This is a genomic window from Gammaproteobacteria bacterium (genome assembly GCA_027296625.1).
GTDB lineage: Bacteria > Pseudomonadota > Gammaproteobacteria > JAKEHO01 > JAKEHO01 > JAKEHO01.
The window spans coordinates 57,672-113,645 of record JAPUIX010000183.1 but is presented as its reverse complement, the minus strand read 5'-3'; the positions used below and the strand labels follow the sequence as shown (position 1 = coordinate 113,645).

Annotated in this window: 60 protein-coding genes and 1 pseudogene (2 of these 61 running past the window's edge); 34 read left to right on the top strand and 27 right to left on the bottom strand. The window is 56.5% G+C overall.

The genetic code is table 11. The features are described 5' to 3' along the window. The 4 genes in view from yidC to rpmH are tightly spaced (at most 11 nt apart) and all read right to left on the bottom strand, a layout consistent with a single transcriptional unit that may run on beyond the window. Window positions 1-414 carry the 5' portion of a membrane protein insertase YidC gene (gene yidC, locus O6944_11980; protein MCZ6719853.1) on the bottom strand. 1,236 nt of this gene lie to the left of the window's left edge, so only the first 414 of its 1,650 coding nucleotides appear in the window; the start codon lies at window positions 412-414; its stop codon lies beyond the left edge, outside the window. Beyond that, window positions 401-643 (bottom strand): membrane protein insertion efficiency factor YidD, encoded by a 243-nt coding sequence (yidD, locus tag O6944_11975; protein ID MCZ6719852.1) that lies wholly within the window; start codon window positions 641-643, stop codon window positions 401-403. Before yidD ends, yidC begins: the two co-directional genes overlap by 14 nt. Beyond that, window positions 628-990, bottom strand: a complete 363-nt coding sequence (rnpA, locus tag O6944_11970) for a ribonuclease P protein component (protein MCZ6719851.1) — start codon at window positions 988-990, stop codon at window positions 628-630. Before rnpA ends, yidD begins: the two co-directional genes overlap by 16 nt. A gap of 11 nt (window positions 991-1,001) precedes the next feature. Continuing rightward, window positions 1,002-1,136: a 50S ribosomal protein L34 gene (gene rpmH, locus O6944_11965; protein ID MCZ6719850.1), complete on the bottom strand. Its 135-nt coding sequence runs from the start codon at window positions 1,134-1,136 to the stop codon at window positions 1,002-1,004. Window positions 1,137-1,323: 187 nt separating this feature from the next. Here rpmH and dnaA point away from each other — a divergent pair, with 187 nt between their 5' ends. The 3 genes from dnaA to gyrB all read left to right on the top strand — a co-directional run bounded on the left by dnaA (window position 1,324) and on the right by gyrB (window position 6,647). Further along, a complete protein-coding gene (dnaA, locus tag O6944_11960) occupies window positions 1,324-2,670 on the top strand; it encodes a chromosomal replication initiator protein DnaA (GenBank protein MCZ6719849.1) in 1,347 nt (448 codons plus the stop codon). Window positions 2,671-2,879: 209 nt separating this feature from the next. Beyond that, window positions 2,880-3,980 (top strand): DNA polymerase III subunit beta, encoded by a 1,101-nt coding sequence (gene dnaN, locus O6944_11955; GenBank protein ID MCZ6719848.1) that lies wholly within the window; start codon window positions 2,880-2,882, stop codon window positions 3,978-3,980. Between the two features lie 249 nt (window positions 3,981-4,229). Next, on the top strand, window positions 4,230-6,647 hold the full coding sequence (gene gyrB, locus O6944_11950) for a DNA topoisomerase (ATP-hydrolyzing) subunit B (GenBank protein ID MCZ6719847.1): 2,418 nt from the start codon (window positions 4,230-4,232) through the stop codon (window positions 6,645-6,647). A 34-nt stretch (window positions 6,648-6,681) separates the two neighbouring features. On the opposite strand, the gene O6944_11945 is transcribed toward gyrB, so the two are convergent. Beyond that, on the bottom strand, window positions 6,682-7,122 hold the full coding sequence (locus tag O6944_11945) for a phosphoribosyltransferase family protein (GenBank protein ID MCZ6719846.1): 441 nt from the start codon (window positions 7,120-7,122) through the stop codon (window positions 6,682-6,684). A gap of 90 nt (window positions 7,123-7,212) precedes the next feature. After that, a pseudogene (locus O6944_11940) lies at window positions 7,213-7,386 on the bottom strand (double zinc ribbon domain-containing protein). A 155-nt stretch (window positions 7,387-7,541) separates the two neighbouring features. Between O6944_11940 and bioB the strand changes: the two are divergent. From bioB to O6944_11890, 10 genes are all read left to right on the top strand, one after another. Beyond that, a complete protein-coding gene (gene bioB / locus O6944_11935) occupies window positions 7,542-8,519 on the top strand; it encodes a biotin synthase BioB (GenBank protein ID MCZ6719845.1) in 978 nt (325 codons plus the stop codon). A 41-nt stretch (window positions 8,520-8,560) separates the two neighbouring features. Continuing rightward, on the top strand, window positions 8,561-9,724 hold the full coding sequence (gene bioF, locus O6944_11930) for an 8-amino-7-oxononanoate synthase (GenBank protein MCZ6719844.1): 1,164 nt from the start codon (window positions 8,561-8,563) through the stop codon (window positions 9,722-9,724). Next, window positions 9,721-10,500, top strand: a complete 780-nt coding sequence (gene bioH / locus O6944_11925) for a pimeloyl-ACP methyl ester esterase BioH (protein ID MCZ6719843.1) — start codon at window positions 9,721-9,723, stop codon at window positions 10,498-10,500. The genes bioF and bioH overlap by 4 nt, the downstream gene beginning before the upstream one ends. Window positions 10,501-10,534: 34 nt before the next feature. Continuing rightward, window positions 10,535-11,398, top strand: a complete 864-nt coding sequence (gene bioC / locus O6944_11920) for a malonyl-ACP O-methyltransferase BioC (protein ID MCZ6719842.1) — start codon at window positions 10,535-10,537, stop codon at window positions 11,396-11,398. Then, the gene (gene bioD / locus O6944_11915; protein ID MCZ6719841.1) at window positions 11,398-12,087 is read left to right on the top strand and encodes a dethiobiotin synthase; all 690 of its coding nucleotides are present in this window, start codon (window positions 11,398-11,400) and stop codon (window positions 12,085-12,087) included. Before bioC ends, bioD begins: the two co-directional genes overlap by 1 nt. A gap of 189 nt (window positions 12,088-12,276) precedes the next feature. Then, a complete protein-coding gene (locus O6944_11910) occupies window positions 12,277-12,744 on the top strand; it encodes a DUF2244 domain-containing protein (GenBank protein MCZ6719840.1) in 468 nt (155 codons plus the stop codon). Between the two features lie 66 nt (window positions 12,745-12,810). Beyond that, on the top strand, window positions 12,811-13,953 hold the full coding sequence (gene coxB / locus O6944_11905; GenBank protein MCZ6719839.1) for a cytochrome c oxidase subunit II: 1,143 nt from the start codon (window positions 12,811-12,813) through the stop codon (window positions 13,951-13,953). Window positions 13,954-13,993: 40 nt separating this feature from the next. Next, complete coding sequence (gene ctaD, locus O6944_11900; protein ID MCZ6719838.1) at window positions 13,994-15,568, top strand: cytochrome c oxidase subunit I; 1,575 nt, start codon at window positions 13,994-13,996, stop codon at window positions 15,566-15,568. A gap of 168 nt (window positions 15,569-15,736) precedes the next feature. Next, a complete protein-coding gene (locus O6944_11895; protein MCZ6719837.1) occupies window positions 15,737-16,309 on the top strand; it encodes a cytochrome c oxidase assembly protein in 573 nt (190 codons plus the stop codon). Window positions 16,310-16,342: 33 nt separating this feature from the next. Then, complete coding sequence (locus tag O6944_11890; GenBank protein ID MCZ6719836.1) at window positions 16,343-17,218, top strand: cytochrome c oxidase subunit 3; 876 nt, start codon at window positions 16,343-16,345, stop codon at window positions 17,216-17,218. Window positions 17,219-17,281: 63 nt separating this feature from the next. Here O6944_11890 and O6944_11885 read toward each other — a convergent pair whose 3' ends face one another. Beyond that, on the bottom strand, window positions 17,282-17,497 hold the full coding sequence (locus tag O6944_11885; protein ID MCZ6719835.1) for a twin transmembrane helix small protein: 216 nt from the start codon (window positions 17,495-17,497) through the stop codon (window positions 17,282-17,284). 146 nt (window positions 17,498-17,643) lie between these two features. On the opposite strand from O6944_11885, the gene O6944_11880 reads away from it, so the two are divergent. Genes O6944_11880 through cyoE form a run of 4 tightly spaced genes read left to right on the top strand, consistent with a single transcriptional unit; the run spans window position 17,644 to window position 20,962 of the window. Next, window positions 17,644-18,387 (top strand): SURF1 family protein, encoded by a 744-nt coding sequence (locus O6944_11880; protein MCZ6719834.1) that lies wholly within the window; start codon window positions 17,644-17,646, stop codon window positions 18,385-18,387. An 11-nt stretch (window positions 18,388-18,398) separates the two neighbouring features. After that, entirely contained in the window at window positions 18,399-19,022 is a 624-nt protein-coding gene (locus O6944_11875; protein ID MCZ6719833.1) for an SCO family protein, read from the top strand. Between the two features lie 3 nt (window positions 19,023-19,025). After that, a complete protein-coding gene (locus O6944_11870) occupies window positions 19,026-20,042 on the top strand; it encodes a COX15/CtaA family protein (protein ID MCZ6719832.1) in 1,017 nt (338 codons plus the stop codon). Between the two features lie 8 nt (window positions 20,043-20,050). Continuing rightward, a complete protein-coding gene (gene cyoE, locus O6944_11865; GenBank protein MCZ6719831.1) occupies window positions 20,051-20,962 on the top strand; it encodes a heme o synthase in 912 nt (303 codons plus the stop codon). 152 nt (window positions 20,963-21,114) lie between these two features. Here the strand turns inward: cyoE and rpoH are convergent, their stop codons facing one another. From rpoH to ftsY, 4 genes are all read right to left on the bottom strand, one after another. Next, window positions 21,115-21,972 carry an RNA polymerase sigma factor RpoH gene (gene rpoH / locus O6944_11860; GenBank protein ID MCZ6719830.1) on the bottom strand — a complete coding sequence of 286 codons (858 nt, stop codon included), beginning with the start codon at window positions 21,970-21,972 and terminating at the stop codon, window positions 21,115-21,117. A 106-nt stretch (window positions 21,973-22,078) separates the two neighbouring features. Further along, window positions 22,079-23,053, bottom strand: a complete 975-nt coding sequence (gene ftsX, locus O6944_11855; GenBank protein MCZ6719829.1) for a permease-like cell division protein FtsX — start codon at window positions 23,051-23,053, stop codon at window positions 22,079-22,081. Then, window positions 23,053-23,727, bottom strand: a complete 675-nt coding sequence (gene ftsE / locus O6944_11850) for a cell division ATP-binding protein FtsE (protein ID MCZ6719828.1) — start codon at window positions 23,725-23,727, stop codon at window positions 23,053-23,055. Before ftsE ends, ftsX begins: the two co-directional genes overlap by 1 nt. Before the next feature lie 19 nt (window positions 23,728-23,746). Then, window positions 23,747-24,724, bottom strand: coding sequence for a signal recognition particle-docking protein FtsY (ftsY, locus tag O6944_11845; GenBank protein MCZ6719827.1), 978 nt, complete (start codon window positions 24,722-24,724; stop codon window positions 23,747-23,749). 110 nt (window positions 24,725-24,834) lie between these two features. On the opposite strand from ftsY, the gene O6944_11840 reads away from it, so the two are divergent. From O6944_11840 to O6944_11815, 6 genes are all read left to right on the top strand, one after another. After that, window positions 24,835-26,226, top strand: coding sequence for a pitrilysin family protein (locus O6944_11840; GenBank protein ID MCZ6719826.1), 1,392 nt, complete (start codon window positions 24,835-24,837; stop codon window positions 26,224-26,226). After that, complete coding sequence (locus O6944_11835) at window positions 26,216-27,538, top strand: pitrilysin family protein (GenBank protein ID MCZ6719825.1); 1,323 nt, start codon at window positions 26,216-26,218, stop codon at window positions 27,536-27,538. Before O6944_11840 ends, O6944_11835 begins: the two co-directional genes overlap by 11 nt. Window positions 27,539-27,583: 45 nt before the next feature. Next, window positions 27,584-28,174, top strand: coding sequence for a 16S rRNA (guanine(966)-N(2))-methyltransferase RsmD (rsmD, locus tag O6944_11830; GenBank protein ID MCZ6719824.1), 591 nt, complete (start codon window positions 27,584-27,586; stop codon window positions 28,172-28,174). A gap of 8 nt (window positions 28,175-28,182) precedes the next feature. Continuing rightward, entirely contained in the window at window positions 28,183-28,662 is a 480-nt protein-coding gene (gene coaD / locus O6944_11825) for a pantetheine-phosphate adenylyltransferase (GenBank protein ID MCZ6719823.1), read from the top strand. Window positions 28,663-28,839: 177 nt separating this feature from the next. Next, window positions 28,840-30,534, top strand: a complete 1,695-nt coding sequence (gene ggt, locus O6944_11820; protein ID MCZ6719822.1) for a gamma-glutamyltransferase — start codon at window positions 28,840-28,842, stop codon at window positions 30,532-30,534. 113 nt (window positions 30,535-30,647) lie between these two features. Then, window positions 30,648-31,076: an MAPEG family protein gene (locus tag O6944_11815; GenBank protein MCZ6719821.1), complete on the top strand. Its 429-nt coding sequence runs from the start codon at window positions 30,648-30,650 to the stop codon at window positions 31,074-31,076. A gap of 64 nt (window positions 31,077-31,140) precedes the next feature. Here the strand turns inward: O6944_11815 and mutM are convergent, their stop codons facing one another. The 5 genes from mutM to O6944_11790 all read right to left on the bottom strand — a co-directional run bounded on the left by mutM (window position 31,141) and on the right by O6944_11790 (window position 35,985). Beyond that, a complete protein-coding gene (gene mutM / locus O6944_11810; GenBank protein MCZ6719820.1) occupies window positions 31,141-31,956 on the bottom strand; it encodes a bifunctional DNA-formamidopyrimidine glycosylase/DNA-(apurinic or apyrimidinic site) lyase in 816 nt (271 codons plus the stop codon). A gap of 71 nt (window positions 31,957-32,027) precedes the next feature. Continuing rightward, window positions 32,028-32,870 (bottom strand): DUF4340 domain-containing protein, encoded by an 843-nt coding sequence (locus O6944_11805; protein ID MCZ6719819.1) that lies wholly within the window; start codon window positions 32,868-32,870, stop codon window positions 32,028-32,030. 5 nt (window positions 32,871-32,875) lie between these two features. Further along, the gene (locus O6944_11800; protein MCZ6719818.1) at window positions 32,876-34,231 is read right to left on the bottom strand and encodes a GldG family protein; all 1,356 of its coding nucleotides are present in this window, start codon (window positions 34,229-34,231) and stop codon (window positions 32,876-32,878) included. A gap of 33 nt (window positions 34,232-34,264) precedes the next feature. After that, window positions 34,265-35,023: an ABC transporter permease subunit gene (locus O6944_11795; GenBank protein ID MCZ6719817.1), complete on the bottom strand. Its 759-nt coding sequence runs from the start codon at window positions 35,021-35,023 to the stop codon at window positions 34,265-34,267. Further along, on the bottom strand, window positions 35,020-35,985 hold the full coding sequence (locus tag O6944_11790) for an ATP-binding cassette domain-containing protein (GenBank protein MCZ6719816.1): 966 nt from the start codon (window positions 35,983-35,985) through the stop codon (window positions 35,020-35,022). The genes O6944_11795 and O6944_11790 overlap by 4 nt, the downstream gene beginning before the upstream one ends. Window positions 35,986-36,041: 56 nt before the next feature. On the opposite strand from O6944_11790, the gene O6944_11785 reads away from it, so the two are divergent. Together O6944_11785 and O6944_11780 are read left to right on the top strand one after the other, a co-directional pair. Further along, window positions 36,042-38,012, top strand: a complete 1,971-nt coding sequence (locus O6944_11785) for a hydantoinase/oxoprolinase family protein (GenBank protein MCZ6719815.1) — start codon at window positions 36,042-36,044, stop codon at window positions 38,010-38,012. A 225-nt stretch (window positions 38,013-38,237) separates the two neighbouring features. Further along, complete coding sequence (locus O6944_11780; protein ID MCZ6719814.1) at window positions 38,238-39,410, top strand: transposase; 1,173 nt, start codon at window positions 38,238-38,240, stop codon at window positions 39,408-39,410. A gap of 71 nt (window positions 39,411-39,481) precedes the next feature. Here the strand turns inward: O6944_11780 and rpmG are convergent, their stop codons facing one another. Continuing rightward, a complete protein-coding gene (gene rpmG, locus O6944_11775; GenBank protein ID MCZ6719813.1) occupies window positions 39,482-39,637 on the bottom strand; it encodes a 50S ribosomal protein L33 in 156 nt (51 codons plus the stop codon). 11 nt (window positions 39,638-39,648) lie between these two features. Next, on the bottom strand, window positions 39,649-39,885 hold the full coding sequence (gene rpmB, locus O6944_11770; protein MCZ6719812.1) for a 50S ribosomal protein L28: 237 nt from the start codon (window positions 39,883-39,885) through the stop codon (window positions 39,649-39,651). Window positions 39,886-40,004: 119 nt separating this feature from the next. On the opposite strand from rpmB, the gene coaBC reads away from it, so the two are divergent. From coaBC to slmA, 5 genes are all read left to right on the top strand, one after another. Then, window positions 40,005-41,135, top strand: a complete 1,131-nt coding sequence (gene coaBC / locus O6944_11765) for a bifunctional phosphopantothenoylcysteine decarboxylase/phosphopantothenate--cysteine ligase CoaBC (GenBank protein MCZ6719811.1) — start codon at window positions 40,005-40,007, stop codon at window positions 41,133-41,135. Then, complete coding sequence (gene dut, locus O6944_11760) at window positions 41,104-41,565, top strand: dUTP diphosphatase (protein MCZ6719810.1); 462 nt, start codon at window positions 41,104-41,106, stop codon at window positions 41,563-41,565. Before coaBC ends, dut begins: the two co-directional genes overlap by 32 nt. A 65-nt stretch (window positions 41,566-41,630) precedes the next feature. Continuing rightward, a complete protein-coding gene (locus O6944_11755; GenBank protein ID MCZ6719809.1) occupies window positions 41,631-44,087 on the top strand; it encodes a phosphomannomutase/phosphoglucomutase in 2,457 nt (818 codons plus the stop codon). 125 nt (window positions 44,088-44,212) lie between these two features. Continuing rightward, window positions 44,213-45,109, top strand: coding sequence for an acetylglutamate kinase (gene argB, locus O6944_11750; GenBank protein ID MCZ6719808.1), 897 nt, complete (start codon window positions 44,213-44,215; stop codon window positions 45,107-45,109). 28 nt (window positions 45,110-45,137) lie between these two features. Further along, window positions 45,138-45,731 carry a nucleoid occlusion factor SlmA gene (slmA, locus tag O6944_11745; GenBank protein ID MCZ6719807.1) on the top strand — a complete coding sequence of 198 codons (594 nt, stop codon included), beginning with the start codon at window positions 45,138-45,140 and terminating at the stop codon, window positions 45,729-45,731. Window positions 45,732-45,733: 2 nt separating this feature from the next. Here slmA and O6944_11740 read toward each other — a convergent pair whose 3' ends face one another. Both O6944_11740 and pyrE read right to left on the bottom strand, forming a co-directional pair. Further along, window positions 45,734-46,363, bottom strand: coding sequence for a hypothetical protein (locus O6944_11740; protein ID MCZ6719806.1), 630 nt, complete (start codon window positions 46,361-46,363; stop codon window positions 45,734-45,736). A 151-nt stretch (window positions 46,364-46,514) separates the two neighbouring features. Continuing rightward, window positions 46,515-47,159 carry an orotate phosphoribosyltransferase gene (pyrE, locus tag O6944_11735; GenBank protein ID MCZ6719805.1) on the bottom strand — a complete coding sequence of 215 codons (645 nt, stop codon included), beginning with the start codon at window positions 47,157-47,159 and terminating at the stop codon, window positions 46,515-46,517. A 101-nt stretch (window positions 47,160-47,260) separates the two neighbouring features. On the opposite strand from pyrE, the gene O6944_11730 reads away from it, so the two are divergent. Next, complete coding sequence (locus O6944_11730; GenBank protein MCZ6719804.1) at window positions 47,261-48,034, top strand: exodeoxyribonuclease III; 774 nt, start codon at window positions 47,261-47,263, stop codon at window positions 48,032-48,034. 55 nt (window positions 48,035-48,089) lie between these two features. Here the strand turns inward: O6944_11730 and O6944_11725 are convergent, their stop codons facing one another. The 7 genes from O6944_11725 to O6944_11695 all read right to left on the bottom strand — a co-directional run bounded on the left by O6944_11725 (window position 48,090) and on the right by O6944_11695 (window position 52,984). After that, on the bottom strand, window positions 48,090-48,545 hold the full coding sequence (locus tag O6944_11725) for a DUF4426 domain-containing protein (GenBank protein MCZ6719803.1): 456 nt from the start codon (window positions 48,543-48,545) through the stop codon (window positions 48,090-48,092). A gap of 83 nt (window positions 48,546-48,628) precedes the next feature. Beyond that, entirely contained in the window at window positions 48,629-49,237 is a 609-nt protein-coding gene (gene metW, locus O6944_11720; protein ID MCZ6719802.1) for a methionine biosynthesis protein MetW, read from the bottom strand. 5 nt (window positions 49,238-49,242) lie between these two features. Further along, window positions 49,243-50,391: a homoserine O-acetyltransferase gene (locus tag O6944_11715; GenBank protein ID MCZ6719801.1), complete on the bottom strand. Its 1,149-nt coding sequence runs from the start codon at window positions 50,389-50,391 to the stop codon at window positions 49,243-49,245. A 113-nt stretch (window positions 50,392-50,504) separates the two neighbouring features. After that, window positions 50,505-50,801 (bottom strand): DUF167 family protein, encoded by a 297-nt coding sequence (locus O6944_11710; protein MCZ6719800.1) that lies wholly within the window; start codon window positions 50,799-50,801, stop codon window positions 50,505-50,507. Then, window positions 50,798-51,376, bottom strand: a complete 579-nt coding sequence (locus tag O6944_11705; protein MCZ6719799.1) for a YggT family protein — start codon at window positions 51,374-51,376, stop codon at window positions 50,798-50,800. Before O6944_11705 ends, O6944_11710 begins: the two co-directional genes overlap by 4 nt. Continuing rightward, window positions 51,376-52,203, bottom strand: coding sequence for a pyrroline-5-carboxylate reductase (gene proC, locus O6944_11700; protein ID MCZ6719798.1), 828 nt, complete (start codon window positions 52,201-52,203; stop codon window positions 51,376-51,378). The genes O6944_11705 and proC overlap by 1 nt, the downstream gene beginning before the upstream one ends. 94 nt (window positions 52,204-52,297) lie before the next feature. Further along, on the bottom strand, window positions 52,298-52,984 hold the full coding sequence (locus O6944_11695) for a YggS family pyridoxal phosphate-dependent enzyme (protein ID MCZ6719797.1): 687 nt from the start codon (window positions 52,982-52,984) through the stop codon (window positions 52,298-52,300). Between the two features lie 238 nt (window positions 52,985-53,222). Here O6944_11695 and O6944_11690 point away from each other — a divergent pair, with 238 nt between their 5' ends. The 3 genes from O6944_11690 to O6944_11680 all read left to right on the top strand — a co-directional run. After that, window positions 53,223-54,257 (top strand): type IV pilus twitching motility protein PilT, encoded by a 1,035-nt coding sequence (locus O6944_11690; GenBank protein MCZ6719796.1) that lies wholly within the window; start codon window positions 53,223-53,225, stop codon window positions 54,255-54,257. 28 nt (window positions 54,258-54,285) lie between these two features. Continuing rightward, the gene (locus O6944_11685; GenBank protein ID MCZ6719795.1) at window positions 54,286-55,458 is read left to right on the top strand and encodes a PilT/PilU family type 4a pilus ATPase; all 1,173 of its coding nucleotides are present in this window, start codon (window positions 54,286-54,288) and stop codon (window positions 55,456-55,458) included. A gap of 102 nt (window positions 55,459-55,560) precedes the next feature. Next, window positions 55,561-55,974, top strand: partial view of a PilT/PilU family type 4a pilus ATPase gene (locus O6944_11680; GenBank protein ID MCZ6719794.1) — the 5' portion only. Its footprint extends 645 nt past the window's final position; the window shows 414 of its 1,059 coding nt (coding positions 1-414); its start codon is at window positions 55,561-55,563; the stop codon falls past the right edge of the window.

Genomic DNA, 55,974 nt, shown 5'->3' with positions numbered 1-55,974 from the left:
TGGATCATGGGTACGAAACCCGCCCTGCACGAGAAAGATCATTGGGGGCGTATCGTTCAACAATTGGAACGGTTCATCAGGCTGTTTCACCGAGACGGGGTACTTCAAGAGTTTTGCGGTGCGGATATCCCCCCCTCGGGTATCGATCTCTACGTCCAGAACGTCGGTGTGAACATAAATACGCTGAGCACTTTCAAGTGGACTTTGAACGGTTTCCTGGAGCGCTTCAGGACTCTCCGGTTGCTCCTCTGAAACCACGGTTGGCACATCGGCTGGTCCTTCGACCGCCTCCGGGCTCGCGACTGGCGCTTCGCGTCCCGAGGGAGCTATTCCATACTCTTGCTGCCAAGCCTGCCAGATCAACAGCGAGACAAGTCCTAAGGAAACAACGAGAATTAACCTAGTGGTGTCCATCGAGGTGATTGACCGCTGTTGTTGGTACCGGATCATAACCACCGGGATGAAAAGGATGGCATGCACACAACCGGCGGATAGCAAGCCATGCTCCCCCTAAGGGCCCATGTTGTTCGATCGCCACTCTCGCATACGACGAGCAGGTAGGATAGAAGCGACAACGCGCGCCAAGAAAGGGACTTAGAGAATACGAATACAGCCGAATGAGGCCGATCAGGAATCTTTGCATGGAACTAGCCTTTGCCAGTGATGTGACAGGGATGATAACAGTGACTGTTTAGTAAACCCCGCTGTCGACTTACGCGCAATAACTACAACATCCAGTCCACGCAACTCAGCCTGGTGATTGCGGAAACTCTCCCGCACAAGACGTTTGATGCGGTTACGGTTTACTGCCGTTTTGATATGGCTTCGAGAAATGGCAAAGCCCAGACGCGCATGATCAAGGCCATTTTCCCTGGCCAACACAATGAGACATCCATCAACCGAACGACAAGCTGATTCAAAGACGCGTTGATAGTCCTTTGGGCGAGAAAGTCTTGCCTCCTTCCCAAAGCATCGAACTCTCCGATCCACAACGGGATATTCTACGCGCTAAGCCTCTTCCGTCCCTTAGCTCTGCGCGCTTTGAGGACCAGTCGGCCAGCTTTCGTGCTCATTCTTGCACGAAAACCATGTCGACGTTTTCGCTTGATTCTGCTCGGCTGGAAGGTCCGCTTCATGGCTAAAGACTGATATGGTCGAATGAAAATAACCAGAAATAAAAGCAGTGAATGTTAATCGTCATTAAAATCAATTGTCAACATTCCGGCTGTGAGAAAAATCGAAAACTGGGTGTGGATAAGTGGCCGCATCGGGTATAAACTTCTCCCACTCTTCCGGCGTCCTTTCAATCCAGGGGGTTAAATTGTGGGGGTCTCATTGTGGCAGCAATGTCTCGAACGCTTGGAAGGAGAACTCTCGCCACAACAATTTAATACCTGGATTCGTCCACTCCACGCCATTGACGACGGTGGCGTTTTACGCCTATTGGCTCCCAATCGCTTCGTTTTAGACTGGGTCAATGAACAATATTTTTCACGAATCAAAGAGCTTCTCGGCCAGACACAAGACGGCGGCGGTTATAACGTACGCATCGAGGTCGGCAGCCGGACACCGAAAGCGCCACGAGTATATCAGGCCGACCCCTCGCTCACGACAACGACTGAGCTCAAAAGGCGTAATGAACGACGAAACGTCACAGGCCTGAATCGTCATTTCACCTTTGAAAATTTTGTCGAAGGAAAGTCCAATCAGCTCGCGCGAGCTGCCTCGCTCCAAGTTGCTGAAAATCCTGGGGACGCCTATAACCCATTATTCATCTATGGTGGGGTCGGTTTAGGCAAGACACATCTCATGCACGCCATCGGCAGTGTGATCATGCAGCGTAACGGAAGTGCTACGGTCACGTACTTACACTCGGAACGCTTCGTTGCAGACATGGTCAGGGCGCTTCAGCACAATGCGATGAATAAGTTCAAGCGCTATTACCGGTCCGTTGATGCCTTGTTGATTGATGACATTCAATTTTTCGCGGGCAAGGAACGCTCGCAGGAAGAGTTTTTTCATACCTTTAACGCACTACTCGAGGGTCAACATCAGATCATTTTGACCTGCGATCGATACCCTAAAGAGGTATCGGGCCTTGAAGAGCGATTGAAATCCCGCTTGGGATGGGGATTGACTGTGGCAATCGAGCCGCCGGAGCTGGAAACACGGGTGGCCATCTTGAAGAGCAAGGCCAGCCAGGCCCATATCGCGCTGCCTGATGAAGTGGCCTTTTTCATCGCGAAACGCTTTCGCTCTAACGTCCGCGAGCTTGAAGGTGCATTAAACAGAGTCGTCGCCAATGCTCGGCTAACGGGCAAGCCCTTCACATTGGAGTTTGCCAACGAGGCCCTCCGGGATCTGTTGGTCCTGCAAGAAAAGCAGGTCACGATTGAAAATATTCAGAAGACCGTGGCGGAGTATTACAAGATCCGAGTTGCCGAGCTTTTGTCGAAACGCCGCAGCCGTTCAGTGGCCCGTCCGCGTCAGGTGGCCATGGCGCTCTCCAAGGAACTCACCTCGCACAGTTTGCCCGAGATTGGGGACGCCTTTGGGGGACGAGACCATACAACCGTCCTGCATGCCTGCCGAAAGATTGCTGATCTGAGAACCACAGAACAACGCATCAATGAAGACTACGTTAATTTGGGTAGAATACTCACAGCTTAACGTGGATTTTCTGTGGATAAATACTTTATTTATAAAAAGGTTAGCGTATTGTCCACTTTTCCACAGGATTCTTGGCCCAGATCACAGGGAAACACACGAGATCTTCCACAGGTCATGTATTTGTTTTATAAGATAATTTGTATGTAATCTTTATTATTAATGCAACTAACAACAGTATATTCAACTTATATAAAATAGATCTAGTAATAATGAAATTTACGATCCCAAGGGAAAAACTATTCGCGCCAGTGCAGACGGTAAATGGGGTCGTAGAACGTCGCCAGACATTACCCATTCTGTCTAATCTGTTGTTGGTTGCTCAAGATAATGCGCTATCGCTAACAGCGACCGATATGGAGGTGGAGTTGGTTGCTACGGTTGAGCATCCGGTTGAGTCACCAGGGGAGATTACGGTTCCAGCCCGCAAGTTACTCGATATCTGTCGAGCGCTGCCGGATGAGGCAACCGTGGCATTTGAAGTGGTGACGGGGCGCGCTGTGATCCAATCAGGGAAGAGTCGATTTACGCTGGCTACCTTGCCGGCGGAAGAATTTCCCGCAACCGAGGTTCAGGAGCCCATTGTGCACTTTACGATTGCGCAGAATGTCCTCAAGGAACTCATCAGCAGCACCCATTTTGCGATGGCGCATCAAGACGTTCGTTATTTTCTCAATGGGCTGATGCTAGAGATAAGCAGCGGACAAGTCCGGGGCGTGGCGACGGATGGCCACCGGTTGGCGCTGTGCGATACGCCCGTTGGAGTGGATGTGGGGGAGCCGCTCCAGGTCATCGTCCCGCGCAAGGGCGTACTGGAACTCGCGCGCTTGTTAGACGACCGTGACACGGAGGTGGCTGTGGCAGTGGGACGCAACCATATTCAGATTACCTTTGCTGAGCTACGCTATACGGCCAAGCTTATTGACGGGCGTTTCCCTGATTATCAGCGGGTGTTACCCGCGCTACAGGATGAGGTGCTCATGGGGGATCGGACGGTCTTGCGTCAAGGCCTGACACGCGCCTCCATCTTATCCAATGAGAAGTACCGTGGTATCCGGTTGCTGTTGCAGGCAAATAGCATGCGGGCCTTGGCGCATAATCCCGAGCAGGAAGAAGCGGAGGAGGAGATGGAGGTGGAGTACGGCGGAGAGGAGATGGAAATTGGCTTTAACGTGTCGTATTTGCTGGATGCGCTTGCGGCGATCAAAACCGCTAAGGTACGTCTGTCCGTATCGGATCCCAACAGCAGCTGTCTCATCCTGCCGGAGGATTCCACAAGCTGCCAATATGTCGTGATGCCCATGCGTTTATAGCGGGGTCCTGGCCGTCGCCATCGTCGGTATCCCCGTTTCCAACGGTGTCCCTTGCAAGGTCCAATGGCGCATCGGGGCGAGCGGCTCCAGATTGAGGCAACAACGTGGTGGCCGTCGTAGGTCGTTGTGGTTAGGGCGGTTCGGACGGTGGTTCCACGTGAAACATCCGAGGCCGCGCCCGTTTCACGTGGAACATGGGCCGAGGCGGTCGATGGTATAATAGATCGGTTTACCAAGATGAGCAGAAATATGACAGCGGAAGCGGCGTACGACTCCTCAAAAATCAAGGTCTTAAAGGGGCTCGATGCCGTTCGTCGCCGTCCGGGCATGTATATCGGCGACACGGAGGACGGGACGGGCTTACATCACATGGTTTTTGAGGTGGTCGACAATTGTGTGGATGAAGCGCTCGCCGGTTATTGTACAAAGATAACGGTTCGTATCCATAGGGATGAGTCTGTGACCGTCACTGACAACGGTCGTGGCATCCCGGTCGGTATCCACGAGGAAGAAGGCCGCTCGGCTGCCGAGGTGATCATGACCGTTCTGCATGCCGGCGGTAAGTTTGATGACCGTGCTTACAAGCTAGCCGGTGGTCTTCATGGCGTGGGTGTATCGGTCGTCAACGCCCTATCCGAGCATCTCGAATTGACAGTCCATCGTGACGGTAAGTGCCACCGGCAGGAATATCGCCACGGCAAGCCCGTCGCTCCACTGGCGGAGATTGGCAGCTCGGAGCAAACGGGCACGGAAATTCGCTTTCGCCCCAGCGCAAAGGTCTTTAAACAGCGGGAGATCCACTACGATATTCTGGCTAAGCGCCTGCGGGAGGTCTCGTTTCTGAACTCGGGCACCCGCATCGAACTCACCGATGATCGAAGTGGCAAGCGGGATGTATTTGAATATAAAGGAGGAATCAGCGCATTTGTTAGTCATCTCAATCGCAACAAGACCCCACTCCATGAGAGCGTCATTGACCTACGGGCCATGAAGGAGGGCATGGGCGTCGAAGTCGCAATGCAGTGGAATGATTCTTATCAAGAAAACATCTTCTGTTTTACGAACAATATCCCCCAGCGAGATGGCGGTGCGCACCTGGCTGGGTTCCGGGCAGCGCTGACACGAACCCTCAATTACTACATCGAAAAGCAGGGGATCGCCGCGAACGCCCGTGTGGCAGTCAGTGGCGACGATGTTCGAGAAGGTTTAACTGCCGTGCTATCTGTGAAAGTGCCCGATCCGAAATTTTCCTCACAGACGAAGGACAAGTTGGTTTCCAGTGAGGTGAAGGCGGTCGTTGAGTCAACCGTGGCGGCTAAGCTTCAGGAGTTTTTGCTGGAGCGCCCGTCGGAGGCCAAGGCGATCAGTAACAAGGTAATCGAGGCCGCGCGGGTTCGCGAAGCGGCACGAAAGGCCCGTGACCTGACAAGGCGAAAGACAGCGCTCGATGTGGCCGGGCTGCCCGGGAAACTGGCAGACTGTCAGGAAAAGGATCCTGCCGATTCGGAGATCTTCATCGTGGAGGGTGACTCCGCCGGGGGATCGGCAAAACAGGGCCGGGACAGGCGAAACCAGGCGGTGCTCCCTTTGAAGGGGAAGATCTTAAATGTGGAAAAAGCCCGTTTTGACAAGATGTTATCGTCCGTGGAGATTGGGACCCTGATCACAGCGCTCGGCTGCGGGATTGGGCGGGATGAATTTGATGTGACGAAGCTACGGTATCACCGAGTCATCCTCATGACCGACGCGGATGTGGATGGCTCGCACATTAGGACGCTTCTGTTGACGTTTTTCTACCGGCAGATGGCCAGCCTCCTCGAACACGGGTACATCTATATTGCCCAACCGCCGCTCTACAAGGTCAAAAAGGGCAAACAGGAGCAGTATTTGAAGGACGACGGGGCGCTCGATAATTACTTAATGAAGACCGCGCTGGATGGCGCAAAGCTCAGGCTTAGCGCCCGGGCAAAACCGTTGGCGGCGGACGCCTTGGCGAGCTTTGCGAACGCCTACCTTGCGACGACAAGGGCGCTAGAGTGCTTGGGGCGTCATTATCGTGTCGAGATCATCACTCAGATCGCCGAAATGCCACCCATGGCGGCGGAGACCTTGGCGGACAAGCGGGTAGCCCAGGATTGGTTTAAGGCCTTGGAACGACGACTCGCCCATGGGGCCACAAGCACCACCCGGTTCGCGGCGGATCTCATCCAAGGCGATGTAGGGAAGGCCTATAAAGGGCGGGTCCGGGCGGTGATTGATGGCATGGAGGTGGAAAATGCCTTTGGGCCGGATTTCTTCTCATCTGCGGAATACGAGGGGCTGATGTCGTTGACGCGAAAGGTCGGCGGCCGGTTCGGCGAAGGGGCCATCGTTGAACGCGGGGAACGCAGCACGGCGATTGACAGTGTTAAACAGGGATTTGACTGGTTATTGGGCCAGGCCCGGCGCGCAGTCCACGTCCAGCGCTACAAGGGACTCGGGGAAATGAACCCCACGCAACTCTGGGAGACCACGATGGACCCCGCGACGCGAAACCTCCTCCAGGTTCGGATCGAAGATGCGGTAGCGGCGGATGAGATCTTTACCACCCTGATGGGCGATCAGGTGGAACCGCGCCGTGAGTTTATCGAGCTCAATGCACTCTCGGTCGCCAACCTCGATACCTAAGATCTAAGCCGCCAATGAAGGGCGTATGGCCCGCTCAGGCGTCGCGCACCGTGCGAGCGCAGACCCATAAATCAACCTGTTTAATCCCGGTTCGACGTAATGCCCGTGCCAGGGCCGCGGCGGTGTGCCCGGTGGTGATGACGTCATCGACAATCGCCACGTGCTTGAACGGTAGCGGTTTACGCACCCGAAACGCCCCACGGACATTACGGGCACGTTGCTTCGCCGGGAGGACCGTCTGCGCAGCCGTATTGCGGGCGCGGATACAAGAAGTGAAGTCCAGTGGTATCGACAAGGCTTTGGCGACGGGCCGTGCGATTTCCAATGCCTGATTGAAGCCACGCGCTGTCAAACGTGCCCGGTGCAGCGGGACCGGCACAAGGCACTGGGGTGTTAACGCTTGATGGGTAGACACCCCATGGGCCAAGAGTGCGCCAAATTCACGGGCAATGGCCAAATGTCCCTTGAACTTCATGCGCTGGATCAGCCTATCGATGGGGTAGGCATAACAAAAAAGGGCGAAACAGGCGTGAAAGGGGGGCGGCCGCTTGGTGCACTTGGGGCACGCCACGGGCACAGGCAAGGGCAGGGCACATCGTGGACACGCGGTGCCCACAAAAGGGAGATCGGCAACGCAGCCAGGACAAAAGCCCATGGGGCCGTTAGTCGGTGCCCCGCATAAGAGGCACAGTCGCGGCAGGACATGTCGGGCCGCGCGGCGGAGCCAGATGTTAACCATATAGCGTGTCGACTGGTTGACAGAGCGTGGGGCTTGGCTATCATGGCACTAGCGTGCCCTAAGACACGATAGCCTTGGAACTTGGGTGCTGCAAGTGGGGCAGGACGGGGGCGGGCGGATACGCTGTGAAGTGGGAACAAAGTCAATCACCGAATGTGAGCCAGAGCGCCCAAAACAGCGAGAACTGGGGGGAAATACGCCACGATTGGGGCCTTGATGAGGTCCTGCGGCTGTTTCAAAGGCCCCTCAACGACCTCCTTTTTGATGCGCAGATGCTGCACCGGCGTCATTTTGACCCCAATACGATTCAATTGAGCACCCTTTTGAACATTAAAAGCGGCGGCTGCCCCGAAGACTGCGCCTATTGCCCGCAAAGTATCCGTTACCGGACGGGCCTTGAGGGCACACCCCTGATGGGCCTAAGCGAGGTTCTGACTGCCGCCAGGCGGGCCAAGGCCCAGGGTGCGACGCGCTTCTGTATGGGGGCTGCCTGGCGCAGTCCAAAGAACCGGGATCTCGATCAGGTGTCAGCGATGGTAGCGGCGGTCAAGGCGCTGGGCCTTGAGACCTGTGTAACCCTGGGCATGCTTAGCCGAGACCAAGCCAAACGGCTCAAATCAGCCGGGCTCGATTTTTATAATCACAATCTTGACAGTTCAGCAACGTTCTACGAGACGATCATCACTACCCGGACCTATGGGGACAGGCTCAAGACCCTTGAACATGTGCGTGAAGCCGGGATCCGCGTCTGTTGTGGCGGCATTATTGGCATGGGCGAGGACGTGCACGATCGGGCAGGCCTCTTGGCAACGCTGGCTAATCTGCCCAGCCATCCGGAAAGCGTGCCGATCAATCTGCTGGTACGGGTCGAGGGAACCCCGTTGGCGGCGACCGGTCTGACGGACCCGCTCGATCTTGTGCGGACGATTGCTGTTGCCCGATCCCTGATGCCGGCCTCGGTTGTGCGCCTCTCTGCTGGGCGCAGGGAGCTCTCGGATGAGGCCCAGGCATTGTGTTTCTATGCCGGCGCAAACTCCATCTTCTACGGCGACAAGCTCTTGACGACCGATAATCCGGAAGTGGCGCGCGATCAGCTGCTGTTTCAGCGCCTCGGACTCAGGGCGTTACCGTGACATATGCGCGTTGCGCCCGATCCTCGTGAAGGTGGGCGGAGGTGTCTGCGTCATTGGACAATACCTTGGGTGCTGCACTCAAGGTGCGGAAAAAACAGCGATTGCTGCGTGTCCGGCAAGTCTACGATGGCCCACAGGGCGCCGAGCTCACGATCGCAGGGCGCCGCTATGTCAATTTTTGTAGCAATGATTACCTGGGCCTAGCCCGGGATCCGGCGCTGAAGCGAGCGCTCTCGGACGGGGCGGCGCGGTTCGGTGTTGGCAGCGGGGCGTCGCCTCTTGTCTGTGGTCACAACAGCTCCCATCAGGCACTTGAAGCGGAGCTAGCGACCTTTACGGGCCGAGAGCGCGCCCTGGTGTTCTCAACAGGCTACATGGCAAACCTTGGCGTTGTCTCGACGCTTGCGGGGCGCGGGGATTGGGTGGTCGAGGACCGCTTGAACCACGCTTCGCTCATCGATGCCGCTATCCTGTCCCGGGCTCGGCTCCGGCGTTATCCCCATGTTGATGTGGCAGCTCTTGAAAGGATCCTTGCGCAAAGCGCCTCACAGAATAAGTTAGTACTTACTGACGGGGTGTTCAGTATGGATGGGGACCGCGCCCCTCTAGCGGCGATTGCACGCATCTGTGCCCGCCATGGGGCGTGGCTGATGGTGGATGATGCCCACGGCATGGGTGTGCTTGGGAAGACTGGTGCCGGCAGCCTCGAGGTGGTAGGTCTCGGGATGGAGGCGGTGCCGATCTTGATGGGGACGTTTGGCAAGGCATTTGGCGTGTTCGGGGCCTTCGTCGCGGGCTCCCATGTCCTGATTGAGAGCCTCATTCAGGCGGCGAGATCTTATGTCTATACCACCGCCCTGCCGCCGGCGTTGGCTGAGACCATTCGAGTGAGCCTCCGCCTGGTGCGTGCCGGCTCGGAACGCCGGAAACACCTTTCGGCCTTGATTGGCCGTTTCACCACGAAGGCGGCTGAACGCGGCCTGCCGCTTACCGGTTCTGATACGCCGATCCAACCGCTTATTCTCGGCGAGCCAAGCAAGGCCGTTGCGGTAAGCGAGGCGCTCAAGGCGCGTGGCATCCTCATTGTCCCCATCCGCCCGCCGAGCGTCCCGAAAGGGACCGCACGCTTGCGGGTGACACTCTCCGCAGCGCACAGCGAGGACCAGGTTGATCATCTGGTTGATGCCTTGGCTGCGGTGCTGTGAGTGCCTTGCGGCTCCATGTCAAGCAGCGGGGTTCCGGCCGGTACGTTGTGTTGGTGCACGGCTGGGGTCTCGATAGCCGTGTCTGGGATACATTTCGGGGCAAACTCGCAGATGGATGGCGGGTGGTAACCGTCGATTTGCCAGGGTATGGGCGGAGCCCGTGGAATGCCGGCGCCACGTCCCTGAATCCTATGGCAGAAGCGCTGGCGGAGGCGTTGCCGAAGGACGCGGTGTGGGTAGGGTGGTCGCTCGGGGGGCTTGTGGCAAGCCATGTGGCGTGCCGCTACCCCGAGCGTGTCAGGGGCCTGGTGCTGATTGCAAGCGCCCCCCGCTTTTCGGAGGCCCCGGGCTGGGGCTGTGGCATGGCCACGCCCGCCCTTCGCGCATTTGCCAAGGCACTGCGGGAGGATAGGCTGGCCACCCTTGAGCGTTTTGTCCGACGGGTGGCGCAGGGAGGGGCCAGGGCCCGGTTCGTTGTCCGTTACCTTAGGGCGCGACTCGGCGATGACTTGCCGGATCGCGGGACCTTGCTCGCGGGGCTAAAGCAACTCGAGGAGGCCGATCTGCGCAGTAGTTTCGTGCGCATCAATTGTCCAGCACTGCAGGTTCTGGGGGCGGCCGACGAGTTGCTTCACCACAACGCAGGGCTCGCCACCCGGACCCTTCACCCTGCCCTCGTCACTGAGGTGATCCCAGGGGCGGCTCACGCGCCGTTTATCTCCCACCCGAAACAAACGCTGAGCGTACTTAAGAGGTTTCTTGATGGATTGCGCTGATTTGGGGCCGTACCACTTGGAGAAGGGCAAAGTCATGGCGGCCTTTAATAGGGCGGCCGAGCGCTATGAGGACGAAGCGGTGCTACAGCGCACGGTAGCACAGTCTATGGTGGAGCGCCTCGCGTTAGTCAAGATCAATCCTGTGTGGATACTGGACGTGGGTGCCGGTACAGGCACCGGTGCGCGGCTGCTGGCGAAACGCTACCGTGGTGCCCGGATAATCCAACTGGATATCGCTTGGCATATGCTCCGCGTTGGCAAACGCTATGCACCGCGTTTCTTTTCAAGGCAGCATTTTGTGCAGGGGGATGCCGAGATCCTGCCGATTCCCAGTCGTTCGGTCGATATGGTCTATGCGAACCTGATACTGCAATGGTGTAACAACCTAGACCAAGTGTTCGGTGAGTTTCGCCGGGTCCTGCGGCCCAGTGGCCTCTTGATGTTCACGACCTTCGGCCCGGATACGCTAAAAGAGTTACGGGAAAGCTGGCGGGCTAGCGATGAATGTATTCATGTGAGTGCCTTTGTGGATATGCACGACATTGGTGATGGCCTGATCCGGGCGGGACTTGCCGAGCCGGTCATGGACGTGGAGTACTTCACGCTCACCTACGCCGATGTCTATCGCTTGATGCGGGAGCTGAAGACCTTGGGATCCCACAACGTGGCCACCGGCCGGCGCCATAGCCTGACTGGCAAAGGGCGGCTGAAACGCATGATCGATGCCTACGAGGCCCACCGGCAAGGCCACTCCATACCTGCAACCCACGAGGTCATCTATGGGCATGCCTGGGCACCAGCACCAGGGCATGAGCCCAATGAGGCGCCGCCTGGTGTTGCGACCTTCCCTATCGCCGAGCTGAAGCGCCGGCGCACAGGCAGGCCGGAGAGGCGATAATGGCGACGGCGCAGGGCTACTTCGTCACCGGCACGGATACCGGGGTGGGCAAGACCTGGGCGACCTTGGGCTTGATGTGCGCACTGAAGGCGCGGGGTTTGACGGTTGCCGGGATGAAGCCCGTCGCCAGCGGCTGCCGGACGACGCCCGCGGGGCTTAGAAATCCGGATGCCGAGTTGATCGGCAAGGAGGCCAGTCAGGCCTTTCCCTATGAGATGGTGAACCCCTATGCGTATGCCCCTGCGATTGCGCCGCATATTGCGGCCGGGGATGCGGGCGGGGCAATCGAGCTGTCCCGTATTCTCGCAGCCCACCAGAATCTCGTGGCCGGCGCGGACTTCATCGTCGTGGAGGGCGTTGGTGGCTGGCGTGTGCCGTTGAACGATCACCAAGGGATCGCGGACCTCGCGCGGTGCCTCGCTCACCCGGTGTTGCTGGTCGTGGGTCTCCGGCTCGGGTGTATCAGCCACGCCTTAATGACGGCGGAGACGATTGCTGCCGACGGCGTGGTGCTGGCCGGGTGGATTGCGAATCAACTGGATCCCGCCTATGAACGATCGAGTGAGACGGTGGAAACGCTACGCCGCAGGCTTCCGGCCCCTTTGTTAGGGCAACTCCCATGGATCGAATCCTTGGATGTGTCAGCCCTCGCAACGCGCTTACGTGAGGCGGCCGAGCGGCTATGTTGATTAGGGGATCATTGGTGTTTTAGCGTTGTCACGGGGTTCTGCCGCCCCCGCGGCAGAACCCTTGCAACATCGTGTGCCTTTGTTGCATATTAACTCTCGAGTGGGTTAGTATCGCGAGCTGTTTTTGTGTGCGTAATATCACCCGGCGCGCGCATTAAAATAAAGGAGGCCGCGCGTTTGGTTTCAAGCGTGGGCGATCTAGGTAGGTCGAGTTTTTCCTTCATAATTCGGCCCAATCAGTCTCTGTCCTGGCGAGGGCTTGTGCTCTTTTATGTGGGCATTGTGGCCTTCTCGATGACGATTGCGCTGGCGTTTTATGCGACGGGCCTGTGGATGGTCCTGCCCTTTTCGGGTCTGGAGATGTTAGCGTTAGGTGCAGCGCTTTATGTCTGTGCCTGGCGCGGGGAGATGCGCGAAGTCATCTCTATTGACGAGCAACGCGTGGCTGTCGAAAAGGGGCGCCGACGCCCGGCCGAGCGGCATGAGTTTCAGCGAGGCTGGGTACAGGTTGTACTACAGGGTTCACGCACAAGTTGGTATCCAACCCGATTGCTGATTCGTTCCCATGGGAGGGAAGTTGAGGTGGGGGCGTTCCTTAATGAACAAGAACGGCGGGGGCTGGCGAGAGCGCTCGCCAAGGCATTGAAGCCGAACTAAGAAAACCGAATCATCGTAGTCGAACGAGAATAATGAGGATCAACTGCCCAAGCTGAGGAACTCGGCATGTCTCTCAATAACGTAAAACGTTGGCTTTTGGTAATCGTGCCACTGCTCTTTCTGATTTTGGCGCACGAGGTCAAGGCAGAATATGGGCTCAACATGACCAAGGGCGTGACGCCACTTAGCCACATTGTCTATGACCTGCACATGCTGGTCCTGTGGATCTGTGTGGTTATTGGCATTGTCGTTTTCGGCGCGATGTTCTGGTCGATCCTTCATCATCGTAAAGCCAAAGGCGCCGATGCCGTCCAGTTTCATCACAACACCACCATCGAGATTGTCTGGACGGTGATTCCTGCCTTAATCCTCGTGGCCATGGCCTATCCGGCGACGAAGACCTTGATCGCGATGGAGCAGACGGGGGATGCCGATGTTCTTATCAAGGTCACGGGTTATCAGTGGAAGTGGCAATATGAGTATTTGAACGAAGACATCAGTTTCTTTAGTAACCTGGCGCAATCCAGCAGGGAAGCGGCCCCACTCGATTCCGGGATCGACCCCTGGGACGTCCCGCACTATCTCAGGGACGTTGACAAGCCGGTTGTCGTTCCGGTCAACCGAAAGATCCGTTTTTTGATGACCGCCGCTGACGTCATCCACGCCTGGTGGGTACCCGCCCTGGGCTACAAGAAGGATGCCATCCCGGGCTTCATCAATGAAACCTGGGCGCTCATTGAGGAACCGGGCACCTACCGCGGGCAGTGTGCGGAGCTCTGCGGCAAGGGGCATGCGTACATGCCCATTGTGCTGGTGGCCAAGGAAGAGTCAGAATACAAGCAATGGGTTGCCGAGATGAAGGCGGCCCAGGCCGCGGAGAGTGCGGGGGCGAGTAAGACTTGGAGTAAGGCCGACCTCATGGGCAAAGGCGAGGCGGTCTATGGCACGAATTGCGTTGCCTGCCACCAAGCCAATGGCGAGGGGATCCCGGGTGTGTTTGCAGCCCTTAAAGGTAGCCCCATTGCCACGGGCCCCATTAAAGATCACATCAACATCGTATTGAACGGTAAGGCGGGGACCGCCATGGCGGCCTTTGGCGCGCAATTGAGTGACGTTGATCTCGCTGCCGTGATTACCTATGAGCGTAACGCCTGGGGCAACGACACGGGCGATGTCGTGCAGCCCTCAGAGGTGAAAGCGGCACGTTGAAATGAGGCCCTAGCGTATTAAGGACGCGGAGGAAAATTAAATGAGTGCAGCAGTGGTCCACGAGGCACATCACGAACACCATCCCAGCGGCATTACCCGTTGGCTCTTTACCACCAACCACAAAGACATCGGTACGCTTTACCTGTTTTTCGCTTTGCTGATGTTCTTTGTCGGCGGCTCCATGGCCATGGTCATCCGCCTGGAGCTGTTCCAGCCGGGACTTCAGTTTGTGGACCCGCTCTTTTTCAATTCCATGACCACCATGCACGCGCTCATCATGATCTTCGGGGTCATCATGCCGGCTTTTGTGGGGCTCGCGAACTGGATGGTGCCCATGATGATCGGCGCACCAGACATGGCCCTACCGCGTCTCAATAACTGGAGCTTCTGGATCCTACCGTTCGCCTTCACGTTTTTGTTGTCGCCCTTTTTGATGCCCGGAGGCGCGCCGAATGCCGGCTGGACCCTCTATGCCCCCTTGATCCTGCAATATGGTGTCGGCTTCCCCTTTCTGATCTTTGCGATTCACCTGCTGGGAATGTCGTCCGTCCTGGGCGCCATCAATATCATTGCCACCATTTTCAATATGCGCGCGCCGGGGATGACGTTTATGAAGATGCCGCTGTTTGTCTGGACCTGGCTGATCACGGCCTTCCTGCTGCTTGCCGCGATGCCGGTGCTGGCCGGTGCGGTAACGATGCTCTTGATGGATAAGTACTTCGATGCGGCCTTTTTCTCGGCCGCAGGCGGCGGTGACCCGGTGATGTTCCAGCACATCTTCTGGTTCTTTGGGCACCCCGAGGTCTACATTTTGATCCTGCCGGCCTTTGGAATCATCTCGCAGATCGTGCCGACGTTTGCCCGCAAGCCGTTGTTCGGTTACGAGTCCATGGTCTATGCGACGGCATCCATCGCCTTTCTCTCGTTCGTTGTTTGGGCACACCATATGTTTACGGTGGGTATGCCGCTGGGTGGCCAGCTGTTCTTCATGTACACGACGATGCTGATCGCAGTTCCCACGGGGGTGAAGGTCTTCAACTGGGTAACGACCATGTGGAAGGGGGCGATGACCTTCGAGACCCCCATGCTATTTGCGGTCTCCTTTATTATTTTGTTTACGATTGGAGGGTTTTCCGGGCTGATGTTGGCGATGGTGCCCGCTGATTTCCAATATCACGATACCTACTTTGTGGTGGCCCATTTCCATTATGTGTTGGTGACCGGCTCGTTATTCGCCATCATGGCGGCGGTGTATTTCTGGTTGCCGAAATGGACCGGGCATATGTATGACGAGACGTTGGGCAAATGGCATTTCTGGTTGTCGGTCGTCTCCGTAAATGTCCTGTTCTTCCCGCAGCATTTCCTCGGGCTGGCGGGGATGCCGCGGCGGATACCTGACTATTCGGTTCAGTTCACCGAGTTTAACCAGATCTCCAGCATCGGCGGATTCGCCTTTGGTCTGACCCAGCTGCTGTTTCTCTATATCATCTTTAAGACGATACGCGGTGGCGTCCAGGCGAGCGAAAATGTCTGGGAAGGGGCCAAGGGGTTGGAGTGGACCCTCGCATCGCCACCGCCTTACCATACATTTACCACAGCGCCAGAGGTGAAGTAGTCTGGCTTCATCAAGGCGGCAGTTGAGGGGGTCCGTAGAGGTAATGAGGGCCATGGGTGATCTTGAAAAAAGTCAACGATTGCGCACCGCCAATGTGCGGATTGCTGTCGTGCTCGCGTTACTTGCGCTGGCCGTCTATGTTGGCTTTATTCTGATGAATGGATAGCGATGCAGAACCCAGAAGTTCAAGTAGCCAATAGACGCCTTGCTCGGCGTTTATTGTTTATTGCCGTCGGCATGTTTGGATTTGGTTTTGCCTTGGTGCCGCTCTATAACGTCTTTTGCGATATTACCGGTTTGAACGGTAAGACGGGGCGCATTGCGCTGGCGGAGGCCTTGACAACGGAAGTGGACGAGGCGCGCTGGGTGACCGTCGAGTTCGTTGCGAATGTGAACAGCACCCTGTCCTGGGACTTCAGACCCGAGGTCAAAAAAGTGCGTATCCATCCGGGCGCGATGGGAGAGGCGGCCTATGTCGCCACGAACCGCACCCCGCGCACGATCATCGGACAGGCAGTACCGAGCGTGGCACCGGGGGTGGCGTCGCTCTACTTTAATAAGACCGAGTGTTTCTGCTTCACCCAGCAGATGCTGGCGCCGGGCGAAACGAAGCGCATGTTGGTTCGTTTCGTAGTGGATCCAGACCTGCCGAGCGAGGTCACCACCATGACGTTGTCCTATACGTTTTTTGAAGTGCCAGAGAAGGCCGTCGCTCGCGCAGGCCCACCGGGTCCGGTGTAGGGGAAAAACAAACAAGTTGAGAGAGGGGTAGCGATGTCAGAAGCACACGCCGGGTACTATCTGCCTGAACCGAGCCACTGGCCAATCGTGGGCGCGGTTGGGCTTTTCGCTACATTCGGTGGCTTTGCCATGTTGCTGAATGGATCAGGGGTTGGGAGCTTTGTCATGGGGATCGGGGTTTCGATCGTGATCTTCATGATGTTTGGTTGGTTCGGCGCGGTGATTGGGGAGAGCGAAGGCGGCATTTATAACCGCCAGGTCGACGTCTCCTTCCGTTGGGGGATGGCGTGGTTCATCTTCACCGAGGTCATGTTTTTTGGCGCCTTCTTCGGCGCGCTGTTCTACGCCCGGGTCTACTCAGTCCCTTGGCTGGCCGGTGAAGGCTCGGGGTTTTCGACCCATGAGCTCTTGTGGCCGAAGTTTCAGGCGGCCTGGCCGCTCTTACAGCTGCCGGATCCGACACACTTCACGGTGGCCAAAGAAGCAATGGCCCCCGTGTGGATCCCGGCCATCAACACCGCGATCCTGCTTTCCAGTGGCGCAACCGTCACCTGGGCCCATTGGGGATTGAAGATGGGGAACCGTAGACAACTCATCACCGGCCTCATCTTGACGATTGCCCTGGGCTTCACGTTTCTAGGTTTCCAGGCCTATGAATATTGGCACGGCTACACTGCAATGGATTTGAAGGTCTCGTCCGGCATCTACGGCACGACGTTTTTTATGTTAACCGGGTTCCACGGCGCCCATGTCACCATCGGCGCCATCATGTTGACCGTGATCCTGATCCGTTCCATCAAGGGACACTTCACGCCGACCCATCACTTTGCGTTTGAGGCCGTCGCATGGTACTGGCACTTTGTTGATGTGGTCTGGATCTGCCTCTTTATGTTTGTTTATGTGTTGTAGCGGATGCGCAGATCGACGGCGAAAAGGCGCTGCCGAGGCAGCGCCTTTTTACGTATAGGCAAGTTACATGCCGTGTGGTGTGATAAGGCCCAGTGCGATGGCGATCATCACGAAGATGAAAAGCGCAATGGACAACGAGATGCGCACGGTGAGGGCCTTTAAGGTTTTGTTTGATTGACCCTTGTCGCGAACTAGCGCGATCATCGCAACGGTCAGGCTGGTGATGATGACCAGCAGAACGAGGACAATGAACCCCTTAACGATCCAGGTGGTGAGCATTGGGCAATCGCGACAAGGAAAATGACGCCTGAGTATACCTCCCCTTGCTATGGGGCCTAAAGGACAAACAGGGCCATTGCGTGCGCTTCCCATGCGTTTAGCCTCAGTTCGGGTTCGAGAGGAAGTTTTGAACGGTTTATCGTGAGATGCGCGTTCGGAACCTTCAATTTCGACCGCTTTGGTGGGCAAGTCTCGCCACCTTTGCGCTGGTGGCGCTGCTCTGCTGGCTTGGGTTTTGGCAGCTGGATCGGGCAGCCCAGAAAAGATCCCTCGGAGCGCTGTACGCGGAGCGCGCCGCTCTGTCGCCCGTTGTGCTCAATCGTGCCCAGGGGCCCAGGACGCGTGAGGAGGCGATGGCCTGGCGGAGAGTGGAAGCAACCGGATCCTACGACGGCGCGTTTCAAATCCTACTCGATAATCAGGTGGTAGCTGGGACCGCAGGGTATTTTGTCTTCACTCCTTTTCGATTTGAGGGCGAGGATGCTTGGGTACTCGTCAACCGGGGCTGGGTCGCAGCAGGACCTGATCGGCGGGTAGTCCCCGAAGTGCTGGTGCCAAATGGCGTTGTAACGCTCCGTGGTGTCGCGAAACCCCCACCGGAGATAGGCCTTGTCCTCGGTGAGCCTATGCTGGAGGCCTTAGCCCCGGGAACCTACCGGGCGCCGTTGATCGATCGAGTCTGGCTTTCCGACCAGATGGGGCGCGATCTGTTGCCCTATGTGGTGCGTCTTGACCCCGCCATGGCGGATGGATTTCTGCGCGAATGGCGTGTGCCCGGCACAGGGGAAGCACGCCACTTGGGATACGCATTCCAATGGTTTGCGCTCGCCGTTACGCTGTTTTTGATTTACGTGTTCGTAAACTTAAAACGGGCAAGGCCCACGCCCTGAGATAACACAGGATGGACTCGAGAAAGACTAAGGCCATCGTGGGACCACGGACCACCCTGATTCTGATCGTTGCCCTGGTCGCAGCACCACTCGTCATTGCCTGGGTCTTGGTCATGGGGCCGGGCGAGTGGCGGCCTGCGGGCAGGGTCAATCATGGGGATCTCGTGATACCGCCCCTATCGCTCAAGGATGCGGCCCTGGTCGATCTCGAGGGCAACTCGATAGGCCTTGATCGGTTCCTCGGCAAGTGGAACTTGGTCTATGTGGGTGAGGCGACCTGTGAAGCAGATTGTGAGGCCGCGCTCTATGCCATGCGCCAGGTACGACTCGCAATGGGGAAGAATATGGCACGGGTGCAGCGCGTCTATATTACCCAAAGCCCGGATCCCACTCCGGCGTTGCGGACGGTCCTGATGAAATACCCCGGCCTTCTCATCATCACCGGGGGGCCCGAGGCGTTGCACGCCTTTCGTCGGCAGTTTGCGTCGTCCGATGGGGGTGAGGGCATTTACGATGGTGGACTCGCGATTGTGGATCCCTTGGGGAATCTCATGATGCGCTATACGCCGGAGGCCGACCCAAGTGGCCTATTAAAGGACTTGAAAAGACTATTGCGTGCTTCAAGGGTGGGTTAACCGATGATGGGCGCCGGCGTATTTCTTCGCTTGGCCCTCGTGGCTACTGTCCTGGCCTATGGTGTTGTGGTGCTCGGTGCCACGGTGCGGCTTGCGGGGGCGGGACTCAGCTGCCCGGATTGGCCTGGCTGTTACGGTGAGATCATCGTGCCGCAGGGCGAGGGTGGCGCTGAAGCGGCCGCGCTGATATATCCCGAGCGACCGCTCGAGCATGGCAAGGCGTGGATTGAGATGATCCATCGCTATGCTGCCGGGCTCTTGGGCCTTTTGATTGCGTTACTCGCGGTGATTGCGTGGCGCGACCGGCAAGACCCCAGGCAGCAGTTCGCGATTCCAATCTTTGCCGTGGCCGTCGTCATCGTTCAGGCCCTGTTGGGCATGTGGACTGTGACCTTGTTGCTTCAGCCCCTGGTGGTGGTGGCGCACCTCTTGGGTGGCGTGGCGATCTTGGTGTTGTTGTGGTGGGTGGTGCTGAGACAAGGCCAACTCTTCGTAGAACATTCGACGGCAGACGCGGCACAGGCCGGGAAGATCGTTCCTTGGGTAGCGGTTGGGCTCGTCGTCACCTTGCTGCAGCTTGCCTTGGGCGGCTGGACGAGTGCCAACTATGCGGCGCTAGTCTGTCCTGATTTTCCCACTTGTCGGGGCCACTGGTGGCCGCCCATGGCGTTCAGCGAGGCGTTCACCCCGTGGCGGGCGGTAGAAGGAGGCGATATCCCGGGCGTGCTCTCATTGGATGCGTTGGTTACCGTCCAGATGATGCATCGATTGGGCGCGGCGCTTACCGTGTGCGTGGTGGGCGCGCTGGCGTTCTGGGCCGTGTTTCAAGAGAATAGGGGGCTGGCGCGCTTGGGGGCGACGCTCTTTGCTATCTTGGCCTTGCAGGTCGCCCTAGGTATCGCCAATGTGGTGTTGGCTTTGCCGTTACCGGTTGCCGTCGCCCACAATGGCGTCGCCGCGCTCTTGTTGCTTACACTAGCGACCTTGTTGCACTTGGTTAAACCCTATCCGAAGACCTGAGGGGGTAATTGAATCCTTACACTCTGACATCAGGCAAGCTGGTGCGCTGGCGGGAATACCTGGCACTCTGCAAGCTGAGGATTGTGTCTGCGATCGTGTTCACGGCAATCGTCGGTATGTTTCTGGCACCCGGGCTCCCGTCGTTGTCGGTGGTGATCTTTGCAACCTTAGGTATTGGCCTAGCGGCTGCCTCTGCTGCCGCCGTCAACCACATCGTTGATCAGAAGGTTGATGCGCAGATGGGGCGTACCAAACACCGTCCCTTGCCAAGGGGCCAGGTCAGTACCGCGAGCGCTATTTTGTTTGCGTTTCTTTTGGGCGCGGTATCCATGGTGATCCTTGTTGTCTTTGTAAATGCCCTGACGGCCGTGCTCACGCTTGTGTCACTGATTGGGTATGCATTTGTCTATTCGTGGTATCTAAAACGCGCGACGCCACAGAATATTGTCATTGGCGGAGCGGCGGGGGCTGCGCCGCCGGTGCTTGGTTGGACGGCCGTTACAGGTGCGGTGGATCCCAATGCGTTGCTCCTGTTCTTGATCATCTTTGCCTGGACGCCGCCGCATTTTTGGGCGCTCGCAATCTACAGGCGTGCTGAGTATGCCGATGTGGGTATCCCGATGTTGCCGGTGACCCACGGTGTTGCGTTTACGCGGTTACAAATAATGCTCTACACAGTCATTCTGTTTGTTGTAAGCCTCCTGCCGTTTATCACCTATATGAGCGGCCCTCTCTATTTAATCGGGGCGCTGTTGCTCGGTGTGGGGTTCCTCTCGTATGCGCTTCGGATGCAGTGGGATCATGATGAGCGGCTCGCCCTGAAGACATTTTCCTATTCCATTTTGTATCTCATCGGGCTTTTCACGTTCTTGCTCGTGGATCATTATGTGCCGGCCATGATGACGATGCTTCTGTCGTAGGGGCCTGTCGCGTCTGAAACTTCGCGAGTTTATCTAGAAGCCCCGGCGGTGCGCGCGCGATTGTTGTATCGGGTACAAAAACGGCCACCGAGTTGGGTGGCCGTTTTTTTAACGCTGCCCACGGGTGCAGAACCGCAGGCCGCGGCTTGGCGTTAAGCGGTTACCTGCATCGCGAGCTTGAGACGTTTCATCGCATTCGCTTCCAACTGCCTGATCCGCTCCGCTGACACCTTATACTGCTTCGCGAGCTCTTGCAGCGTTACCTTGTCTTCATCGAGCCACCGTTTGGCAATAATGTCTTGGCTGCGTTTGTCCAGCGACCCCAAGGCCTCTTGCAGTAACTCGTGATTTTTTCCCTCAAGCTCTTTCGTCTCTACCTGGCTTTCCGGCTCGTAGCGCAGGTCCTCAAGATAGCCGGCTGGCGCAATCGCTGCATCATCCTCATCGATCATCGGGGAGCCATCAAAGGTGGGATCAAAGGCGCTCAGGCGCTCTTCCATCTGCATGACATCCCGTGGGCTCACCCCAAGTTCGGCCGCAACGTCATTGACCTCTTCAGTGTTGAGCCAGCCCAGGCGCTTTTTGGCGCCCCGGAGGTTAAAGAACAGTTTGCGCTGGGCCTTGGTGGTGGCCACCTTGACGATGCGCCAGTTGCGCAAAACAAATTCATGGATCTCTGCCCGGATCCAGTGCACGGCGAAGGAGATGAGCCGAACACCGATGGACGGGTCGAAGCGTTTCACAGCCTTCATCAGGCCGATGTTGCCTTCTTGGATCAGATCGCCAAGGGGCAGGCCATAGCCACGATAACCTCGTGCGATCTGGACGACGTAGCGCACGTTCGACATCACGAGCGCCCGCGCCGCGTCGAGGTCGTTCTCTTGGCGAAAACGCTCCGCGAGCGCCTTCTCTTCGTCGGCGCTTAACTTCGGGATGCGGTTGATCGCCTGAATATAGGCGTCCGACGATCCCGTCGGAACGGCCAGTTGCGCGATCATCGCATGGTTCATTCGAAGATTACCCCCAATAATGGATCGACTAAAATATTTTAGCACTCAGTTAGTAAGAGTGCTAATAATCAGAAAAGTTCCACCAAAACAGGCGCCTAGGGCCGACTCAGCGGGGCTCGATGACCTGAAGGTGACGGGTCACTGCGACCCACGCGCCACCCAGGCCCAAGAGCGCGCCACTCGCCAGCAAGGCCAGGATCCAACCTCCTGACAAGGCCAAGAGTTCAAAATCACTATGGTAGAGTCCGGCCAGCTCACGGGCGGGCGCGGCTAAAAGCCAGAACGAGACGCCTACTACGGCCCAAGCGATCAAACTACCACTTAATCCATACCACAGGCCGGTGTAAAGGAATGGCCGGCGAATAAAGGCGTTGGTAGCGCCAAACAGTTTCGCGATCTCGATCTCATTACGACGGTTGTGGATCGCGAGGCGAATGGTGTTGCCCACGATGAGCAAAACGGCTAGCCCCAAAACCGCTGCCAGGAGCTGCACGGCGCGTTTGACCAAGGCAATGATGGCTTGGAGACGCCTCACCCATTCCAGATCGAACTCAGCGATGTCAACTTGGGGCAGCTTAGCGAGGCGCGTGAGGAGCGCTTCGGTAGCGTCTGCATTCGTGAAACGCGTCGCCGGTGCAACCATGAGCACAGCGGGCAGGGGATTCTCGTCCAAGGCTTGCAATGCATCGCCAAAACCGGACAGCTCTCGGTATTCTGCGAGCGCTTCCTCGCGCTTGATGAGCGTGACCTTCCCAATGTCAGGATCGGCCCGGAACTGCTGCGCAAGGGCTTCGGCGTCTTTATCGTCGACACTTAGCTTCAGGAAAAGCACTAACTGAATGGCGCCGTCCAATCCGAGGCTTATGCGTTGTGCATTCTCGAGCAACAAAAACATTCCCGTTGGCAGGGCCAGTGAGATGCCGATAACGGCCGCAGTCATCAAGCTGGCGAAGGGAGAGCGAACGAGCTGACCCAAGCTCTGCATACAAACCTGAAAGTGATGTAACCTCCATGCACTTAGTCGCTTTGTGAGCGTAGGTGTTGGTTGGTACGTGCGCGCTGTTGCGCCTTGCGGGCGCATCAATGGACAACTTCTCGATTGTCTGTTACCAGACGGCCTTCTCTTAAGGTGATAATGCGGTAATTCATCCGCCTGATCAGACTGAGATCGTGTGTGGCGATCAATACGGTTAAGCCGACTTGGTTGAATTGTGTGAATAGCTTCATGATGTCCCAGGACAGGTCCGGGTCAAGGTTGCCCGTTGGCTCATCTGCTAGCAACAAAGGCGGCCGGTTAACCACGGCGCGTGCGATGCCAACGCGTTGCTGTTCGCCACCGGAAAGCGTGATGGGATAGGCCCTTGCCTTGTGTAATAGGGCCACCTTATCCAATGCCGCGCGCACCCGTCGGCCGATCTCCTGAGGACTATATCCAACAATGGCGAGGGGTAAAGCGACATTGTCGAACACGGTCCGATCGTGGAGCAGGCGGTAGTCCTGGAAAATCGATCCAATCTGGCGACGGAATAGTTGAATCCGAGCGCCTTTAATGCGCTCGAGGTTTTGTCCATTGATGATGATTTGGCCGCGACTCTGACGTTCGATCAATGCAACCAGCCTCAACAGCGTGCTCTTGCCAGCGCCTGAGTGTCCGGTCACAAACGCCATTTCCCCATGGGCGACGTGCAGGCTGACTTGTTTTAACGCCTGCTGCCTGCCGGGATATTGCATGCTGACGCGGGTGCAGCGGATCATCCTGGGCCGGAGTCGGGGATCACCGCCCTCCGGCTAACAAGGCTTCTACGAAGGCCTGAGCATCAAATACCCGGAGATCGTCTTGCTGCTCGCCAACGCCAACGAAACGTATTGGGATCTTGAGTGTTTTGGCGATCGCAAAGATGATTCCACCTTTGGCTGTGCCATCGAGCTTCGTTAGCGTGATCCCGGAAACCGGCAGGGCTGCCTGAAAGGCCCTCGCTTGGGTCAAGGCGTTTTGCCCGGTGCTTGCGTCGATGACCAGCATGGCCTCGCAGGGTAACCCGAGTTTTGGCTGAGTGACGACCTGATAGATCTTCGTCAGTTCTTTCATCAGGTCGCCTTGCGTATGAAGGCGCCCAGCCGTGTCGGCGATGAGTACATCACAATGCTGCGCTTTTGCCGCTTGCAGAGCGTCAAAGATGACAGCAGCGGCATCAGCGCCCTTGTGCTGGGCAATGACCGGGAGATGGTGACGTGCCCCCCATGCCTGAAGTTGCTCGATTGCGGCTGCGCGATGTGTGTCGCCAGCCGCCAGCAGGACACGTCGCCCTTCCTCATGAAATCGTTGTGCGAGTTTGCCGATAGTGGTCGTTTTTCCCGCGCCGTTTGTGCCGAGCACGAGTAATACAAAGGGGCGTGCTTGATCGTTTGGCAGAACTAAGGGGCGGCTGACGGGCAAAAGGTTGGCAAGCATCTCCTCCCGGAGTGCCCCGTAAAGCGCGTTATGGTCGGCGAGCTGCTTGCGGGCCAGGCGCGTTTTCAGCTGCGAGATGATATCGTTAGTGGCCTCGACCCCGAGGTCGGCTGTCAGCAATCGGGCTTCAAGGTCTTCGAGTAATTCGTCATTGATGGCGCATCTGCCAAGCAGGCGATCGGCTACGCCGCTGAGGATCCCTTCGCGTGTGCGGCGAAGGCCCTGAATGAACGGATTGCGTAGGCTCGGCCGGTCCGTGGCCGCACGGGGGAAAGATGCGTCCGTCTTTAATCCGAACATAGATGGTACGTAGGCCTTACGCTTAAGTTCCGGTATCCTACCATCTTCCTGCCACGAACTACCAAGCCCGATCGAACGCTAATTTGAACTTGAACCTAACGAGGTTATGCATGCCGGTGAAACTGATCCAATGCGCTGTTTATTGTCTTGGGCTTATGCCGCTCTGTTTGCAAGCAGAACAGGTTCACGAGTACGTTCTTGACAATGGGCTGAAGCTCATGGTCAAGGAGGAGCACCGTGCACCCGTTGTCGTGTCTCAGGTTTGGTACAAGGTGGGTGCAAGTTATGAACACGATGGCATTACCGGGATTTCCCACGCCCTCGAGCACATGATGTTCAAAGGCACGGACACGCATCCCCCTGGAGAGTTCTCGCGCATCATCGCTGCCAACGGCGGGCGGGAGAATGCCTTCACGAGTGCAGACTACACGGCCTATTTCCAACAACTCGAGCGATCCCGGTTGCGCATTAGTTTTGAGTTGGAGGCCGATCGGATGCGTCACCTTGTGCTCACCGTGGAAGCGTTTGCCAAGGAGATCCGGGTCGTGATGGAGGAGCGGCGTCTTCGTACGGAGGATAAGCCGACGGCACTAACCCACGAACGGGCGATGTCAGTTGCGTTCCAGACCAGTTCCTACCGCCACCCGACGATTGGCTGGATGGCGGATCTTGAGGCCTTAACGGTGGAGGATCTTCGCGCCTGGTACGAGGCTTGGTATGCCCCCAATAATGCGATAGTAGTTGTGGTGGGTGATGTCGACGCGAAAGCGGTGCGGGAGCTTGCAGACAAATACTTCGGTCCACTGCCGCCGGGCAAGCCGGTGCTGCCCGTGCTCCGGCCGGAGGTCGCGCAGGACGGTATGAAACGCATGACTGTGAAGGTTCCCGCGACGGTGCCCTACCTGTTGATGGCCTACAAGGCGCCGGTGCTGAAGATGGCCCTGGATCAGCCGGAGCGGTTCGCCGACTGGGAGCCCTACGCGCTTGAAGTGCTTGCCGGGATCCTCGACGGGGGTAACAGTGCGCGGTTCAGCCGGCGGCTTGTCCGGGACAAGCAAATCGCCGCGAGTGTTGGGCTGCACTACAATCTGTACGCGCGCATGGAGAGTGTGGTTGTCATAGCGGGCACGCCAGCTGAGGGACATTCGGTAGATGATCTTGAAAGGGTATTGCGCGATGAGATCACTGACCTTCAGACGAATCCGGTGGCGGCAAGCGAACTCGCACGTGTGAAGGCTCAAGTGGTTGCAGGGAACGTCTACGATCGGGACTCCATCTTCTTCCAGGCCATGCAAATCGGCATTCTGGAGTCCGTGGGGCTCGGCTGGCCCGTGATGGATGAATACGTCGAGCGGATCTCGGCCGTAACCGCCGAGCAGGTACAGACGGTTGCGCGGAAATATTTGACGGACGAGCGCCTCACTGTTGCCGAGCTGGACCCGCAACCGCTTGAGGGCGTTGCGCGCGCAGGATCCGCCGAAAGAGCTGGCCATGCGCAATAGCCTGTTGCTTGTGTTGGGGCTAGTTGCGCCCTTAGCTCATGGGACGCCGGACATTCAACACTGGCAGACAGCCAATGGGGCGCAAGTCTATTTTGTCGAGGCCCATGAACTGCCGATGGTAGATGTTCGCGTGATCTTCGATGGGGGGAGTGCCCGGGATGGGGGCCATGCCGGTGTCGCGGTGCTCACCAATGGATTGCTTGCAGAAGGCGCGGACGGCCTTTCCGCCGATGAAATCAGTGATAACTTTGAGGCCAACGGCGCGATTTTCGAGGCCGGGGCCCTTAGGGATATGGCCTGGGTGAGCTTAAGGAGTCTGACGGATCCCGAAAAGCTTGAGCCGGCGGTGGCGAACCTGTCACGGGTGCTGAGCCGCCCGGATTTTCCGGCCGATGTGCTCGATCGGGAGCGAAGTCGATTACTTGTCGCACTTCGTTATAAACAACAGTCTCCAAGTGACCTTGCGCAAGATGCCTTTTACCGAGCGGTGTATGGGGAACACCCCTATGCCCACCCCTCAGAGGGCACGGCGGAGAGTGTGCAGGCGCTGTCGCGGGACGATGTCAGTGCCTTTTACGCCCGTTACTACACAGCCCGCAATGCGGTGGTGGCCATCGTCGGTGATCTCAGCAGCCGAGAGGCCAAGGCGCTGGCTGAGGCCGCCCTCGCGGGGCTTCCTGAAGGGGGGCGGGCCGCGGCGCTACCCCCGGTGCCTGCCTTGACCGGTCCCAAGGAGGTGCGTGTTGCCCACCCGTCGGCCCAGACCCATATCCTTGTGGGACAAGCGGGCGTTGCCCGCAGCGATCCGGACGTGATCACGCTATACGTAGGCAACCACGCATTAGGCGGCGGCGGCTTAGTGTCCCGTCTGTCCGAAGAGATCCGGGAAAAGCGGGGTTTGTCCTATAGCGTTTCAAGTTATTTCTTGCCCATGCGCAGGCGCGGGCCTTTCACCGCTGGGCTTCAGACGCGTAATGACCAGGCTGACGAAGCCCTCGCATTACTCCAAGCGAATCTCGCCGAGTACGTCGCAGAGGGTCCCACCGCCGAGGAGCTTAGGGCATCGAAACAGAATATTACCGGCGGGTTTCCCTTACGCATCGACAGCAACCGTAAGATAGTGGGATACCTTGCGATGATCGGATTCTATGGCTTGCCGCTTGATTATTTGGATACTTTCAATGGGCGGGTTGAAGCGGTGACGCAAGCGGATATACGCGAGGCGTTCAGGAAGCATCTGTCACCGGATCGGATGATCACGGTACGCGTCGGCGGCGAGCCAGCAACGGCCGTCGTCGATCCGGCTCCCTAGACGGGGGATCCCCCGGCAAAGCCAGACCTTGGTTTAGGGGATCACGTGACGCAAAAGCCACGCCGTTTGCCCGGGAAGGTGCGAATCATTGGGGGACAATGGCGCGGCCGGCGCATTTCCGTCCCTCCTATCAACGGCTTGCGGCCGACTCCCGATCGCGTTCGGGAAACGCTATTTAATTGGTTACAACCAGTGATCGAGGGGGCGCGTTGCCTTGATCTTTTTGCGGGGAGCGGGGCACTCGGATTTGAAGCTGCCTCGCGCGGTGCCGCCAAGGTCATTATGATTGAGCACGATGAGCGCACATACCAAGGGCTCGTTGAACAAGTCACACGGCTTGCGGCCGACACAGTGGAGCTTGTCCAGGCCGACGCACTGGAGTGGTTGCATGGGGCGCAGAATGCTTTTGATGTGGTGTTTCTCGATCCACCGTTTGCGGGCAAGATACTAGCACGCGTGACGCAGCTCCTTCACGATCGGCACTGGTTGGGTCCACGCGCGTGCATCTACATTGAATCGGATCAGACCCAGGGCGTGTCGCCGGTGCCAAAAAGCTGGGTGCTTAAGAAGAAAGGCGCGGCAGGCAGTGTGCAATTTCGGCTTTTCGAGGAACGGGGCGAATCACTGGAGCGGTAATCAAAGTAATGAAAAACACGGCAATCTATCCCGGCACCTTTGATCCCATTACACATGGACACACCGATATCATCGTGCGTGCGGCCCAGCTGTTTGACCATGTCATTGTCGCGGTGGCGGCGGGTACCGACAAGGAAATGGCGTTTATGGTGGACGAGCGCGTCGCCTTGGCCCAAGCCGTGCTGGCGTCGATGAGCAACGTTGAGGTGTGTCGTTTCGACGGTTTGCTCGCGCATTTCGCCAAGGCCCGAGGCGCCAAGGTGATCGTGCGTGGATTGCGTGCGGTATCGGACTTCGAGTACGAATTTCAAATGGCTGGCATGAATCGCAAGCTGATGCCGGAGGTAGAAACGGTCTTTCTCACGCCGGCCGAGCAATATACCTTTATCTCGTCCAGCTTGATTCGCGAGATCGCCGCTTTGGGGGGGGACGTCAGTGAGTTTGTCGACGAGCGCGTGCGCGAGGAGCTCAACAAACGCCTGCGCTAGCGTGCACGGGGTTACCCGTGTCTAGAGGCTCCGCGTTTCGGTGGGTTCACAATAAAGGTCTAAACAAGGGCCTTTTTTCTCGCATCATCATCGGTTCAAAGTTGTGGCTGCCGATTGCAGTTGGCGCGCGGGGTAGGCACTTCAGTGGATGGGGAGCCTGTGCCGATCGTATCTAAAGTGCGGGGGCTTGCTTTTTTGGTACTCGCTTTCGGGATCCTGGGCGGTTGCGCTGAGCGCCCGCCACAGGCGGCTATTGCGGCCGCCCATCCCCTTGCAGTGCGGGCAGGGCTCGAGATCCTGGAGGCGGGGGGCAATGCATTTGATGCCGCAGTGGCGGTGACGGCGACACTGGCGGTGGTGGAACCCTACAGTTCGGGGCTTGGGGGCGGGGGTTTTTGGTTACTATTCCGCGCCCGCGATGAGCGCTACAGCCTACTGGACGGTCGCGAGACCGCCCCTTCGGCGGCGCATCAGGATATGTACCTGGATGGGGCTGGTGAGCTGATCCCGCGCGCTTCCTTGGACGGCGCGCTGGCCGCGGGCATCCCGGGCGTTGCGGCGGGGCTCGATTATCTTGCTACACACTATGGCGCTCTGCCGTTGGCGGTGAGCCTGGCACCGGCCATCCGGCATGCGCGCACCGGTTTTCCCGTGAGCGAGCGGTATCGGCGCATGGCTGCATTTCGCCTTGACGCATTACGGGCTTCCCCTGCAGCTACCGAGGTTTTTCTCCTCGTTGGTGAGGTGCCACCGATAGGCTACATGGTGAGGCAGCCGGCGCTTGCCACGACGCTGGAGCGGATCGCGGTTGCTGGGCGGGCCGGATTCTACCACGGCCCGATCGCGAGACGTCTTGTCGCTGGCGTGCGGGCGGGCGGTGGGATCTGGACGCTGACGGACCTCGCCGCTTATGACGTGATGGTACGCGCTCCGGTCATTGGAGAGTACGCGGGCACGCGTGTGGTCTCAGCCGCACCGCCGTCCTCGGGGGGTGTGGCGCTTGTCGAGATGCTAAATATCCTCAGTGGTTTTGATCTCGATGCAATGGATCCCGTGACGCAAAAGCATGTCATTATCGAAGCCATGCGCCGGGCGTATCACGACCGGGCAAACGCCTTAGGGGATCCCGATTTTGTGGAGGTCCCCGTCGCACGGCTTACTGATCCTGCTTATGGCAAGGGGCTTGCCGCCACCATCGAGCTGGATCAGGCCACACCGAGCGCCGTATCGTCCAAGGTCGAAGCACGTCGCAGCTCGGGACATCAGACGACGCACTTTTCCATCATCGACTTCGAAGGCAATCGGGTCGCTGCCACGTTGAGTATTAATTATCCTTTTGGTTCTGCGTTCATGCCGTCGGGCACAGGCGTGCTGCTGAATGATGAGATGGATGATTTTTCGGCGCGCCCGGGGACACCCAATGCCTATGGCCTTGTGGGTGGGGAGGCGAATGCCATCGCCCCCGGCAAGAGGCCCTTGTCCAGTATGACACCCACGTTTCTCGAACGTAATGACCGGATCGCCATCCTTGGCACGCCCGGTGGCTCACGTATCATCACCATGGTGCTGCTGGCAGCCCTTGAGTTTGCCGCAGGCAAAGGACCCATATCTTGGGTGGGTCTTCCCCGCTATCATCACCAGTACTTGCCCGACGAAGTGCAATTTGAACCCGGCGCGCTGGATGAGTTCGATCAGATTGGCCTTGCGCGGCGCGGCCATACACTTCGGGAACTTAACCGTCCCTACGGTAACATGCAGGCCATCCTATGGGATGCGAAGACCGGAGCGATCACGGCCGCAAGCGACCCGCGGGGCGAGGGCCAGGGCGTCGTCTTGTCGGCGACACGTCAAGCCTTGCAACGAACACACTAGTCAGCGGTGGCTGCAGCGGGCAATACAGGCTGTTGGTTTGAGCGGATCGTTTAGCCATATTTGCGGCGCGAGTGGCTGACCGTACGCGATCCTAATTGAGATAGGAGCTTGTGATGACCATACCCGTTTGGGTGCTCCTCGGATTTGCGGCTTGGACCGTCATCAGTGTGCTGGCAAGCGTCGGAGTGTACCGCTGGGGCGGGTCCTTTCGGGCAAGGGCAGCGCTCATGGACTTTCCGGCGGAGGCAACGCCAGGGAGTGACTGGTACGCCCGCGCCATGCGCGCCCACGCCAACTGTATTGAGGATCTGCCCATCTATGCAGCGGTGGTCGTAGCGATCATCGCAACCGGCGTGCATAGTCACACACTTGCCGTGCTCGCTCTTGTGCTGTTGGTGGCTCGCGTGGGTCAGACGATCACACACATTGCCCTTCAACCCAGCAATGTGGCCGTGGCCGTTCGCTTCGGCCTCTATGCGGCCCAGCTCGTTTGCATGATCTGGATGGGCGTGCGTGTTGCCGTCTTTGCCTACGCACACTAACAAAATCGCGGCCTGGAGGACGCAGCGGGCCGGGTCATAAGGGCCTTGGCGAGATCCGGGTTGCTCAGTGTTGGCAGGATGAACAGAAAAACGTGGTGCGCTGCCCGATGGAGCGTTGGCGTATCGGTGCATGGCAGCTCGGACAAGGCTTGCCCGCCCGATGGTAAACGCGAAGCCGTTGTTTGAAATAGCCAGCGCGCCCGGCACTGTCAACGAAGTCGCGGAGTGTCGTACCGCCTTGGGCGATGGCTGCATCGAGGACAGTGCGGATTGCTCCCACCAGCGCATCGTAACGGCGGTGGGCAATGCGTCCTGCACGGCGCGCCGGGTGAATGCCGGCTAGGTGTAGCGCCTCGTTGGCGTAGATGTTGCCCACCCCGGCCACCGTGCGCGAGTCCATGACGAATGATTTCACGGGGAGCCGCCGGTGACGCGCACGCTGATGGAGGTAGGCCCCATTGAAGGCCGGATCCCAGGGTTCCGGGCCAAGGTTTGCCAGTAACGGGTGGGCGAGGGGATCACCGCGGGTCCATAATAAGGCGCCGAAACGGCGGGGGTCCCGTAACCGGAGCAGGGTTCCATTCGTGAAGACGATGTCCACGTGATCGTGTTTTTCGGGGGCTGTCTCTGCCGGGAAGATGCGCAGGCTCCCGGACATGCCGAGATGGAGAATCGCGCAGCCAGTCTGGCCGTACAGCAAAAGGTATTTGCCCCGCCGTTTGATGCAAACGATGGTCTGGGTTGGGAGTTCTGCTCCTAGCGCTTTCGGAATCGGCCAGCGCAAACGGGGATCCCGCACCACGACCCGCGCCACGGGCTCGCCGATGACATACGGGCGAATGCCCCGTAGGGCAGTCTCAACTTCCGGGAGCTCAGGCATCGTGACGCAAAGATAGCAGGGTATGGGGCGTAAGGCCCGCACCTGGTAAGGGGAGACCTAGATGCGCCCCGTCATGGCGCATCGTCCAACGCGAGTAGATCCTTTGTTGCTGCTTCGGAAAAATGGTATTGAATCCCGAGTTCTGGCCGGGCCAAGATTAGCGTCGGTGACGTTGCCATGATAGCAAAATTGAAGCTTTGGCCTTGTTCAGTCGTGAGACGAACAGGACCCAGCTGTGTATCCTCCTGATAGCGTCGCACGAACAGTGCCTTGGCCATGCGCCAGGCATCGACTAGTTGCAGAACGGCGTCCATGCTGATGTCAGGGGCCTCAGGCGTTACGGACCAGGTTCCATCAAGCCACTGCAACTGATGGATGGGTAGTTGAATTGCAGTCAGGCGCGCATCGATTGGTAAGAGTTGTAGACTGACAAAGTTGGCCGCATCGGCAATCAAATGGTGGTAGATGCGATCGTCTGTTAAATAGATTGTGTCATTGAACAGCACATAGCGCTGCTGGCCTAAGGGATTGGCATTGCCGAAGGCAAAGATCAGCTCGCCTAGAGCCAGCTGTATGCGCGGATCATCGAGCTTGAAACGCGCGCGATCGGTTTGATTGGCGTCAAGTCGCACCTCGCTCTCCGCGTCAAGGATGCCAAGGATAGAAGATGCGCGGTAGTCGTCCGCGCGCGCAGTGATCGGTTCCTCCATCCACCATTGATGACCCTCTTTACGCAGCACGATATCATCTTGGTGCTTGCGGATAATACGGATTAGTTGGATTGACTCTTCGCTCGCCTTCGTCAGTCGGGCTGGCTCGGCAGGGGGTGGCCTACCCGGTTGGTAGACGGCGATGAGAACTAGCACCAGCACCAGGCACAAGAGCCCAAGATTCAGGAGCAGGCGCGATCGCATGGCGCTTAACGGCTGTTTCGGCGCCACCAGATAATGAAACCGCACAAGAGTAAGACGAGTGGTAGAACGAGCAGGAAGGTAAAACCGATAACGGCGGAGGTTGTGTAAGAGAGTTCAAGGGTGAGGTCTGGCGCTGTCCGCGCCGGTATGTCAATAAGATCATCAGCGGCCGCTAACCAGTTCATGAGCTTGAGACCAAGATCCAGATTTCCAATGTTGCCGAGATAGGCGTTGGAGAGAAAATCGCCATCGCCAATAATCACGAGGCGCTGCTCTTTTTCACCATCGCTATGTGGCACTGGACGAGACAGTGCCACGCCGATCACCAGCGGCCCTTCAATATCGCTGCCTTCGTTAAATGTAATCTCTCCATTGAGTTCCCCAATCTCAGACCAGGCATGCTCGGCCGTTATCAAGAGGGCTTCGCCGTGCCACCCATCGGGCGCATTGAGTTCGATGCCAACGGTCTTTGGGAACACGCTGAGGTAGGGAAAATCCTGGATCGCAGGATGAAGACCGTATGTTGTCACTAAGATGATCGTCGGGTGTTCGATACCATAGAGCTCTGTTGTCGGGTGGACGATGGTGCCTGGCTGGAACGCGACACCAAGTTGCTCAGCTAGCGGCGTGAGGCCGTGGGTACTGCCTGGATCTGCAAGCCATAACACGTTACCTCCCCCATCGACGTAAGCAACAATCATGGCAACTTCACCGGGAAGCAGGTCCACTTCAGGACCGGCGATCACCAGCACCGCTGTGTTGTCCGAAATGGACGCGATCGTCGCGAGCTTAAGCGGATACACCTTCAACCCGCGCTTGGTCAGTTGCCGTACCCAGTCGCTTAGGTCGTGATTTGCATGACCAAATGGCTTTCGCTCGCCGTGTCCCTCGATAAAAGCAAGCCAGCGTTGTTCGCCACGGACCAGTCGGTGCAATGCATTAGTCAGGTCGTCTTCACTGTGGGATTGCACGTGTTCAGAGCGGTCCCCGTAGTGAATGACGAGTTCGCCATTCACGCTGATTCCTAACTCGCGAATCTTGTCTGGGACCACGTCGGGGTTGATGTAGTTTAAGGTGATGTCTGGCTTAATGCGTTGGTAGCGCTCAATGAGCCTTGTGATCCGTTTTCGAAGCCGTTTGTCATCGCGAGCGTAAGCCGTGATGTTCACAGGGCCATCAAGGCGCGACAATAAGGTTTGGCTTGCTTCCGAGAGCGTATGTCGACCACTGCTGGTCCAATCCGCCTGGTAGTTGTACTGCGTGCTGAGCCACGCCAATATCGCGGCGATGGTGATCAGCAGGATGAAAAAAATCCGGCTGTTAAGTCGTGATAGCCGTCGTGATTTTTTGGTGAGCTTCATCTACGCGACTGAGGCAGCGCTCTGTTGAGATAGTCAATCGTGTAACCGGTCCGCGTCAAGTCGCCAGATACTCAGGATGACAAAGGTTGTGATCATGATGATGTAATAGACGACATCCTCTGCGTTGAAGATGCCTCTCAACAGGGGTTCAAAGTGTCTGGAGATCGATAGATAAGATAATGCCGCGCTGATTTTGTCGGATCCGGCCTGGCTCGCCCAGTGGATGATCCACAAGAGCAGCAGGACACCAAAGGTGCTGACCCCGGCAACAACGGGGATTGCCGTCAGGGTGGACATAAACAAACCGACGGCGCAAAAAGTAGCAACGAGCAATGTTAGACCCAAAAGGCCAGCGAGGAATTGCCCGATGTCCAAGTAACCGCCAAGCAGCAACGACAGTGGCATCAGCGTAATCATGGCAATCATGATCAGGAAGAATCCTAGCAGCCCAAGATATTTCCCGAGGATGATTTCTGTCATCGATATCGGCGAGGAAAGCAGCAGCTGAAGTGTACCCGCGCGGCGTTCTTCGCTGATTAAGCGCATGGTTAAAAGTGGGGCGATCAGTAAAACAATACTACCAGCTGTGCCCAGGAGCGGCGCCACGACAAGATCGGTCAGGCCTGGTGGGCTTTCCAGGCCTGCCAAGTGAGGTTGGAACTGTACGAACACATACAAGCGGTAAAAAAAGATCACGGCGAGGATGAGTTGCACTGCTGCCAGTATGATCCAGGCAAGCGGCAATACAAACAGGCTGTGCAGTTCACGTCCCGCGATATGATGAATCCTCATGCGGACGCCTCAACCACGAAACCGTCCGTCTCCAGATCTTCTCCGCATGTCAGTCGGATAAAGGTCTCTTCCAGTGAATGACTCTCAGGCGCAAGTTCAGATAGCCCCCAATACGACTCAACGGCCATCACAGCGATAGCTTCCGGTACATTTGCATTTATGTCATGTTGAATACGGAAGCGGGTGCCGTCGAGTTGATCGATTTGCTTTATACCCGGGATCTTATTCAGTTCCGTGATATTGGGCGGATTCCTGAATGCAACGCGTAGGTAGTTGCCACCGATGTTCCGCTTCAGGTTATCAAGGCGATCATTCAGCACCAGGCGACCCTGTTGGATGATCAGTACGCGGTCACAGACGGCTTGTACCTCGGGTAACACATGTGTTGAGAGGATCACGCTGTGGTCGCTGCCAAGTTCCCGAATCAGATTACGGATTTCACGGATCTGAATCGGGTCGAGGCCGATGGTAGGTTCATCCAAGATCACCACGGCCGGTGCGTGGATGATCGCTTGGGCGATACCGACGCGTTGTTGGTAACCTTTCGAGAGATTGTCGATGAGGCGATCACCAGCGCCGTCAAGCCCGCAGCGCTGTTTGCAGCTGTTTAAAGCGCGAGGAATGGCTTGGCGATTGATCCCATGCAATCGAGCGCAGTAGCGTAAGTACTCATCGACGGTGAGTTCACGGTACAGCGGCGGGTGTTCGGGTAAGTAGCCGATATAGGCTTTTGCCTTTTTAGGCGCATCGAGGATATCAATGCCACCGACCATTACACGTCCCATACTGGGCGCTAGAGCGCCACTGATGATCTGCATGGTCGTAGTTTTGCCGGCGCCATTGGGTCCGAGGAATCCGAGCACCTCCCCGCGGCTGACATTAAAGCTGATATCGTGAACCGCATGGTGCATTCCGTAGTAGCGGAAGAGATGCTCTACGGCGATGAGCGTTTCCTCAGCCATCGCGGAGCTATTATTGTCATAATACGAGCGTATGCAAGCGGAGAATAACGAAGGTCATGCTGCTTGGCATCGACACGGGAGGCACGTTTACCGATTTCGTTTTCTACAACGGTAAGCGAATTGCAATCCATAAGGTGTTGTCCACGCCGCATGCGCCTGAGGAGGCCATTCTGCAAGGGATGGCAGAGATGGGGCTCGCGCCGCGGGATCTCCGGGTTGTGCACGGCTCCACCGTGGCGACGAACGCCGTGTTGGAAGGCAAAGGCGTGCGCACGGCATTTATCACCAACCGGGGGCTCAGGGATATGCTCACGATTGGTCGTCAAGCTCGGCGCGAGCTCTACAACTTGCAGCCCGAGGCGATTGCACCGCCGGTCCCGCGGGGGCTGTGTCTTGAGACCGGCGGGCGCTTGGGCGCTGATGGTAGCGTCATCGAGCCACTCACAGAGGACGATCTGCAGGATCTCCGAGCCGCTGTGGAAAGGCTGGCCCCCCAGGCAGTGGCCATCAACTTATTGTTTTCCTTTCTTGATGACCGCTTTGAGCGGGCCATTGAGGCGGCAATGCCCACGGGGTTATTTGTCTCGCGCTCGTCGATGGTGTTGCCGGAATACCGGGAATACGAGCGGGGCATGACCACCTGGTTGAATGCCTATGTCGGCCCGCTGGTGGAGCGGTATCTTGCAAGGCTCTCGGCACACCTTGCCCCGGGGAAGCTCGCCGTCATGCAAAGCGCGGGCGGTACCTTGGGGGCCGAGCAGGCAGGCCGGCAGGCCGTACACCTCTTATTGTCGGGTCCGGCCGCGGGGCTCGTCGGCGCGCGTTTCGTCGCCGAGGCCGCAGGACAGCCGCGCGTTATGACGCTGGATATGGGGGGCACCTCCACTGATGTGGCTTTGATCGACGGCGAGGTGGAGCTCACCAGTGAGGGGCGTATCGGTCCTTACCCGCTGGCCGTGCCCATGGTGGATATGCATACCATCGGCGCCGGGGGTGGGTCGATTGCGACGGTGGATGCGGGTGGTGCGCTTCAGGTTGGGCCCCAGTCGGCGGGGGCCCAACCCGGCCCCGCTTGCTACGGGCGGGGAGGGCGCGAGGCCACGGTGACCGACGCCAATCTCGTGCTTGGTCGGCTCCCCGTAGACGCCCGCCTGGGGGGCAGCCTGCAACTCGATATTGAGGCGGCGCGCAAGGCCGTTAGCCGCATCGCAAATCAGTTGGGTGCGGCCTCGGCTGAGCAGGCGGCCGATGGCATCGTGTGCATCGCGAATGAACACATGGCCCAGGCACTTCGTGTCATCTCCGTACAGCGAGGCTTTGATCCCCGTGAATTTGTACTGGTTTCCTTTGGTGGGGCGGGCGGCATGCACGTATGCGCCTTGGCCGAGGCCTTAGGGATCTGTCGGGCATTGGTGCCAGTACAGGCGGGCGTGCTATCTGCGCTTGGCATGTTGGTGGCACCTCCGGCCCGGCAGTTATCGCGGACCCTCGGTGGTTTGTTGGCATCGTATGATGAGGCGACTGTGAATGAGGCATTGGATGACCTCGCCGCGCGTGGGCGGGCGGCGCTGCGAGCGCAAGGTGTTGAGCCCACGGAGATTACCACGGAACCATGCCTGGACCTTTGTTACCGTGGCCAATCGTACTGCCTCACCATTGCCTGGCAAGGGACCCTGTCGGGTGTCACGGAGACCTTTCACCTAACCCACGCGCACCGCTATGGTCATCGCTTGGCGATGCCGGTCGAACTCATCAATGTGCGCATGGGGCTCCGTGCAGAACCGCCGGTATTGCCACTACCGAAGCTTCACCCGCATGCCGAACGCACGGCCAGTGGCGAGGCCCGTGTGTATGGTGTGCCGGGCACGGTTCCGATCTGGCACCGCGAGTGCCTCGTAGGCGGGCAACGCCTCGTCGGCCCGGCGATCATCGCCGAGACTACCGCGACGACATTTGTTGCACCTGCGTGGAATAGTCATGTCGATGATTATGGCAATCTTCACCTGTCAACGAATGGGGAGATTTAGGTGCCGATGGTGGTAAGCATGAGGGAATGCCGGTTGGCTTAATGGTTTCGCCTTAAGGATCCCGGGGCGACATCGCGCGCAACGTGGATTGTTTTTGTGGCACCTGTCTCAAAAAGGGTGTCCGCTGCCAAAGCCCAGCGCCGAGCCTGTGGACGCTGAAGCGATTCTGGACTACCATGGTGTTTGAACCCAACGTTAGGGTTGTCTTCGAAAGGGAGGCATAGGATGTTTTATGGATTGTTGCCCCTGCCCTTATGGGGCTACGTTGCGGTGATACTAGCGCTTACGCAGATCACCGCCGCCGCTGTAACCATATTCCTACATCGACATCAAGCACACCGGGCCCTGGATTTGCATCCGCTACCCAGTCACTTCTTCCGTTGCTGGTTATGGCTGACTACAGGGATGATCACGAGAGAATGGGTTGCGATACATCGGAAACATCACGCCTTCTCTGACAAGGTCGGTGATCCCCATAGCCCTCAGATCGTCGGGATCCGTAAGGTCTTGTTTGATGGGGTTGATCTCTATCGGTCGGAAACACGAATCGCGGAAACGATAGAAAAGTACGGCCATGGGACGCCTGATGATTGGTGGGAGCGCAATGTCTACGGTCGGAACAACATTGGGTTAGGGCTGATGCTGGTGATTGATCTTCTGCTGTTTGGTGTAGTCGGCATCACCATTTGGGCAGTGCAGATGATGTGGACCCCGTTTTTTGCCGCAGGCGTGATTAACGGCATTGGTCATTGGTGGGGCTATCGCAATTATGAGGTGGCAGATGCCTCTCGCAATATTGTCCCTTGGGGTATCCTCATTGGCGGTGAGGAGCTGCACAACAACCATCATGCTTTCGTCAGTTCGGCAAAATTCTCGTCGAAGTGGTGGGAGTTTGATATTGGTTGGTTTTATATCCGCCTGCAGGAAATGCTAGGCCTTGCCCGGGTAAAGAAGGTAGCGCCAAAGCTCGTTATGAATACCAAAAAACTTGGTTTGGACCTGGATACGGTGAGCGCCATCGTCACAAACCGTTTCCATGTAATGGCGCACTATGCCAGGGATGTCGTCTCGAGTGTTTATCAGGAAGAGCTTAACAAAGCGGATGATTACTATCGGCACATTCTAAAGCGAGCTCGAGGCCTATTAACGCGGGAGGAGTCCCTACTCGATGCGCAGGCAGTGCACCGACTTGAGACAGTGCTACAGCATAGTCAGGCGCTAGAGGTCGTGTATCAATTTCGGTTGCGTCTGCAGGCGCTCTGGATGGAGCGGACTGCAACGCGCGAGAGTCTTTTGCAATCATTACAAGAATGGTGCAAGCAGGCAGAGGCGACGGGCATCAAGGCCTTGCAGGAATTTGCCCAGGCGCTGCGTGGCTATTCTATGCAACCGGCCTAAGTAAATAATTTAGGGGCATAACACAAAAAACCCGCCGCGCGGCGGGTTTTATTTTCGCCTCGTTATGCTAGCTATTTGATTTTTGCTTCTTTGTATTTGACGTGCTTGCGCACCACTGGGTCGTATTTTTTCTTTTCCAACTTATTGGGCGTGGTGCGCTTGTTCTTAGTGGTGGTGTAGTAATGGCCGGTCCCTGCAGTGGATACGAGTTTGATTTTGTCACGCATGACGCTCGTCTCTAAACTTTCACGCCGCGGTTGCGGAGATTCACCAGCACCTGGTCGATCCCCATCTTATCAATAATGCGGATGCCTTTCGCACTGACGCGCAGGCGCACCCAGCGCTTCTCACTTTCGACCCAGAATCGGTGTTTCTGGAGATTCGGCAGAAAGCGCCGCCGCGTCTTGTTATTTGCATGGGAGACATTGTTTCCCGATGCAGGCCGCTTACCGGTTACCTGACATACTCTGGCCATTGTGGATTCGTCCCAAAAAGGAACGTAAGTTTAGCGTGGACGCGGTGTTCCGTCAAAAATCTAAGGGCGGCATCTCAGTGTGCATGGGCCGGTTTCCATAGGGTAAAATTTGCATTCTTATGGGCAGTCTGACCAATAAACGTGTCGTTGTCGGTGTAACAGGCAGCATTGCCGCGTATAAGAGTGCCGATTTAGTGCGCAGGCTCCGCGAGGCGGGGGCTGCGGTACGGGTGGTCATGACCCGAGGGGCCTGTTCGTTTATCACGCCGCTGACACTGCAAGCCCTATCCGAGCATCCTGTGCACACAGAACTGCTGGACGCGGGGACGGAATCGGGTATGGGGCATATCGATCTGGCGCGCTGGTCGGACGTGGTGCTGGTGGCACCCGCGAGCGCTAACTTCATGGCGCGACTTAGCGTTGGCATGGCGGATGATTTGCTCAGCACGCTTTGTCTTGCCACCAGCGCACCCCTCGTGCTGGGCCCAGCACGAGGGGAACAAGCCTGTGGAGAGACGGGCCCCGGCCGCATGCTGGAGCCGGCGGCGTTGGTCTTGGCTTTGGCTGGCGTCTTTGAAACTGGCAGCCTCAGTGATCGGCGCGTGATGGTGACCGCCGGCCCGACACGCGAAGATATCGACCCAGTGCGTTTCGTTAGCAATCGAAGCTCCGGCCGCATGGGCTACGCCGTGGCCCGGGCGGCCGCCGAGGCGGGCGCCGAGGTAAGATTGGTCACGGGCCCCGTTGACCTCGACCCGCCAGAGCGTGTCAGCTCTAAATCCGTCTACAGCGCCGAACAGATGTACCAGGCGGTGATGGCGGATGTTGATGACACTGATATCTTTATTGCAGCTGCTGCGGTAGCGGATTATCGGGGTGTGGCGCAGCATGAACGCAAGCTTAAGAAGTCGAACGGAGGGATCACGCTGACTCTCGAGCGGACACCCGATATACTGGCGGCGGTAGCCAGCCAGGCGCATCCTCCGTTCACCATTGGCTTTGCGGCTGAAACGGAGAATCTCTTGCACAATGCCCGGATAAAACTTGAATCCAAAGCGCTGGATATTGTAGCTGCGAATCTGGTTGGTGGGCCGGAGCTGGGTTTTGAGAGTGAAGAAAACGCGCTAGAGTTAGTCTGGCGGGGCGGGGGCCTCACGCTTGCGCGGGCGTCAAAAGATCAGCTCGCGCGAAAGCTGATCACCGTCATCGCTGAACGCTATCATGAAAAGAATACAACTCAAGGTCCTTGACCCGCGCGTCGGTACTGAGTTTCCTCTTCCAAAATACGCAACAAGCGGATCAGCAGGTATGGATGTGCGGGCCTGTTTAGATGACCCGCTGACCCTGGGCCCAGGTGAAACGGCATTGATCCCGAGTGGTTTTGCAGTGCACATTGCGGATCCCCAATTAGCGGCTGTGCTGCTACCCCGTTCTGGGCTTGGCCACAAACATGGGCTAGTGTTAGGCAATCTCGTCGGGTTGATCGACTCTGATTATCAAGGAGAGGTCTTGGTCTCGTGTTGGAACCGTGGTAAGGCGCCGTTTACCATCCACCCGGGGGAGCGCATTGCACAGCTGGTTTTCGTGCCGATGGTGCGGGCGGCCTTTGAAATTGTTGATAGGTTTGAAGAGAGCACGCGGGGTGCCGGCGGTTTTGGCCATACCGGACGCGTGTCGTAGCGGGAGGCTTTCGGGAACTGATGGTCGAAGGGCCTGTTAAGCACAGACGGTTTAAAAGGCGGACGGTGCGTAATGTACTGCTTGCCTCCATGGGCGTGCTCGTCTTAGGGGCGCTGGCGCTGACCGGCGGCTACTTTTATCGGGAGCGTGCCGAGAAGGTACAGGAACAGGCACTGGAAACCGTACAGCAGGAGGCGAGTGCGTTCGCCGCCCAGCTGGCGGATCGGCTGGGCGCATCCCAGCGAGTGCTCAATGACCTGGCCACACAACAGGCGGTGATTACGCTTTTCGTGAGCGCGGATGAGGCCGCGCTCAGTCTCAAAGGGGATGAACTTGCGGGCCAGTTTCCGTCGGCCTTGAAACTCAGGCTGCTCAAACCAGGCGTCAACGAGGTTGACACTTCGACCTTCCCGCCCTTGAGCTATGCATCGCTCGACTTACTGCGCAAGGCGGAGGCATCAGAGGACCCCGTCCCTGCCGAAGTCTTGTTTTTTGGCAGTCCCTCTCAGCACATCGTGATGGTTCGACGGGTCACGAACGGCGGTGGGGAGCTCGTGGGCGTATTGCATTTGAGTGTCGACGTCGGCGTCCTCGGTGAGGCCATGCAGGGCCTTTCACTGTCCAAGGGCTACGCGGAGTTACACCAAGTGGTGCATGAAGGCGAGACGCTGGTGCTGGCACACGAGGGCGACGGCGCGGCGAAGGCGCGAGGAGCGCTCGTGGTCTTGCCCGTGGCCAACACTGGGTGGCGGTTAGCTTATTGGCACCAGGCCGCGGCGGACCCTGGCCGCGCGCCCGGTTCAAGCGGCTCTGGTTTCTGGGGACTCACGGGGGGCATTGGCGTCGAGTCACTGATCCTTGTCGTGGTGATTCTTGGCACACTCAGCGTGTATGTGATCTTCCGGCGGGGGCGGCGTAATGCCGCCCAGGTGATGGCAGAGACCGCGGTCTATGCCGGCGCAGTGCAAGGGATCATGCTGGGGGCGCATCCTGGCCTGGAACGACTGGTCCCGGGGCTTCCAAAAACAGCTCACTATGCGGGCGGTACAGCTGTGGCTCAGCCCTCGTCGCTGGCAGCGCGTGGTGCAAGGGCCCAAGCTGTTACGGAGTCGTCGGCGACGCCGGTGGTGCGAGAAGAGCAGGTACCGCTGGCAAAGAGCATCTTTCGCGCCTATGACATCCGCGGAGTGGCGGGAAAGACACTCACGGCGGATTCGGTCCATGCCATCGGACGCGCCATCGGCAGTGAGGCGCATGAACGGGGGCAACAGGAACTCGTGGTCGGTCGTGACGGCAGGAAGTCAAGCCCAGAGTTGGCCGAGGCGCTCATTAAGGGGCTTAGGGCTGCTGGCAGGGATGTCATTGATATCGGGATGGTCCCGACGCCCTTGGTTTATTTTGCGACCCATCATCTGAATACAGGCAGCGGCGTGATGGTTACCGGTAGCCACAACCCGCCAAACTATAACGGTCTCAAGATCATGCTCGATGGAGAAACCCTGTCTGGTAACGCCGTGATGGCCTTGCGGGATCGCGTTACGGGGCGCAAGTTGGTCACTGGCAATGGAAAGCTCAAGTCGAGAGACATCACGGGGGACTATATGCGACGTGTCAATGAAGAAATTCCAGTCGCCCTCGATCACGCATTTAAGCTGGTTATCGACTGTGGCAATGGCGTCGCTGGAACATTGGCACCGGAAGTGCTCCGTGCCCTTGGCCACGAAGTGGTTGAACTCTATTGTGATGTCGATGGCAATTTTCCTAATCACCAACCTGATCCCAGTCAGCCTGAGAATCTCAGAGTTCTCATTGACCGGGTCAAGCAGGAAAAGGCTGATTTAGGTCTCGCATTCGATGGTGATGGCGATCGTCTCGGCGTGATCGATGGCGCGGGCAACATCATATGGCCTGATCGACAGATGATGCTCTTTGCTCGCGATGTTCTCTCTCGTGCCAAGGGCGCGCCGATCATTTTTGACGTGAAGTGCAGCCGACATCTAAGGCGTGTGATCGAGGAACACGGAGGTAAACCTGTGATGTGGAAAACCGGGCATTCCTTCATCAAGCACAAGATGAAGGAAGAGAATGCACCTTTAGCGGGGGAATTGAGTGGGCATATTTTTTTTAAAGAACGGTGGTACGGTTTTGATGACGCAATCTATGCTGCAGCCCGCATCCTGGAGATACTGGGAAAGTCAAAAAAATCCCCAGAGGCGGTATTTGCAGAGCTCCCCGGGGGCATTGCAACACCTGAATTGCGGCTGAGCATGCCCGAGCGATCGCATGCAAGTTTTATGAAAGATTTTTGCGAACGTGCAGTATTTGATGAAGCCAAGATCACGACAATTGATGGCCTGCGGGTAGACTTCCCGGATGGTTGGGCGCTGATCCGGCCATCCAATACAACCCCGTACCTGATTCTGCGCTTTGAGGGGGATGATCAGCAGGCCTTAGATCGGATCCAAGACGCGTTTCGTCGTGTTTTTCAGGAATTGGATCCAAAATTGCCGCTACCATTCTAAGGCATTGCCGCCACCGATTTTTGACCGGAGTTCTGTAGATGTGGGCAGGCAGCATTAATGTGCCCGTGTGAGAAGGAAATTTTTCGCAGTTTGAATTCATTAATATGTTGAACAGCCGCTCAGACATGAGTTTAGAATCTTCCGATGCATTGAATATCGCAAGGGTCCTTACCGAAGCCCTACCGTATATCCAGCGTTTTCAGGGTAAAACGATGGTCATCAAATACGGTGGGAATGCCATGTCGGATGACAGGCTAAAGAATAGTTTTGCCCGTGACGTGGTACTCATGAGACTGGTGGGCATGAATCCGGTGGTGGTGCACGGGGGTGGCCCGCAGATTGGCGATCTGCTGAAGCGTATTGGCAAGGACAGCCAATTTGTCGAGGGGATGCGCGTAACCGATAGCGAGACGATGGACGTGGTGGAGATGGTGCTTGGCGGATTAGTTAACAAGGAAATCGTCAATTTGATCAATCGACACAAAGGTAGGGCTGTAGGCTTAAGCGGAAAGGATGGTGAATTGATCCGGGCGCGGAAGCTGACGTTCAAGCGGTCTGCCCCGGAGATGGACGCGCCGGAAATCATTGACATTGGCCACGTTGGTGAAGTGGCGAGCATCGACACCGCCGTAGTGAATATGCTTGTTAGAGGAGACTTTATCCCTGTGATCGCACCGATTGGGGTAGGGGACAATGGTCAGTCCTATAATATTAATGCCGACCTCGTGGCGGCAAAAATGGCTGAAGTGCTGAAAGCCGAGAAGTTAATCATGCTGACGAACACTGCCGGTCTGCTCGACGAACAGGGTAAAGTGTTAACTGGACTGAGCGTAGCTGAGGTCAACAAGCTCATCTCTGACGGGACAATCGACGGCGGCATGCTTCCCAAGATCCGCTCTGCATTAGACGCGGTTCAGGGGGGTGTGAACACGGCGCATATTATTGATGGGCGAGTACAGCATGCGGTACTGCTAGAGGTATTTACGGATGTCGGCGTGGGTACACTGATCCGGCGACGCTAGCTGGCGAGGTGGGAGGGGGCAAAGTGAGATGAAAGATGCTAAGGCGAAACCGAGTCGGCGGCAGCAGATTTTGGAAGCGTTGGCCCGCGAGCTTGAGAACCAGCCCGGTACGCGAATCACCACGGCTAGGCTTGCCACAGCCGTCGGCGTGTCTGAGGCAGCACTTTATCGGCACTTTGCTAGCAAGGCGAAGATGTTTGAGGATCTGATCGGGTTCGCGGAGGATTCAGTATTTGGTCTCACAAACCGTATACTGTCGGATGAGTCTGATGTCGTGAAGCGCTGTCAGGGTATCTTGAAGTTGCTCTTGGGATTTTCTGAACGAAATCCCGGTATCACACGCATCCTTGTCGGCGATGCGCTAGTCGGCGAGAATGAGCGCCTTCGGACGCGTGTCGTACAATTTTTCGATCGCTTTGAGATGCAATTGAAACAGATCTTGCGTGAAAGCACTCTAAGCCCGGGCTTGCAGCCGAAGGGATCGCCGACCGTCACAGCGAACCTGCTCGTGGCGCACGCGGAAGGGAAAATGCTGCAGTATGTACAGAGCGGCTTTCATACCTCTCCGACCAGTTTCTGGGAGGAGCAGTGGGCGACGCTCTCGCAGGGCTTGTTTGGCTAAGCTTATCTTCCTGCGGCCTTTAACTCTTTGAAGCGCGTCAGATCAGACTCAAAGGCGTTGCGCACCGCATCCTGTTCCTTATGCAAGGTCTTAATGTAGGCGCGGTTCTCTGCGATCTGTGCACGCACCACATCGATCTCGTTTTGGGTTCCATCGGCCGGCGGCTTGCCGCGACGTTCCATTTCGGCCGCCATGCTCATAATCTCATTTAGGCTCTTTTGTAGCTTCTTAATGCGGCTTTCTGTGACATGAATGGTTTGTTCGATTGCAGCAAGTTTGCCATCCTGGGCCAGAACAAGATCGTCCTCGCTCGCAAATGTATCTAACAAGACCCGATCGGCGATCTCTTTCTTCCTGGCCTTACGGTCTTCCTCTGCCTGGATAGCCGCGAGCCGTCGCTCCTCTTCCAGCTCCTCTGGAGTTTTGGCCCTTTCTTTTCTGTCAATGACAATCCCCTGATCGCTGAGTTCTTCATGTCCTTTTTGTGAATACTCTGGCGGAACAACATTACCACATTCCCTTACGTCATCTTTGTTTGTCCAGCACTTGATCCTTGCGTGCGCTGGAGGGGATGGGGACAGGCCCGTTACCAAAACGAGGATCAAGGCAATGCGCATCACAGTGGCATTCATGATCAATAGCCTGCGTGGCTCAGCAACTGATTAAATACTCGGGTTGGACGGGCTCGGCACATCGTTATTATTATAGTATGTGAACGAATTGTTGCGGGCTAGGCCGGGCCATTCCGGGCCCAAGGCTTGGAAGGGGCGGAATTACGATCGCTTACGCTGCGCCATACTGCATCCTATAGTCACGAACGTGCTGGAGCCTTTCGCCCATTTCCGGTTCCTCTTCAAGATATGCAACGAGATCATCCAGTGTAATGATGCTGGTAACGGTCATTTGATGGCGGGCCTCGACTTCGTGAACGGCGGATAGTTTGCCGGTGCCGCGCTCCTGCCGATCAAGCGCAATTACGACGCCAACCGGGACCGCCCCCCGAGCGCGAATGATATCGACAGAGGTACTGATCGTGGTGCCCGCGGAAATCACATCGTCAATGATCAGTACTCTCCCCGATAGGGGCGCACCAAAGGTCACACCGCCTTCGCCATAGTATTTCACCTCCTTGCGGTTAGAGCAGTATGGCACGTCGCGATTGGTTTGTTCTGCAAGGGCGATGGCGGTGGCAGACGCTAAGGGGATCCCTTTGTAGGCCGGACCAAATAGCATATCGTAGTCAAGACCGGCGTGCTGTATGGCGGTTGCGTAATAGCGGCCGAGTTGGACAAGACTTGCACCGGTATTGAATAACCCGCAGTTAAAAAAATAAGGGCTGCTCCGACCCGATTTGAGAGTAAAGTTACCGAAGCAGAGCACTTTGCAGTCGATGGCGAAGCGTATAAATTCGCGTTGGTAGTTTTTCATGTTTAGATGCCAAGTGAAGGCGCTGCGTTCGTCGCTGATGTTGGTTCATCAACCAGGCAGGTTCGCTATCATACATTGCTACGCGTTAGGGAGACAGGTTAGTGCGCATCATTACGCTAAATGCCAATGGTATCCGGTCAGCACATAAAAAAGGGTTCTTTCAATGGCTTCCCAGACAACATGCCGACGTTGTCTGTCTCCAGGAGACTAAGGCCCATCAACAGCAGCTACCGCCAGCGGTGGCATCTCCTTTTCGTTATTATGCGTATTTCCGTGATGCGAAGAAAAAGGGCTATAGTGGGGTTGCCCTTTATTCCCGGCGGGAACCTGATCGGGTGATTGGGGGCTTTGGTTGCCCGGAATTCGACGACGAGGGGCGTTATCTCCGAGCCGATTTTGGCAGGCTTAGTATCGTGTCTTTATATCTGCCTTCGGGTTCGTCTAGTGAAGAGCGACAGGCGGCGAAGTATGATTTCATGGGAAAGATCATGCCAACGCTGAAGGCAATGCGCGCCGATCGGGGGAACTACATCATTTGTGGTGATTGGAATATTGCTCACAAGAAGATTGATTTGAAGAACTGGCGTGGCAATCAAAAAAATTCGGGGTTTTTGCCCGAAGAGCGAGCGTGGATGGATCGACTCTTCAAAACTGTTGGTATGGTGGATGCCTTCCGAGTGGTGAACCCGGAGCCTGATCAATATACTTGGTGGTCGAATCGGGGTCAGGCGTGGGCTAAGAATGTTGGGTGGCGAATCGATTATCAGGTGGTGACACCGGGACTGAGAAGAAAGGTCAGGTTGGCCAAGATCTACAAGGCAAAACGTTTTTCCGACCACGCCCCGCTGATCATGGATTACGATATCCCATTCTAAATTGGACACACAGTTAGGATATGTGCCAGCGATGGCGGTACCGCTAAAATTGTAGCTAATCGGTGAAGAATCGTTCCTGAAAAGTGATGGTATGTGTTATAGCCTCATCGTCGGGGGTGATGTGCAGCGTAAATATGAGGGTTTCTTCATTGCTCACTGGCGTTTCGGCGATGTAGTAGAATGCGCCTTTGTCGCGTATCTCGCGCATCTCCAAAGTCTTGACCTGAGCACTGAGATTCGTTGCCGTTGCCTGTATTTTGGCGCTCACCGGCTGGCCGGTCGTGCCCATTACCTTTTTTAGTACGGAGATGTTAAGCAGTACGCGGTTCTTGCTTCGAGGGATCTTGTAGATCCTTGCAACAGACGGTTCAAGGATGTCCGTCGTAAAGGCGTTATAGTGTATGGTGTAGTCACCGAAAGTCTGCGATTGCTCCGCGGGGCTCGCGAGGGGCAACAGCATCACCAGGATCCCAAGGATTAAGTTGTGACGTCGCACGGCCGTATTGTTCATGGTTTTATTCGTTCTATCTACACTATAACGATGGACATGCGCCGGAAAGTTTTCAACCACTCCGAACAGTACGGATCCCTGCTTCAGGTATGTGATTGGGTTTTGCGGCGGAAGCGATAGAGCGCAATTTCGCCTAGGAGATTCGGCAATAACCGCATTCCCAAATTGGACCGATGGGCATGATCGACGGTTGCTCGCTGTAGGATCTCCACATCAAGTGATCTACATAATCCTTCAAAATCTGCGATGGAACACAAATGAATGTTAGGCGTTTCATACCATTGATCGGGTAGCGATCGGGATATTGGCATCTTACCTTTGATGGCCAGTTGCAGTCGGCAAATCCAGTGGCCAATATTGGTAAACGTGATAATGCCTTCGCGCCCGACACGTAACATCTCATTGATTAACTTATCAGGAAAGTGTACTGCCTGAAGGGTATCGGTCATTAGCACATAGTCAAAGGAGTTCTCATCAAACTCGGATAGTCCCGCATCAAGATCAGTCTGAATGACGTTTACTCCTACTGCGATGCATTTGACGATATTATCTTCGTCAATCTCAAGTCCATATCCAGTGACATTGCGAGTGTTTTGCAAGTAGGCAAGTAGTGCCCCGTCGCCGCAGCCAAGATCAAGGACTCGGGAAGACGCGGCGATCCATTCGGCAATCAGGGCCTGGTCCGGACGCAGCGACTTCATGGGTTTAATTCATGGGCCACGCGTCGGAGGTAGGTGCGCAGCACGTCGTGGTACTGGGGGATCGCCATAAGGAACGAGTCATGACCTTGCTGTGACGCGATCTCGGTATAAATGACGTTTTTGTCAGCATCGAGCAGCGCCCGGACGATCTCTCTTGACCGAGGCGGCGCGAAGCGCCAATCACTTTTAAAGGAGATCACGAGGAAGTTCGCTTTAGATCCCGATACAGCGACCGCAAGGTTATTTCCAAATTTGGCTGCAGGGTCGAAATAATCCAATGTCTTGGTGATTAGAAGGTAGGTATTGGCATCAAAACGATCGACGAAGGAACTTCCTTGATGGCGCAAATAACTTTCCACCTGAAACTCCACATCAAATCCAAAGCTAATCTTACCATCGCGCAGCTCGCGCCCAAATTTGGCATCGAGGACATCGTCCGATAGATAAGTAATATGTCCTAGCATGCGTGCCAACATCAGCCCTCGTTTTGGTTTTACGCCGTACTCATAATAACGCCCTTCATGGAAGTCCTGATCCGACATGATCGCCTGGCGAGCCAGTTCGTTGAAGGCGATGTTCTGGGTCGATAGTTTTGGCGCCGCTGCAATGATAATGGCATGGCGTATGCGATCAGGGAAGTCGATGGCCCATTGCAACGCTTGCATTGCGCCTAGGCTGCCCCCGACGATTCCTGCCCAGCACTCAATCTCTAATAGGTCCGCCAAGCGCGCCTGACTCTCAACCCAATCGTGCACCGTCACGATCGGAAAGTCGGGTCCGTAGGGCTTGCCTGTTTTAGGATTGATGCTCATTGGACCCGTCGAGCCATTGCAGCCCGCGAGATTGTTAGGGCACACAACGAAAAAATGGTCGGTATCAATGGGTTTACCAGGCCCGACACAGTTGTCCCACCAGCCAGGCTTTCTGTCATCCATGCTGTTGAAGCCCGCAACGTGGTGATCGCCGCTTAAGGCATGACAGATCAGAATGGCATTTGAACGCGCTTGGTTCAGTGTACCGTAGGTTTCAAATACGAGTTGATAGCTGTCTAATACGCTACCGCAGTCCAGCGATAGCGGTTCGTTGAATACATGGGACTTTGGCGTTACAAGACCCACTGAATCATGTGGTATTGATTCCGGCATCTCAACTACTGGGTGGGTGATCAAGGTTCTGCATGAGTCTAAAGAGTGGCTGGTTCGAGCGCAACACGGGAGGCAGCCGATGCGTGGCGGCTGTGCTATGTTATTCTCCTGTTTTATTCTTGCGACCCAGACATCCAGTCGGGATGTGTCTTGGGGGTACGTATGGCAATGCGTTTATCGCGACTACGTTCGCCACTCAAGAGTTTGATCTGGGAGTGAGGCACCCGGAATTCACTTGCGAGAAACCCAATGAGCTGTGTGTTTGCCTTGCCGCTGACCGGCGGAGCGGCTATCCGTAATTTGAGATGGTCTGCGTGTACCCCGGCTATCTCGTCCCTCGCAGCACGGGGTTGTATGTGGACCTTGAGTACAAGGGTATCTCCGTCCCAATGACACCAAGTTGGTTTCATAAGAGGCTGCGTCCGATATCGGTCAGGGGGGCAATAAGGAGCATGATCAACAGTTGCAAGGCAATCAAGACGACCAGGGGTGAGAAATCAAGCGCGCTCATCGGCGGCACGATCCGTCTAGCGGGAGCAAGCAGCGGCTCTGTTAACTGATAGAGGAGCACCGTTGCAGGGTTGTGAGCCCCGGGATTTACCCAGCTGATGATCACTTGGATGATGATCGCAAATAGAAATACATAGAAAAGCAAGGACATGAGATCAGCAAACGAGAGCACCAGAAGCCCGGAAACTTGAGGGAAGCGCTCTGCGGTTAGAAGTAAAAGTAGCGAAATCTCCAAGGTTTTTAGCGCGAACATCAGCAGGATGGAGGACCAGTCAATGCCGCCGTAGCCGGGAAGGATCCGGCGCAGGGGGCGAAGTGGTGGGTTGGTGATGGTGATCAGGAACTGTGCGATCGGATTGTAGGAGTCCGCACGAACACACTGTAACAAGAAGCGTAGCATGACGGCGAGTATGTACAGGCCGAATAGCGTGCTGATAAGGAAGGTCCCCGCATTGGTGAGATAAGGCTCGGTCATTATGGGTCCCTAATGGAGCTAGCGAGTTCTTGCGCGCGTGCGCGGGCTGCTTTAAGGGCTTCTAAAAAAAGAACCGGTAGCTCCCCCTCTAGAAGTACCTTGAGTGCCTGTTCCGTGGTCCCACCAGGCGAGGTGACCTGCATGCGCAGCGTCGCAGTATCCTCGCCGCATTCTAACGCCATCTTTGCAGCGCCAAACGCCGTCTGAAGCGTCATCAGGTGGGCAGCGTCTCGGGAAAGGCCAAGTTTAACAGCCGCATCCTCGAGGGCTTCCATGATGAGAAAAAAATAGGCCGGCCCGCTGCCAGACAAGGCCGTGACGGTATCCATCTGGGATTCATCGCTCAACCAAAGGGCCAGACCGACAGAGCGCATGATCGACGCCGCGGTTTCCCGTTGTGGGGCACTAACGGCCTGATTGGCGAAGAGGGCTGCGACACCGGCATTCACCTGCGCAGGTGTATTTGGCATAGCCCGAACGATGGGTGTGTCCTCGCCGAGCCACCGCTCAAGCGCCGTAATGGGGACGCCCGCGGCGATGGATATCACCAAGGCGGTACGTTTCTGTATCGAGCCAGCGAGATCGCGTGCCACGGTCCCAATGAGCAGAGGCTTAACGGCTAAGACAATCACATCCGCAGCCGCGACGGCCTCGCGATTATCAGTACTTACCTTGACTGAAAATAGTTTCCCTACGCGTGCCAGTTGTGACGCATCGATATCTGCAGCACAGATCTTTGTGGCTGGATGACCATTCGCAATAAGTCCTCCAATGAGACTACGCCCCATGTTGCCGCAACCGATAAAGGTGATCGTGACAGCCTTCATGGTGAGATTATCCAATTCTTATTCTGCAAGCCGATCGAGGCAGCGAGTGTAACAACATGGGGATAGGAATGCATGGGCGCGGGTATTCGATCCGCTAAGGACTGCGCGGCCCAAAGATGGCAGCGCCAATCCGCACCATTGTCGCACCCTCGGCAATTGCTGCCTCCATGTCGTGGGTCGTACCAATGGAAAGCGTGTCCATCTTGATGCCAGCACGGTTGAGTTTGGTATGCGCCCGGTAAAGCTCTCTGAACGGTAAGCGTTGCTGCTCGAATTCAACCGTGGGCGCGGGCAGGGCCAGGAGACCACGCAGCCGAAGCCGGGGCAGGTCAGAAACAAGCTTGGCGAGCGCTGGTAACGCGTCGAGGGCCACGCCGGAGTTGGCGGGCTCTTTGCTGAGTTTGACCTGAATACAGAGGTTCAAGGGGGGCAGCGAGGGGGGACGCTGGTGAGACAGCCGCCTTGCAATCTGCTCTCGATCAATGGTGTGAACCCAATCAAAATTGGCCGCGATCAAGCGGGTCTTATTAGATTGGATGTGTCCGATGAAATGCCACTCAAGGCCGTTGACGGTCAACTCTTGGATCTTAGGCAGGGCTTCCTGAAGATAATTCTCCCCAAACCGCACCTGCCCGCATGCCGCCGCCGCCAGGATATCGGTGCTGGGGCGCGTTTTGCTGACGGCTAGCAGGAGAACGGAGCCCAGGGGCCGGTTAAAGCGTTTTTCCGCCTGTCGGATGCGCTTCTTCAGGTCTTCTAAAGACTCGGCGATACTTTTCATGTTGCATCAGTAGGCTATACTTCATCAGGGCCAGGAATGCTTCATTTTTCGATACGGGACAAGGTGTTATCTCTGTACCTTTGCGGTTATTATGAATAGACCGCATCTGGCGCTCATACCCGTAGTGATTGGCATGAATGTCCGGCGACTTTCATATTGCAGCCTGTGTCAGATCCCGCGGTATAAGGGACAGCTTTTCGCGGTATTGTAGCCTAGACGATTCAGACCGGAGGATTAGATGGATATAGGTGAACTGCTTGCGTTTGGTGTGAAGAACAAGGCCTCAGACTTGCATCTCTCGGCAGGGTTGCCGCCGCTGATCAGAGTGGACGGTGACATGCGCCGTCTCAATGCGCCGGTGCTGGATCACAAGGAAGTGCACGACATGATGTATGACATTATGAACGACAAGCAGCGCAAGGACTATGAAGAGTTTCTCGAGGTTGATTTTTCTTTCGAGATTCCTGGCCTTGCCCGTTTTCGTGTGAACGCTTTTAATCAAAACCGGGGCTGCGGTGCGGTCTTTAGGACGATCCCTTCCCAGATCTTGAGCCTTGAGGATCTCAATTGCCCGGCGAGCTTCAAAGATATTGCAGACTACCCGCGCGGGTTGGTGTTGGTTACAGGACCAACCGGTTCAGGCAAGTCAACGACCCTTGCCGCCATGGTCGACCATAAGAACGAGACCATCTATGGCCATATCTTGACCATTGAAGACCCTATTGAATTCGTTCATGAAAGCAAAAAGTGTCTCATCAATCAACGTGAAGTGCACCGTGACACATTGGGGTTCAACGAAGCCTTGCGCTCGTCTACGCGTGAAGACCCGGATATTATTCTGGTTGGCGAGATGCGCGATTTGGAGACGATCCGGCTTGCACTGACTGCGGCAGAAACCGGTCACTTGGTGTTTGCTACCCTGCATACATCTTCGGCTGCGAAGACTATTGATCGTATCGTCGACGTGTTTCCAGCTGCGGAAAAGGATATGATCCGATCGATGCTGTCAGAATCCCTGCGGGCGGTGATTACGCAAACGCTGCTCAAGAAGAACGGGGGCGGGCGTGTTGCAGTCCATGAGATCATGATCGGCACCCCGGCGATCCGCAATCTTATCCGCGAAAACAAGGTCGCGCAGATGTATTCGGCGATACAGACCGGTCAGCAATTCGGTATGCAAACGCTGGATCAGGATCTGCAGACGCTAGTTAAGAAAGATATTGTGAGTCGCCAGGCCGCGCGGGCAGTCGCGCAGAACAAGGACTTGTTCTGATCGAGCTTCTCAGCGCAGGAGAATACTGATGGAACGCGAACAAGCAATCAAATTTATGCGGGATGTACTTAAGCTTATGGTCGGTAAAGGCAGTTCCGATCTGTTTGTCACCGAAGGCTTTCCACCCGCAATCAAGGTCGATGGCAAGATCACGCCAATCTCGAAGACCAAGCTGACGGCTGAGAATACCAAGGAACTGACCTATGCCATCATGAACGATAGGCAGTTCAAGGAGTTTGAAGCAACAAAGGAATGCAATTTCGCTGTCGCGCCAACGGGGATCGGACGCTTCCGTGTCAGTGCCTTTGTTCAACAGGGACGCGTTGGTATGGTGCTCCGGACCATCAATACACAGGTTCCCACGATCGACGAGCTGGGGCTACCCGAGATATTGAAGGATATTGTGATGACAAAGCGTGGTCTTGTGATCCTGGTGGGCGGCACGGGCCATGGTAAGTCGACTAGTCTCGCCGCGATGGTTGATTATCGAAACGAGAATAGCTATGGGCACATCATCACTGTTGAGGATCCCATTGAGTTCGTCCATCAGCATAAGAATTGTGTTGTTACCCAGCGGGAGATCAGTGTCGATACGGATGATTGGTCTATCGCGCTTAAGAACAGCTTGCGACAGGCACCGGACGTCATCCTGCTGGGCGAGATCCGCGACCGTGAGACCATGGAGTTCGGGATTGCCTTTGCCGAAACGGGACACTTGGCGATGGCTACACTGCATGCGAACAACTCGAACCAAGCATTAGACCGCATCATCAACTTTTTCCCGGACGACCGTCGCCAACAGTTGTTAATGGATCTGTCGTTGAACCTCAAGGGATTTATTGCTCAGCGGCTGATCAGACACCGGTCTGGCAAGGGGCGGGTTTGTGCGGTGGAGATCATGTTGAACTCACCGTTGATGTCGGACCTGATCCTCAAAGGGGAAGTGCATGAGATCAAGGTGATCATGGCGAAGTCCAATGAGATTGGCATGATGACCTTTGATCAGGCGCTATTCGACCTCTATGAAGATGACAAGATCACCTACGAAGATGCATTGCGAAACGCCGATTCAATTAATGAGTTGCGCTTGCGCATCAAGCTACAAGGCAAGGACGCGAAAGAGGCGGACAAGTTGGAAGGACTAGACCACCTCAGCCTAGAAGAGAAAAAGGAAGCACAAGCAAGGGGGTTACTCCGCTAGCTCCTTTCCTCATTGGTTCCGGGTAGCCCCTTACATCCATTAAATATTCGCGTTTTTGTAGGGTTCGGTTTTCAATTTCAAAAGCAACATCATCGAGTAACCATGGACATCACACCTTATCTGAAGCTCATGGTCGAGAAGAACGCCTCGGACTTGTTCTTTACCGAGAACTCACCTGTCAAGATCAAGATCGAGGGGAAGATGAGTTCGGTGGGCAAGACCATGCTGACCGGCGAGATGACTAAGGCAGCTGCCTACGGGATCATGACCGATCACCAGATCGCCTACTATGAGGAGCATCTCGAGGCAGATTTTGCCATTTGGTTGCCGGACAGGTCGGCCCGCTTTCGGGTCAATGTCTTCCGGCAACGGGGTGAAGTGAGCATGGTCTTGCGCCTTATTCCAACCACGATCCCGACCATCGATCGGTTGGGGTTACCGGTAATTCTCAAAGATCTGATTATGCAAAAGCGAGGCCTTGTCTTGATGGTAGGTGCTACCGGCACCGGCAAGTCG

What these genes read in the sequence shown, in the direction of transcription:
- argB (MCZ6719808.1), top strand. Translation starts at nt 44,213, where the DNA reads ATGAGTTTAGAATCTTCCGATGCATTGAATATCGCAAGGGTCCTTACC.
- O6944_11685 (MCZ6719795.1), top strand. Translation starts at nt 54,286, where the DNA reads ATGGAACGCGAACAAGCAATCAAATTTATGCGGGATGTACTTAAGCTT.
- O6944_11945 (MCZ6719846.1), bottom strand. Translation starts at nt 7,122, where the DNA reads ATGAAGTTCAAGGGACATTTGGCCATTGCCCGTGAATTTGGCGCACTC.
- O6944_11710 (MCZ6719800.1), bottom strand. Translation starts at nt 50,801, where the DNA reads ATGAAACCAACTTGGTGTCATTGGGACGGAGATACCCTTGTACTCAAG.
- O6944_11740 (MCZ6719806.1), bottom strand. Translation starts at nt 46,363, where the DNA reads ATGAATGCCACTGTGATGCGCATTGCCTTGATCCTCGTTTTGGTAACG.
- rpmB (MCZ6719812.1), bottom strand. Translation starts at nt 39,885, where the DNA reads ATGGCCAGAGTATGTCAGGTAACCGGTAAGCGGCCTGCATCGGGAAAC.
- O6944_11880 (MCZ6719834.1), top strand. Translation starts at nt 17,644, where the DNA reads ATGCGCGTTCGGAACCTTCAATTTCGACCGCTTTGGTGGGCAAGTCTC.
- gyrB (MCZ6719847.1), top strand. Translation starts at nt 4,230, where the DNA reads ATGACAGCGGAAGCGGCGTACGACTCCTCAAAAATCAAGGTCTTAAAG.
- ftsX (MCZ6719829.1), bottom strand. Translation starts at nt 23,053, where the DNA reads ATGCGCCCGCAAGGCGCAACAGCGCGCACGTACCAACCAACACCTACG.
- ftsE (MCZ6719828.1), bottom strand. Translation starts at nt 23,727, where the DNA reads ATGATCCGCTGCACCCGCGTCAGCATGCAATATCCCGGCAGGCAGCAG.
- O6944_11800 (MCZ6719818.1), bottom strand. Translation starts at nt 34,231, where the DNA reads ATGAAGCTCACCAAAAAATCACGACGGCTATCACGACTTAACAGCCGG.
- coaD (MCZ6719823.1), top strand. Translation starts at nt 28,183, where the DNA reads ATGAAAAACACGGCAATCTATCCCGGCACCTTTGATCCCATTACACAT.
- coaBC (MCZ6719811.1), top strand. Translation starts at nt 40,005, where the DNA reads ATGGGCAGTCTGACCAATAAACGTGTCGTTGTCGGTGTAACAGGCAGC.
- O6944_11885 (MCZ6719835.1), bottom strand. Translation starts at nt 17,497, where the DNA reads ATGCTCACCACCTGGATCGTTAAGGGGTTCATTGTCCTCGTTCTGCTG.
- O6944_11890 (MCZ6719836.1), top strand. Translation starts at nt 16,343, where the DNA reads ATGTCAGAAGCACACGCCGGGTACTATCTGCCTGAACCGAGCCACTGG.
- O6944_11780 (MCZ6719814.1), top strand. Translation starts at nt 38,238, where the DNA reads ATGTTTTATGGATTGTTGCCCCTGCCCTTATGGGGCTACGTTGCGGTG.
- proC (MCZ6719798.1), bottom strand. Translation starts at nt 52,203, where the DNA reads ATGAAGGCTGTCACGATCACCTTTATCGGTTGCGGCAACATGGGGCGT.
- O6944_11875 (MCZ6719833.1), top strand. Translation starts at nt 18,399, where the DNA reads ATGGACTCGAGAAAGACTAAGGCCATCGTGGGACCACGGACCACCCTG.
- mutM (MCZ6719820.1), bottom strand. Translation starts at nt 31,956, where the DNA reads ATGCCTGAGCTCCCGGAAGTTGAGACTGCCCTACGGGGCATTCGCCCG.
- O6944_11840 (MCZ6719826.1), top strand. Translation starts at nt 24,835, where the DNA reads ATGCCGGTGAAACTGATCCAATGCGCTGTTTATTGTCTTGGGCTTATG.
- ctaD (MCZ6719838.1), top strand. Translation starts at nt 13,994, where the DNA reads ATGAGTGCAGCAGTGGTCCACGAGGCACATCACGAACACCATCCCAGC.
- slmA (MCZ6719807.1), top strand. Translation starts at nt 45,138, where the DNA reads ATGAAAGATGCTAAGGCGAAACCGAGTCGGCGGCAGCAGATTTTGGAA.
- rpmH (MCZ6719850.1), bottom strand. Translation starts at nt 1,136, where the DNA reads ATGAAGCGGACCTTCCAGCCGAGCAGAATCAAGCGAAAACGTCGACAT.
- yidD (MCZ6719852.1), bottom strand. Translation starts at nt 643, where the DNA reads ATGCAAAGATTCCTGATCGGCCTCATTCGGCTGTATTCGTATTCTCTA.
- O6944_11785 (MCZ6719815.1), top strand. Translation starts at nt 36,042, where the DNA reads ATGCTGCTTGGCATCGACACGGGAGGCACGTTTACCGATTTCGTTTTC.
- O6944_11690 (MCZ6719796.1), top strand. Translation starts at nt 53,223, where the DNA reads ATGGATATAGGTGAACTGCTTGCGTTTGGTGTGAAGAACAAGGCCTCA.
- bioC (MCZ6719842.1), top strand. Translation starts at nt 10,535, where the DNA reads ATGGCGGCCTTTAATAGGGCGGCCGAGCGCTATGAGGACGAAGCGGTG.
- O6944_11805 (MCZ6719819.1), bottom strand. Translation starts at nt 32,870, where the DNA reads ATGCGATCGCGCCTGCTCCTGAATCTTGGGCTCTTGTGCCTGGTGCTG.
- O6944_11795 (MCZ6719817.1), bottom strand. Translation starts at nt 35,023, where the DNA reads ATGAGGATTCATCATATCGCGGGACGTGAACTGCACAGCCTGTTTGTA.
- O6944_11895 (MCZ6719837.1), top strand. Translation starts at nt 15,737, where the DNA reads ATGCAGAACCCAGAAGTTCAAGTAGCCAATAGACGCCTTGCTCGGCGT.
- dnaN (MCZ6719848.1), top strand. Translation starts at nt 2,880, where the DNA reads ATGAAATTTACGATCCCAAGGGAAAAACTATTCGCGCCAGTGCAGACG.
- pyrE (MCZ6719805.1), bottom strand. Translation starts at nt 47,159, where the DNA reads ATGAAAAACTACCAACGCGAATTTATACGCTTCGCCATCGACTGCAAA.
- coxB (MCZ6719839.1), top strand. Translation starts at nt 12,811, where the DNA reads ATGTCTCTCAATAACGTAAAACGTTGGCTTTTGGTAATCGTGCCACTG.
- O6944_11715 (MCZ6719801.1), bottom strand. Translation starts at nt 50,391, where the DNA reads ATGCCGGAATCAATACCACATGATTCAGTGGGTCTTGTAACGCCAAAG.
- bioD (MCZ6719841.1), top strand. Translation starts at nt 11,398, where the DNA reads ATGGCGACGGCGCAGGGCTACTTCGTCACCGGCACGGATACCGGGGTG.
- rpoH (MCZ6719830.1), bottom strand. Translation starts at nt 21,972, where the DNA reads ATGAACCATGCGATGATCGCGCAACTGGCCGTTCCGACGGGATCGTCG.
- O6944_11790 (MCZ6719816.1), bottom strand. Translation starts at nt 35,985, where the DNA reads ATGGCTGAGGAAACGCTCATCGCCGTAGAGCATCTCTTCCGCTACTAC.
- ftsY (MCZ6719827.1), bottom strand. Translation starts at nt 24,724, where the DNA reads ATGTTCGGATTAAAGACGGACGCATCTTTCCCCCGTGCGGCCACGGAC.
- O6944_11705 (MCZ6719799.1), bottom strand. Translation starts at nt 51,376, where the DNA reads ATGACCGAGCCTTATCTCACCAATGCGGGGACCTTCCTTATCAGCACG.
- O6944_11870 (MCZ6719832.1), top strand. Translation starts at nt 19,026, where the DNA reads ATGATGGGCGCCGGCGTATTTCTTCGCTTGGCCCTCGTGGCTACTGTC.
- O6944_11695 (MCZ6719797.1), bottom strand. Translation starts at nt 52,984, where the DNA reads ATGAAAAGTATCGCCGAGTCTTTAGAAGACCTGAAGAAGCGCATCCGA.
- O6944_11815 (MCZ6719821.1), top strand. Translation starts at nt 30,648, where the DNA reads ATGACCATACCCGTTTGGGTGCTCCTCGGATTTGCGGCTTGGACCGTC.
- O6944_11725 (MCZ6719803.1), bottom strand. Translation starts at nt 48,545, where the DNA reads ATGAACAATACGGCCGTGCGACGTCACAACTTAATCCTTGGGATCCTG.
- rpmG (MCZ6719813.1), bottom strand. Translation starts at nt 39,637, where the DNA reads ATGCGTGACAAAATCAAACTCGTATCCACTGCAGGGACCGGCCATTAC.
- O6944_11835 (MCZ6719825.1), top strand. Translation starts at nt 26,216, where the DNA reads ATGCGCAATAGCCTGTTGCTTGTGTTGGGGCTAGTTGCGCCCTTAGCT.